The sequence below is a fragment of the Arthrobacter sp. YD4 genome (assembly GCF_030410515.1).
In the GTDB taxonomy this organism is placed as follows: Bacteria; Actinomycetota; Actinomycetes; order Actinomycetales; family Micrococcaceae; genus Arthrobacter.
The window spans coordinates 1-55,891 of sequence record NZ_JAUHHD010000003.1; the positions used below are offsets into that span (position 1 = coordinate 1).

The 55,891-nt window shown below is 68.7% G+C and carries 54 protein-coding genes, 1 tRNA gene, 1 other RNA gene and 1 riboswitch (1 of these 57 cut by a window edge); of the genes, 33 read left to right on the forward strand and 23 right to left on the reverse strand.

The window, feature by feature from the left end:
• On the reverse strand, positions 1-767 hold a 767-nt coding region (locus tag QWJ39_RS16270), incomplete at its 3' end, for a GH25 family lysozyme (RefSeq protein WP_356903094.1).
• A 776-nt stretch (positions 768-1,543) separates the two neighbouring features.
• On the opposite strand from QWJ39_RS16270, the gene QWJ39_RS08415 reads away from it, so the two are divergent.
• The 13 genes from QWJ39_RS08415 to ssrA all read left to right on the forward strand — a co-directional run bounded on the left by QWJ39_RS08415 (position 1,544) and on the right by ssrA (position 11,929).
• A complete protein-coding gene (locus QWJ39_RS08415) occupies positions 1,544-2,767 on the forward strand; it encodes an ATPase, T2SS/T4P/T4SS family (protein WP_290257327.1) in 1,224 nt (407 codons plus the stop codon).
• Positions 2,767-3,621: a type II secretion system F family protein gene (locus tag QWJ39_RS08420; protein WP_290257329.1), complete on the forward strand. Its 855-nt coding sequence runs from the start codon at positions 2,767-2,769 to the stop codon at positions 3,619-3,621. The genes QWJ39_RS08415 and QWJ39_RS08420 overlap by 1 nt, the downstream gene beginning before the upstream one ends.
• Positions 3,618-4,559 (forward strand): type II secretion system F family protein, encoded by a 942-nt coding sequence (locus tag QWJ39_RS08425; RefSeq protein WP_290257330.1) that lies wholly within the window; start codon positions 3,618-3,620, stop codon positions 4,557-4,559. Before QWJ39_RS08420 ends, QWJ39_RS08425 begins: the two co-directional genes overlap by 4 nt.
• Positions 4,560-4,628: 69 nt before the next feature.
• Complete coding sequence (locus QWJ39_RS16275; protein ID WP_356903097.1) at positions 4,629-4,880, forward strand: hypothetical protein; 252 nt, start codon at positions 4,629-4,631, stop codon at positions 4,878-4,880.
• Positions 4,881-5,048: 168 nt separating this feature from the next.
• Positions 5,049-5,396 (forward strand): TadE family protein, encoded by a 348-nt coding sequence (locus QWJ39_RS08435; protein ID WP_290257332.1) that lies wholly within the window; start codon positions 5,049-5,051, stop codon positions 5,394-5,396.
• Entirely contained in the window at positions 5,377-5,895 is a 519-nt protein-coding gene (locus QWJ39_RS08440; RefSeq protein ID WP_290257333.1) for a hypothetical protein, read from the forward strand. Before QWJ39_RS08435 ends, QWJ39_RS08440 begins: the two co-directional genes overlap by 20 nt.
• Positions 5,896-5,966: 71 nt before the next feature.
• Entirely contained in the window at positions 5,967-6,377 is a 411-nt protein-coding gene (locus tag QWJ39_RS08445; RefSeq protein WP_290257334.1) for a pilus assembly protein TadG-related protein, read from the forward strand.
• 28 nt (positions 6,378-6,405) lie between these two features.
• A complete protein-coding gene (prfB, locus tag QWJ39_RS08450) occupies positions 6,406-7,521 on the forward strand; it encodes a peptide chain release factor 2 (protein WP_290257335.1) in 1,116 nt (371 codons plus the stop codon).
• Positions 7,522-7,767: 246 nt separating this feature from the next.
• Positions 7,768-8,580 (forward strand): cell division ATP-binding protein FtsE, encoded by an 813-nt coding sequence (ftsE, locus tag QWJ39_RS08455; protein WP_290257336.1) that lies wholly within the window; start codon positions 7,768-7,770, stop codon positions 8,578-8,580.
• Positions 8,577-9,491, forward strand: a complete 915-nt coding sequence (ftsX, locus tag QWJ39_RS08460; protein WP_290257337.1) for a permease-like cell division protein FtsX — start codon at positions 8,577-8,579, stop codon at positions 9,489-9,491. Before ftsE ends, ftsX begins: the two co-directional genes overlap by 4 nt.
• Positions 9,492-9,517: 26 nt before the next feature.
• Positions 9,518-10,930: a M23 family metallopeptidase gene (locus tag QWJ39_RS08465; RefSeq protein ID WP_290257865.1), complete on the forward strand. Its 1,413-nt coding sequence runs from the start codon at positions 9,518-9,520 to the stop codon at positions 10,928-10,930.
• Between the two features lie 39 nt (positions 10,931-10,969).
• Positions 10,970-11,440 carry an SsrA-binding protein SmpB gene (gene smpB / locus QWJ39_RS08470; protein ID WP_290257338.1) on the forward strand — a complete coding sequence of 157 codons (471 nt, stop codon included), beginning with the start codon at positions 10,970-10,972 and terminating at the stop codon, positions 11,438-11,440.
• A gap of 120 nt (positions 11,441-11,560) precedes the next feature.
• Positions 11,561-11,929, forward strand: a transfer-messenger RNA (tmRNA) gene (gene ssrA, locus QWJ39_RS08475).
• 45 nt (positions 11,930-11,974) lie between these two features.
• Here the strand turns inward: ssrA and QWJ39_RS08480 are convergent.
• Together QWJ39_RS08480 and QWJ39_RS08485 are read right to left on the reverse strand one after the other, a co-directional pair.
• The gene (locus tag QWJ39_RS08480) at positions 11,975-12,109 is read right to left on the reverse strand and encodes a hypothetical protein (RefSeq protein WP_290257339.1); all 135 of its coding nucleotides are present in this window, start codon (positions 12,107-12,109) and stop codon (positions 11,975-11,977) included.
• A gap of 51 nt (positions 12,110-12,160) precedes the next feature.
• Positions 12,161-12,532 carry a hypothetical protein gene (locus tag QWJ39_RS08485; protein ID WP_290257340.1) on the reverse strand — a complete coding sequence of 124 codons (372 nt, stop codon included), beginning with the start codon at positions 12,530-12,532 and terminating at the stop codon, positions 12,161-12,163.
• Positions 12,533-12,664: 132 nt separating this feature from the next.
• On the opposite strand from QWJ39_RS08485, the gene QWJ39_RS08490 reads away from it, so the two are divergent.
• Positions 12,665-14,128 carry an MFS transporter gene (locus QWJ39_RS08490; protein ID WP_290257341.1) on the forward strand — a complete coding sequence of 488 codons (1,464 nt, stop codon included), beginning with the start codon at positions 12,665-12,667 and terminating at the stop codon, positions 14,126-14,128.
• Here QWJ39_RS08490 and QWJ39_RS08495 read toward each other — a convergent pair.
• The 8 genes from QWJ39_RS08495 to QWJ39_RS08530 form a co-directional block, all read right to left on the reverse strand.
• On the reverse strand, positions 14,115-14,843 hold the full coding sequence (locus QWJ39_RS08495; protein WP_290257342.1) for a metal-dependent transcriptional regulator: 729 nt from the start codon (positions 14,841-14,843) through the stop codon (positions 14,115-14,117). The two genes, QWJ39_RS08490 and QWJ39_RS08495, sit on opposite strands and share 14 nt — an antisense overlap.
• Before the next feature lie 10 nt (positions 14,844-14,853).
• On the reverse strand, positions 14,854-16,149 hold the full coding sequence (locus QWJ39_RS08500; protein ID WP_290257343.1) for an Nramp family divalent metal transporter: 1,296 nt from the start codon (positions 16,147-16,149) through the stop codon (positions 14,854-14,856).
• A gap of 78 nt (positions 16,150-16,227) precedes the next feature.
• Entirely contained in the window at positions 16,228-16,986 is a 759-nt protein-coding gene (locus QWJ39_RS08505; protein WP_290257344.1) for a class I SAM-dependent methyltransferase, read from the reverse strand.
• A gap of 55 nt (positions 16,987-17,041) precedes the next feature.
• Positions 17,042-18,457 (reverse strand): aminotransferase class V-fold PLP-dependent enzyme, encoded by a 1,416-nt coding sequence (locus QWJ39_RS08510; protein ID WP_290257345.1) that lies wholly within the window; start codon positions 18,455-18,457, stop codon positions 17,042-17,044.
• A gap of 35 nt (positions 18,458-18,492) precedes the next feature.
• A riboswitch (SAM riboswitch) is annotated at positions 18,493-18,606 on the reverse strand.
• A gap of 98 nt (positions 18,607-18,704) precedes the next feature.
• Positions 18,705-19,517, reverse strand: coding sequence for a histidinol-phosphatase (gene hisN, locus QWJ39_RS08515; RefSeq protein ID WP_290257346.1), 813 nt, complete (start codon positions 19,515-19,517; stop codon positions 18,705-18,707).
• Positions 19,518-19,607: 90 nt separating this feature from the next.
• Positions 19,608-20,723: a ribosome small subunit-dependent GTPase A gene (locus tag QWJ39_RS08520; protein WP_290257347.1), complete on the reverse strand. Its 1,116-nt coding sequence runs from the start codon at positions 20,721-20,723 to the stop codon at positions 19,608-19,610.
• On the reverse strand, positions 20,707-22,128 hold the full coding sequence (aroA, locus tag QWJ39_RS08525) for a 3-phosphoshikimate 1-carboxyvinyltransferase (protein ID WP_290257348.1): 1,422 nt from the start codon (positions 22,126-22,128) through the stop codon (positions 20,707-20,709). The genes QWJ39_RS08520 and aroA overlap by 17 nt, the downstream gene beginning before the upstream one ends.
• 7 nt (positions 22,129-22,135) lie before the next feature.
• The gene (locus tag QWJ39_RS08530) at positions 22,136-22,684 is read right to left on the reverse strand and encodes a DoxX family protein (protein WP_290257349.1); all 549 of its coding nucleotides are present in this window, start codon (positions 22,682-22,684) and stop codon (positions 22,136-22,138) included.
• Positions 22,685-22,901: 217 nt separating this feature from the next.
• On the opposite strand from QWJ39_RS08530, the gene QWJ39_RS08535 reads away from it, so the two are divergent.
• A complete protein-coding gene (locus QWJ39_RS08535; RefSeq protein WP_290257866.1) occupies positions 22,902-23,726 on the forward strand; it encodes a sigma-70 family RNA polymerase sigma factor in 825 nt (274 codons plus the stop codon).
• On the forward strand, positions 23,723-23,983 hold the full coding sequence (gene rsrA / locus QWJ39_RS08540; protein WP_290257350.1) for a mycothiol system anti-sigma-R factor: 261 nt from the start codon (positions 23,723-23,725) through the stop codon (positions 23,981-23,983). The genes QWJ39_RS08535 and rsrA overlap by 4 nt, the downstream gene beginning before the upstream one ends.
• 279 nt (positions 23,984-24,262) lie before the next feature.
• On the opposite strand, the gene QWJ39_RS08545 is transcribed toward rsrA, so the two are convergent.
• The 4 genes from QWJ39_RS08545 to QWJ39_RS08560 form a co-directional block, all read right to left on the reverse strand.
• A complete protein-coding gene (locus QWJ39_RS08545; protein WP_290257351.1) occupies positions 24,263-24,865 on the reverse strand; it encodes a PadR family transcriptional regulator in 603 nt (200 codons plus the stop codon).
• Positions 24,865-25,692, reverse strand: a complete 828-nt coding sequence (locus tag QWJ39_RS08550) for a DUF4097 family beta strand repeat-containing protein (RefSeq protein ID WP_290257352.1) — start codon at positions 25,690-25,692, stop codon at positions 24,865-24,867. The genes QWJ39_RS08545 and QWJ39_RS08550 overlap by 1 nt, the downstream gene beginning before the upstream one ends.
• An 89-nt stretch (positions 25,693-25,781) precedes the next feature.
• Positions 25,782-26,381, reverse strand: coding sequence for a GDSL-type esterase/lipase family protein (locus QWJ39_RS08555; RefSeq protein ID WP_290257353.1), 600 nt, complete (start codon positions 26,379-26,381; stop codon positions 25,782-25,784).
• Between the two features lie 119 nt (positions 26,382-26,500).
• Positions 26,501-30,313 (reverse strand): multifunctional oxoglutarate decarboxylase/oxoglutarate dehydrogenase thiamine pyrophosphate-binding subunit/dihydrolipoyllysine-residue succinyltransferase subunit, encoded by a 3,813-nt coding sequence (locus QWJ39_RS08560; RefSeq protein ID WP_290257354.1) that lies wholly within the window; start codon positions 30,311-30,313, stop codon positions 26,501-26,503.
• A gap of 261 nt (positions 30,314-30,574) precedes the next feature.
• Here QWJ39_RS08560 and QWJ39_RS08565 point away from each other — a divergent pair, with 261 nt between their 5' ends.
• The 7 genes from QWJ39_RS08565 (at position 30,575) to QWJ39_RS08595 (ending at position 38,519) form a co-directional block, all read left to right on the forward strand.
• Entirely contained in the window at positions 30,575-32,035 is a 1,461-nt protein-coding gene (locus tag QWJ39_RS08565; protein ID WP_290257355.1) for a GuaB1 family IMP dehydrogenase-related protein, read from the forward strand.
• Positions 32,036-32,358: 323 nt separating this feature from the next.
• Positions 32,359-33,714, forward strand: coding sequence for a hemolysin family protein (locus tag QWJ39_RS08570; protein WP_290257356.1), 1,356 nt, complete (start codon positions 32,359-32,361; stop codon positions 33,712-33,714).
• Positions 33,711-34,772: a hemolysin family protein gene (locus QWJ39_RS08575; RefSeq protein WP_290257357.1), complete on the forward strand. Its 1,062-nt coding sequence runs from the start codon at positions 33,711-33,713 to the stop codon at positions 34,770-34,772. Before QWJ39_RS08570 ends, QWJ39_RS08575 begins: the two co-directional genes overlap by 4 nt.
• 97 nt (positions 34,773-34,869) lie before the next feature.
• Positions 34,870-35,787, forward strand: coding sequence for a zinc ABC transporter substrate-binding protein (locus tag QWJ39_RS08580; protein WP_290257358.1), 918 nt, complete (start codon positions 34,870-34,872; stop codon positions 35,785-35,787).
• Between the two features lie 63 nt (positions 35,788-35,850).
• A complete protein-coding gene (locus QWJ39_RS08585) occupies positions 35,851-36,666 on the forward strand; it encodes a metal ABC transporter ATP-binding protein (protein ID WP_290257359.1) in 816 nt (271 codons plus the stop codon).
• A complete protein-coding gene (locus tag QWJ39_RS08590) occupies positions 36,667-37,545 on the forward strand; it encodes a metal ABC transporter permease (RefSeq protein WP_290257360.1) in 879 nt (292 codons plus the stop codon).
• A 44-nt stretch (positions 37,546-37,589) separates the two neighbouring features.
• A complete protein-coding gene (locus QWJ39_RS08595; RefSeq protein ID WP_290257361.1) occupies positions 37,590-38,519 on the forward strand; it encodes a hypothetical protein in 930 nt (309 codons plus the stop codon).
• Here QWJ39_RS08595 and QWJ39_RS08600 read toward each other — a convergent pair.
• Entirely contained in the window at positions 38,516-38,989 is a 474-nt protein-coding gene (locus QWJ39_RS08600) for a Fur family transcriptional regulator (protein ID WP_290257362.1), read from the reverse strand. The two genes, QWJ39_RS08595 and QWJ39_RS08600, sit on opposite strands and share 4 nt — an antisense overlap.
• Positions 38,990-39,091: 102 nt before the next feature.
• Here QWJ39_RS08600 and QWJ39_RS08605 point away from each other — a divergent pair, with 102 nt between their 5' ends.
• Positions 39,092-39,748 carry an MBL fold metallo-hydrolase gene (locus QWJ39_RS08605; protein ID WP_290257363.1) on the forward strand — a complete coding sequence of 219 codons (657 nt, stop codon included), beginning with the start codon at positions 39,092-39,094 and terminating at the stop codon, positions 39,746-39,748.
• On the opposite strand, the gene QWJ39_RS08610 is transcribed toward QWJ39_RS08605, so the two are convergent.
• The gene (locus QWJ39_RS08610; protein WP_290257364.1) at positions 39,745-40,839 is read right to left on the reverse strand and encodes a PLP-dependent cysteine synthase family protein; all 1,095 of its coding nucleotides are present in this window, start codon (positions 40,837-40,839) and stop codon (positions 39,745-39,747) included. The genes QWJ39_RS08605 and QWJ39_RS08610 overlap by 4 nt on opposite strands.
• Positions 40,840-40,882: 43 nt before the next feature.
• On the opposite strand from QWJ39_RS08610, the gene QWJ39_RS08615 reads away from it, so the two are divergent.
• Positions 40,883-41,749: a sulfurtransferase gene (locus tag QWJ39_RS08615; protein ID WP_290257366.1), complete on the forward strand. Its 867-nt coding sequence runs from the start codon at positions 40,883-40,885 to the stop codon at positions 41,747-41,749.
• 103 nt (positions 41,750-41,852) lie between these two features.
• Here the strand turns inward: QWJ39_RS08615 and QWJ39_RS08620 are convergent, their stop codons facing one another.
• Positions 41,853-43,238: an HNH endonuclease signature motif containing protein gene (locus tag QWJ39_RS08620; protein ID WP_290257367.1), complete on the reverse strand. Its 1,386-nt coding sequence runs from the start codon at positions 43,236-43,238 to the stop codon at positions 41,853-41,855.
• A 250-nt stretch (positions 43,239-43,488) separates the two neighbouring features.
• Between QWJ39_RS08620 and QWJ39_RS08625 the strand changes: the two genes are divergently transcribed.
• The 3 genes from QWJ39_RS08625 (at position 43,489) to QWJ39_RS08635 (ending at position 45,423) form a co-directional block, all read left to right on the forward strand.
• On the forward strand, positions 43,489-43,782 hold the full coding sequence (locus QWJ39_RS08625; protein WP_290257368.1) for a hypothetical protein: 294 nt from the start codon (positions 43,489-43,491) through the stop codon (positions 43,780-43,782).
• Between the two features lie 70 nt (positions 43,783-43,852).
• Positions 43,853-44,998 carry an NAD(P)-dependent alcohol dehydrogenase gene (locus QWJ39_RS08630; RefSeq protein WP_290257369.1) on the forward strand — a complete coding sequence of 382 codons (1,146 nt, stop codon included), beginning with the start codon at positions 43,853-43,855 and terminating at the stop codon, positions 44,996-44,998.
• Positions 44,995-45,423, forward strand: a complete 429-nt coding sequence (locus QWJ39_RS08635; RefSeq protein WP_290257371.1) for an HIT family protein — start codon at positions 44,995-44,997, stop codon at positions 45,421-45,423. The genes QWJ39_RS08630 and QWJ39_RS08635 overlap by 4 nt, the downstream gene beginning before the upstream one ends.
• Before the next feature lie 34 nt (positions 45,424-45,457).
• Here the strand turns inward: QWJ39_RS08635 and hrpA are convergent, their stop codons facing one another.
• Positions 45,458-49,477 (reverse strand): ATP-dependent RNA helicase HrpA, encoded by a 4,020-nt coding sequence (hrpA, locus tag QWJ39_RS08640; RefSeq protein WP_290257372.1) that lies wholly within the window; start codon positions 49,475-49,477, stop codon positions 45,458-45,460.
• A 95-nt stretch (positions 49,478-49,572) separates the two neighbouring features.
• Between hrpA and QWJ39_RS08645 the strand changes: the two genes are divergently transcribed.
• Positions 49,573-50,238, forward strand: a complete 666-nt coding sequence (locus QWJ39_RS08645; protein ID WP_290257374.1) for an SDR family NAD(P)-dependent oxidoreductase — start codon at positions 49,573-49,575, stop codon at positions 50,236-50,238.
• A gap of 51 nt (positions 50,239-50,289) precedes the next feature.
• Positions 50,290-51,114, forward strand: a complete 825-nt coding sequence (locus tag QWJ39_RS08650) for an SDR family oxidoreductase (protein ID WP_290257376.1) — start codon at positions 50,290-50,292, stop codon at positions 51,112-51,114.
• Positions 51,115-51,191: 77 nt separating this feature from the next.
• Here the strand turns inward: QWJ39_RS08650 and QWJ39_RS08655 are convergent, their stop codons facing one another.
• The gene (locus QWJ39_RS08655) at positions 51,192-51,359 is read right to left on the reverse strand and encodes a hypothetical protein (protein ID WP_290257377.1); all 168 of its coding nucleotides are present in this window, start codon (positions 51,357-51,359) and stop codon (positions 51,192-51,194) included.
• 81 nt (positions 51,360-51,440) lie between these two features.
• On the opposite strand from QWJ39_RS08655, the gene QWJ39_RS08660 reads away from it, so the two are divergent.
• Positions 51,441-52,406 (forward strand): helix-turn-helix domain-containing protein, encoded by a 966-nt coding sequence (locus tag QWJ39_RS08660; RefSeq protein ID WP_290257378.1) that lies wholly within the window; start codon positions 51,441-51,443, stop codon positions 52,404-52,406.
• A gap of 6 nt (positions 52,407-52,412) precedes the next feature.
• Here the strand turns inward: QWJ39_RS08660 and QWJ39_RS08665 are convergent, their stop codons facing one another.
• A complete protein-coding gene (locus QWJ39_RS08665; RefSeq protein WP_290257379.1) occupies positions 52,413-52,700 on the reverse strand; it encodes a protealysin inhibitor emfourin in 288 nt (95 codons plus the stop codon).
• A gap of 41 nt (positions 52,701-52,741) precedes the next feature.
• Positions 52,742-53,788, reverse strand: coding sequence for a M4 family metallopeptidase (locus QWJ39_RS08670; RefSeq protein ID WP_290257380.1), 1,047 nt, complete (start codon positions 53,786-53,788; stop codon positions 52,742-52,744).
• 116 nt (positions 53,789-53,904) lie between these two features.
• On the opposite strand from QWJ39_RS08670, the gene QWJ39_RS08675 reads away from it, so the two are divergent.
• Positions 53,905-54,888 carry a cation transporter gene (locus QWJ39_RS08675; RefSeq protein ID WP_290257381.1) on the forward strand — a complete coding sequence of 328 codons (984 nt, stop codon included), beginning with the start codon at positions 53,905-53,907 and terminating at the stop codon, positions 54,886-54,888.
• A gap of 65 nt (positions 54,889-54,953) precedes the next feature.
• Here the strand turns inward: QWJ39_RS08675 and QWJ39_RS08680 are convergent.
• Positions 54,954-55,026, reverse strand: a tRNA-Arg gene (locus QWJ39_RS08680).
• A gap of 126 nt (positions 55,027-55,152) precedes the next feature.
• Between QWJ39_RS08680 and argS the strand changes: the two genes are divergently transcribed.
• Positions 55,153-55,891, forward strand: partial view of an arginine--tRNA ligase gene (gene argS / locus QWJ39_RS08685; RefSeq protein ID WP_290257382.1) — the start only. 926 nt of this gene lie beyond the right edge of the window; 739 of the gene's 1,665 nt are visible here — the first part of the coding sequence; its start codon is at positions 55,153-55,155; the stop codon falls past the right edge of the window.

The window sequence follows — 55,891 nt, forward strand, 5'->3', positions numbered from 1 at the left end:
GCAGTCCAATAAATCGCACCGTTCTCAAACCCCTGCGAAACACCTCCCCGCAACCCGGTCTTCAAACCCGAAACCGACTTACCAAGCCCGGGAGAAACAGCCGCCACATCAGCAATCGCCTTGCTTGCTCCGTAAGGAATTCCCGCATTAGCGAAAGCGACTAAATCTGTGTAGCTGCCGTTCCATACGTTTGAGTCACCGGTAAGCGGACCTGTACTGCTGTACTGCCAGATGCTGTAGTTGGCCCAACTGCCGGACGGCAGAGGCCCCGCATTGTTCGTGAAGGCGCCCGGGTAGGAGGCAACCCACAGCGGGTAGTCGCCGAAGCCGCCGGGGTTTCCAAGGCATTGGTTCCACCAGGATGTGTTGGTGTAGATAACGGGCAATCTCCCCGTCAGCGAGGACATGGTGCTGCCGAAATCTCTGACCCATGAAGAGAGTTGACTGGGTGACATGCCATAACAGGTGTCACCAAAGTAGAACCCGTTGATGGTTTTGTTCTCGTAGGGATTGAACTCAATATCGAGAACAGGCGGAAGGGTGTAGCTATCGGCGCTCCATCCCCCTCCATTCTGAACGAAGTAGCGGGCCTGGTCGGCACCGGAAGACCAGTTCGGAATGGCGAAATGGTAAGCGCCTCGGATCATGCCTACATTGCGCGCACCTTGATACTGCGATCCAAAAAGACTGTTGGTGAAGTAATTTCCTTCGCTCGCTTTGACATAAGCAAAGCGAGCACCCATGTTCCATTGCTGCTGCCAGTTCACGCTGGTCTGATAGCCGCTGACGTCCAGACCCTGCACGCCAAACGTTGGGCTCCAAGTACCCTCAGTGCTCAGCGACTGGGTGGTGAGGGATTTGGCGCCGGTGGGGGTTGAAGCGACTCGCTTGGAACCCTGACCCATTTCTGCACCAACGGGGCCGACCGCCGCTGCCATTGCAGCCCGGCCAGAAGCCGAGGAAGGATCCAACACGACCGACGGAGTCGGAGAGGGAGAAACCGCTGGCGACGATGTCGCTGTTGCGGAGGGAGATGCCGAGGCAGCGACGGTCGACGTCGGCGCCACCGTGGACCCAGGGGTTGGCGAAGGAGCGGGGGCCGCCGTCGTCGTGACCGACGGGCTGGGGGTGGGTTCTACCGCAAATGCCGGTGCGGCCTGACAGGCCGTTGCCATGAGGGCAGCAGCTAGCAGCCCGGCTCCAACCCGGCCGAGAAAGTAATAGGTTGGGGGAAGTGGGGACTGCTGCATGTGCCGCTCCGGTACAACGACACGTTCGAGCCGTGTCATGGTGATCTCCGCCCCTGGGCCAAGCGACCGAGCGCTAACCGGGGACGAGAATGTCTGACTTATCGCGCTCACCCTATCCCGGCAAAACAGCGCCACCAGAGTTTCTCCTGATACCTGTGTGAAAATTGTTATAAATCTGCGGGGATTTTTCCACAACCGGGAGAAAATTGGTTGTTCTTATGACCGCCCCACCCTAGGTTTAACCCCAGTTGCACTGCCCCAGGGGAAGGGGCAGCGGTCATGTTGGGGGCACCGTGGAAGCTGTGCGCATCGTCGAGGACGAGGTCCGGGAACTGATCCGGCGTCGCGGGCTTGACCCGCTGCGGCAGACCGTCGAAGTAAGACGCTTGGTCGACGACGCTGTCCTTGACTATGACGAGCGGGCCCTCCTGGCCCCGTTGCCTCCCATCGGTCCCTTGGACACGGCACGTCGCTTTGTCTTCGACGCCGTCGCCGGGTTCGGGCCGTTGCAGCCCCTTCTGGATGACCCGGCGATCGAGGAAATCTGGCTGAATGCCCCGAACGAGATTTTCGTAGCCCGCAATGGCGAGTCGGAGCTGACGTCCGCGGCCCTGACCGAGCAACAGGTCCACGATCTGGTCGAGCGCATGCTCAAAAGCTCCGGTCGCCGTCTCGACCTCTCTTCGCCCTTCGTTGACGCCTCCCTTCCGGACGGTTCCAGGCTGCACGTCGTCATCCCGGACGTGACACGGCGCCACTGGGCCATCAACATTCGCAAGTTCGTCGTGAAGGCCAGCAGGCTGGAGCACCTCGTGGAGCTGGGCACCCTCACGCCGCAAGCAGCGCGTTTCCTTGGAGCGGCCGTCGCCAGCGGGCTGAACATCCTCGTCTCTGGAGCCACGCAGGCAGGCAAGACAACAATGCTGAACTGTCTCGCGGCCAGCATCGGCACCCGGGAGCGCGTGGTCACCGTAGAGGAGATCTTCGAATTGAAGTTCCTTCTCCGCGACGTCGTCGGGCTCCAGTGCCGGCAACCAAACCTCGAAGGCGAAGGCGAAATCCCGCTCCGCCGCCTTGTAAAGGAGGCGCTCCGGATGCGCCCTGACCGCTTGGTGGTTGGCGAGGTCCGCGAGGCTGAGAGCCTGGACATGCTCATCGCCTTGAATTCTGGCCTTCCCGGGATGTGCACCGTCCACGCAAACTCCGCCCACGACGCGGTGACGAAGATCTGCACCCTGCCGCTGCTGGCCGGCGAAAACATCTCCAGCGACTTCGTCGTCCCCACCGTCGCGTCCTGCATCGACCTCGTCGTCCACTGCAGCCGGCACGCGAACGGCCGCCGGCAAGTTACGGAGATCCTCGCTCTGGGCCGGAGGGTCGAGAACGGGGTCATCGAGTCCTCAATGGTGTTCGAGCTCGACGGCGGCCAGCTGGCCGCCCGGGCGAACTCGATGCCGGCGGCCGAGAAATTCGCTCGCGCCGGATACGACGTCGCTGCACTGCTGGAGTCACACTGATGGCGCCGCTGCTTGGGCTGCTCGGGGGAGTGGGGCTGCTGCTTATCTGGTGGTCGGCCTGGGAGCAGCCACCCCGGGCGCCACGGCCTCCGAAAGTGAACCGCCTTGATGACCTGCTGCGCACCGCGGGCATCGAAAAGGTCAGCAGGGTCGGACTCCTGGCGACATGCCTCGGCGTCGGAGGTTTCGTGTCCTTGCTCTTCTTCGCCGGCACCCGGTCGTGGCCCATCTCCTGTTGCTTCGGGCTGTTCGGAGGATGGCTGCCGTTGGGCGCCGTCAGGTGGCGGGCACGAAAACGGACGGCCGTGCTCCGGGAGCTGTGGCCCGACGTCGTGGACCACCTGCGATCGGCGATCCGCGCTGGGCTGTCGCTCCCCGAGGCCCTGATCCAGCTCGGCGACAAGGGGCCATCGGAGCTGCGCCCGCTGTTCCGGGACTTCGGCGCCGACTACCGGTCCGGTGGCCGCTTCGACCCCGCACTGAACCGGCTCAAGGAACGGCTCGCCGACCCCGTCGCCGACCGCATCGTGGAAGCCCTGCGCCTCACCCGCGAAGTGGGCGGCTCAGATCTGGGACGGTTACTCGGCACCCTCGCGGACTTCCTGCGCGAGAACGCCCGCACCCGTAGCGAACTGGAGGCGCGCCAGTCCTGGACCGTCAACGCAGCCAGACTCGCCGTCGCGGCACCCTGGATTGTGCTCGTCCTGCTCGCCAGCCGGCCCGAAGCGGTCGCCGCCTACAACACGGCCGTCGGCGCCGCCGTGCTGGTCGGAGGCCTTGTGGTCTCGCTCATCTGTTACACACTCATGCTCCGGATTGGCGCCCTGCCGCAGGACGAACGGGTGCTCCGATGAGCGCGCTGCTGGCCTCCGCGGCGGCCTGTGGTGCCGTGCTGGGAGCCGCGCTGTGGCTGGTGCTTGCACGCCTGCCGTTCATGAGGCCGGTCAGCTTCACAGAACGGATCGCCCCGCAACTGCGGTCTTACAGCGTGCAATCCCGGCTGCTGCACGAGGCACCCCGGAACCTCACTCCCTTCGGGCCCTTGGAGCGCATCATACGGCCCGTCCTCGGCGACTGGATGCGGGCTCTGGGCCGGCTCAACCCTGGCACGACGGCGCTGAACCGCAGGTTGGTTCGTGCCGGGAGTGAGAAGACCGCCGTCGAATTTCGCGCGGAACAGCTGCTGTGGGCCGCCGGAGGATTCCTGGGTGCGGTGGCCATAGTCCTGATGAGTGGTCTGTCCGTGCGGCTCAACCCGCTCTTCGCTGTCCTGATCGTCGTCGCCGCGGGTCTGGCCGGCTTCATGCTCCGGGACTATGCACTCGGTGCCCGCATCAAGAAACGGGAGGCCCGCATGATGGCGGAGTTCCCAAGCGTCGCCGAGCTGATGGCCCTGGCCGTGAGCGCCGGAGAGAGCGCCACCGGGGCGCTGGACCGCGTCTGCCGCCGCACCCAGGGGGAACTGGCCATGGAGTTCGGCCTGGTGCTCGCCTCTACCAGGGCCGGCCAGCCGCTGGTGGAAGCCCTGCAGGACTTTTCCGCCCGGACCAACCTGGCCCCGCTGGTGCGCTTCGTCGACGGACTCATCGTCGCGGTGGAACGGGGCACGCCGCTGGCGGAAATCCTCCGGGCGCAGGCCCAGGACGTTCGGGACGCCGCAAAGCGCGACCTCATGGAATCTGCAGGCAAAAAGGAGATCGGGATGATGGTCCCACTCGTCTTCGGCGTGTTGCCCCTGACGGTCGTCTTCGCCGTTTTCCCGGGCCTGGCTGCCATCACCCTAGGCCTCTGACGGGCGAGCCCGCCCACGAATCGAATGAACATCAAAAGCGTCAGCAGCACAAGAAAAAAGGGGAATCACATGGCTACTCCAACATATCCGGCCCGCGTCATGAACAGGCTGCTTTTCGCGCTCCTCTGGTGCGCGGGTGCGGCGCCTGGGGAGCGTCACAAGGGCAAAATGGCTGGAGACGACCCGCGGGAAAGGGGTGACGTCCCCGGCTGGGTGATGATCACGCTGATGTCTGCCGTCCTGGTCGCCGCCCTCCTCGCGATCGCCGGGCCGGCACTCGAGGGTCTCTTCAACCAGGCGATGCAGAAGGTCGGGCAATAGGCGGTGATGCGCGTACCGGCAGGTGATCTGGCGCGGGCGCCCGACGGCGAGGGCGGACGCGCCGACGGCGGCAGGGTCACGGCCCGACGGAGCATACTTCCTCGCTGCGCCCTCGGTCACTGCACGGGCCAGCCACCCCGGACCCACCACCCCGAGCGGGGTGCCGCCGTGGTCGACTTCGTGATGGTCGGCGCTCTTGCAACGGTGTTCTTCCTGGCTATCGTCCAGCTCGCGCTCGTTCTGCACGTCCGGAACACCCTGATTGACGCCGCTGCCTCCGGGGCGCGATACGGCACGCTCGCCGACCGGGGCGCTGGTGACGCTAGGGAGCGCACGACGCAGCTGATCGGCGCCGCATTGAGCGCTGACTTCGCCCGCGATGTCAGCACGGGTGAGGCCAGCTACGGTGGAATCCGCACCCTTGAGGTGACCGTCCGTGCCCCGCTGCCAGTCATCGGCCTGATCGGTCCGACCGGCGTGCTGGAGGTGAAGGGCCATGCCGCCTTCCAGCCCTGAACCCCCGGGAGTCCCGGACCCTGTGCCCCCGGGTGTCCCTGACCTCGGCCGCCCGGACGTCCCGGACCCCGACACCGCGGGGACCAACCCGGAACAGGGGAGCGCCGTCGTCGAGTTCACCTTTCTTGCGCTGCTCCTCATGGTCCCGGTGGTGTACTTCATCATCACGTTGGGCCAATTGCAGGGCGGGTCGTTCGCCGTGGCCGGGGCCGCGGACCAGGCGGCCAAGGTCTTCGTTGCCCAGGCCGACGCCGGCGCGGGGCGCGCCGCCGCGGAACAGGCCGTCCAACTCGCGCTTGCCGACTACGGGCAGCCCGCGGGCAATGCCACCCTGGAAACCGCGTGCAGTTCCCCAGACTGCACCGCCGCCGGATCAGCCGTGACGGTTACGGTCCGGCTCACCGTCCCACTTCCGTTCGTGCCGTTCGGCGAGGCCCTGCGGCTCGACGCCGGACACCTGAGCGCCACCTCCACCCAGATCGTCGGGCGGTTCCGCTGATGGCACCGCGGACAGGAAGCAGAAGGCAGACAACCCGACAGCCGGAGGACGCCGGAGAGTCCGGCCAGCTGATGGTCCTGATTATTGGCTATGTCCTGATCGCCCTGCTGATCGTCACCGTGGTCGCCGCGGCCTCCAGCGTGTACCTCGAACACAAGAAGCTGCTCTCCCTCGCCGACGGCGCGTCGATCGCCGCGGCGGACAGCTTCACCCTGGGCCAGATCGACGGCAGCTCCGGCACACCCACCGCCATCCTCAGCGCTCCCCGCGTCCGCGGCACCACCCTCGACTACCTCACCCGCGACGGCGCCTACGCCCGCTTCAGCGACCTGGCCGTCGCGCCGGCGACCGGCAGCCCCGACGGGGCCACCGCCGTCGTGGTCCTCAGCGCCGCGGTGCACCCGCCGATCGTGAATTTCCTGGTCCCCGACGGCATCAGGATCGAGGCGACGTCGACGGCGCGGTCCCGGCTGACGCGCTGACTCGCAACCGGGGTAGGCTTGAAAAACCATGGCAAACATTGATTTTCCCGCTGAAATCCGCGCGCTGCGCGCCACCTACGCCTCGATCGAGAACGTCTCCAATGTCGAGGCGCTCAAGGAGGACATCGCCGAACTGAGCGAGCGCGCCGGCGAGCCGAATCTCTGGGACGATCCCTCCGCCGCACAGGTCATCACCTCGAAGCTCTCGCACAAGCAGTCCGAACTCGAGCGCCTTAACAAGCTTGCGGCCCGCATCGATGACCTCGAGGTGCTCGTGGAGCTCGGCCAGGACGAGGGCGACGAGGATTCCATGGGGGAGGCCGCCGCGGAGCTCGAATCCGTCCGAAAGGCGCTCGCCGACCTCGAGGTGGTCACCCTCCTCTCCGGCGAGTTCGACGAACGCGAAGCCGTGGTGACCATCCGGGCCGGCGCCGGCGGCGTGGACGCCGCGGACTTCGCCGAGATGCTGCTGCGGATGTACCTGCGCTGGGCCGAACGCCACGGCTACCCGACCACCATCATGGACACCTCCTACGCCGAGGAGGCCGGCCTGAAGTCGGCCACCTTCGAGGTCAAGGCGCCCTACGCCTTCGGCACGCTCAGCGTCGAGGCGGGCACCCACCGCCTGGTCCGGATCAGCCCCTTCGACAACCAGGGCCGCCGCCAGACCTCCTTCGCCGCCGTCGAGGTCATCCCGCTGATCGAATCCACCGACTCGATCGAGATCCCGGACAACGAGATCCGCGTGGACGTCTTCCGCTCCTCTGGCCCCGGCGGACAGTCGGTCAACACCACCGACTCCGCGGTACGCCTGACCCACATCCCCACCGGCACCGTCGTCTCGATGCAGAACGAGAAGTCCCAGCTGCAGAACCGCGCCGCCGCCATGCGCGTCCTCCAGTCCCGCCTGCTGCTGCTGAAGAAGGAGCAGGAGGACGCCGAAAAGAAGGCCTTCGCCGGCGACGTCAAGGCTTCCTGGGGCGACCAGATGCGCTCCTACGTCCTCAACCCGTACCAGATGGTCAAGGACCTGCGCACCGAACACGAGGTGGGCAACACCTCGGCCGTGTTCGACGGCGAGATCGACGACTTCATCGACGCCGGCATCCGCTGGCGCACCGACAACCGCAACGCGGAGAAGTAAACCCCCGGGAAGCGACGCCGCCCAACCGGACCAGCGCCCGCCACCCGTCCCGCGCCCTCCGCCCGTCCCGCGCCGGCAGACCAGGCAGCCCAATTTCCCGCGACACGCCACCACCCTCCGGCCGGCGCGCCGGGGCCGGTGCGTATAGTCGGAGGGCCGGTGCCCTATTTCCCCCAAAAGAAAGCCCGCGCCCCGGCGGCAGAACTGGTCTGAAAGATGCCCGGCTCCTGCTGGGTACATAGGGTCATGATCCGCTTCGAAAATGTCACCAAGGTCTACGACCAGAAGGCGCGGCCGGCGCTGGATTCGATCAACCTTGAGATCGACCGGGGAGAGTTCGCCTTCCTCGTGGGGGCCTCCGGCTCCGGCAAGTCCACCTTCCTGCGCCTGGTCCTCAAGGAGGACCGGGCCTCCTCCGGCGCGGTCTACGTCGCCGGCCAGAACGTGGCCCGGATTTCCAGCTGGCGGGTGCCGCGGCTTCGCCGGGGGATCGGCGTCGTCTTCCAGGACTTCCGCCTGCTGCCGCAAAAAACCGTCTTCGCCAACGTCGCCTTTGCCATGCAGGTGATCGGCCGCAGCCGCAGCGTCATCCGCGAAACCGTGCCCGAGGTCCTCAAAACCGTTGGCCTCGAGGGCAAGGAAAACCGCCTCCCGCATGAGCTTTCCGGCGGCGAGCAGCAGCGCGTGGCAATCGCCCGCGCCGTCGTGAACCGCCCCGGCATCCTGCTGGCCGACGAACCCACCGGCAACCTGGACCCCACCACCTCCATGGGCATCATGGGCGTGCTGGACAAGATCAACCAAAACGGCACCACCGTGGTGATGGCCACCCACGACGACGACATCGTCAACGAGATGCGCAAGCGCGTCGTCGAACTCCGCAACGGCAAGGTCATCCGTGATGAGGCCCGTGCCCTTTACACCTCGATGATCCCCACGGTGGGCCAGGCCCGCCGGGCCCGCGACGCCGGCGGCCGGGACGAGGGCGGGACACCGGACGGCGGCACGGCCGGCAACATCACGGCCAAGGCCGACGACGCCGGGGAGGTCCAGCTGTGAGGCTCGCCTTCATTCTCGGGGAAATCGGCAGCGGCCTGCGCCGCAACCTCTCCATGGTGGTCTCGGTCATCCTGGTCACCTTCGTCTCGCTGACCTTCGTCGGCGCGGCCGGCATGCTCCAGCTGCAGATCAACCAGATGAAGGGCTACTGGTACGACAAGGTCCAGGTGGCGATCTTCCTCTGCAGCGACGGCTCGACGGCGCCCGGCTGCGCCTCCGGTCCGGCCACGCAGGAGCAGCAGGACAACCTGCGCAAACTCCTGCAGTCCCCGTCCGTGGCCCAGTACGTCAACGACTTCCAGTACGAATCCAAGGACGACGCGTACAAGCACTTCAAGGAGCAGTTCTCCAATTCGCCGATCGTCGACTCGGTCACCCCGGACCAACTCCCGGCCTCCTTCCGGATCAACCTCAAGGACCCGGAGAAGTATCAGGTCATCAGCGAGAACTTCTCCTCTCAGGCCGGCGTGGAATCCGTCATCGACCAGCGCCAGCTGCTCGAACGGCTCTTCTCGGCCATGAACGCCGCCTCGCTCGTGGCCGTCAGCATCGCCGGCGTCATGATCATCTGTGCCATCCTGCTGATCGCCACCACCATCCGGCTCTCGGCCTTCAGCCGCCGCCGGGAAACGGGCATCATGCGGCTGGTCGGCGCCTCCAAGACCGTCATTCAGTTGCCCTTTATCCTTGAGGGCGTTATTGCCGCTGTGATCGGTGCGGCCCTGGCCTCCGGCACGCTCTGGGCCGTGGCGAACTTCTTCCTCAACGGTTTCCTGTCCAAGCAGTACCCGGATACCGCCTTCATTTCCCCGGGCCAGACGCTGATCCTTGCCCCCGCCCTGATCGGGCTGGGCATCGTGCTCGCCGGAATATCATCGCTCCTGACCCTCCGCCGGTACCTTAGGGTCTAGCCGTGCGCAACGTAGAGGAACTGCCCATGACACCGAAGGCACGACGCACCGCAGCGGCCCGCAAGGCCCTCCGCCACAGCCGCCTAATCAGCACCGCCGTCGTTCTGGCCCTCGCCGCCAGCCTCGGCGCGCCCGCGCCGCTGGCGGTGGCGGACAACCTCGAGGACCAGCAGGCCGCCCTGCGGGACCAGGCCGCCCGGGTCCAGGACTCCCTCGAATTCGTTGACGCGAAGATCTCCCAGGCCGCGGCCGACCTGGTGGTGTACCAGGGCCAGCTGCCCGGGGCCCAGCAATCCCTCCTGGAGGCCCAGGGCCGGGTGGCCGGGGCGGTCAAGGAGGTCGATGCCCTCGCCGCGCGCGCGGACCTGGCCCAGCAGAACAAGGCCAAGATCACCCAGCAGCTCCAGAATGACCAGCAGAAGATCACCGAGACCAAGAAGCTGATCGGCCAGATCGCCACCCAGGCGTACAAGTCCGGCGGCGTCCCCTCCAACCTCTCGCTCTTCTTCGGCTCGAACCAGGGCGGCAGCCTCACGGACACCATCGACCTGGCCGACCAGGCCCTGCGCAGCCAGAACTCGGCGATGGACAAGCTCACCCAGCAGAACGCCACCAACGTGAACTCACAGGCGCGCCTGCAGGCGGTGGAAGCCGAGATCAAGGACCTCAAGTCCAAGGCCGACGCCGCGCTGGAGCGGGAGAAGGCGGCCCGGGACGAGGCCGAGGCCAAGAAGGCCCAGGTGGACAAGCTCATCGCCGACACCACCCGGATCAACGCCGAACTCCAGGCCGCCAAGCCGGGCATCCAAAACCAGCTCGCTCAGGTCAAGGCCCAGCAGGACGCCGTGGCCGCCGAAATCGCCGAGCGGGACCGCAAGCTCCGCGAGGCGTGGCTGGCGGAGCAGCGCAGGATCGCCGAGGCCGCCGCGGCGGCAGCGGCCGCAGCAGCCAAGGCCCAGGGCCAGGCGCCGCCGCCCCAGGCACCCTACGTTCCGCCCGCACCGGGTCCCATCTCGGCGTTCGGGCTCCGGCACCCCTTCGCGGCCAACATCCCGATCACCTCCGGCTTCGGCTGGCGGGCGACGCCCCCGGGCACCATCGACTTCTACGGCCAGGGCGGCTACATGCACACCGGCATCGATTTCGGTGCCACCTGCGGCACCCCGGTCTACGCCGCGGCCGCGGGCACCGTGTTCTCCGCCGGCTGGGGCAACGACGGCGGCGGCAACCGGGTGAAAATCTCCCACGGCGTCATCCAGGGCAACTCACTGACCACCGTCTACTACCACAACACCTCCGTGGTGGTCTCCGTCGGCCAGCAGGTCAGCCAGGGACAGCTCATCGCCTACTCCGGCACCACCGGCAACTCCACCGGCTGCCACGCCCACTTCGAGACCTGGGTCAACGGCCAGGCGGTCGACCCCATGGGCCTGCTCTAAACTGGAGTGAATTGCACCATCGATTGAGGAGTTAGCACCGTGCCCAAAGAAAGTGGCCGGAAGGCAGTGGCCACCAACCGCAAGGCCCGGCACGACTACCACATCCTGGATACCTACGAGGCGGGCATCGCGCTCATGGGTACCGAGGTCAAGTCCCTGCGCGAGGGCCACGCGTCCATGGTGGACGGGTTCTGCACCTTCTACAACGGCGAGCTCTGGATGGAGGGTATCCACATCCCCGAGTACCACCAGGGGAGCTGGACCAACCACGCCGCCCGCCGCCGTCGGAAGCTGCTCCTGCACCGCGAGGAACTGACCAAGATCGAGCACAAGGTCCGCGAGTCCGGCTTCACCATCGTTCCCCTGCAGCTCTACTTCGTGGACGGACGCGCCAAAGTGGAGATCGGCGTCGCGCGCGGCAAGAAGGAATACGACAAGCGCCAGACCCTGCGCGAACAGCAGGACAAGCGCGAGGCCCTGCGCGTCATGCGGGAACGCAACCGCCGCTAAGGCCGGGACGGCCACGCGGCCGCGGGAATGATTCCGACGGCGGCTGCGTTATCATTGAGTGTCCGGGAGGGATCCACAAGGTCCCGAACGGCGGGTTATGGACGTTTGATAACTAAACATGGGGATGATCGGTTTCGACGATGTTAGTCGCGACAGGTGAAGCGGGCCGAGGATGCAGAATTATCTCGTAAACGCTGTCTGCAAACCAATAAGTGCCGAATCAAAACGCACTGACTTCGCTCTCGCTGCCTAAGCAGTAAGACAGTCCGTCAGCCCGAGGTTGCTATTGCCCCGGATCCTGGCGTCATTTAGATAGCCACTGCTGTTTACCCCCGTCATCGGGGTAAACGGGACTCTTAGATGACTGGGCCCGGATCAGCCACCTGTTTGCAGGATGGCTGGGGCCGAGAAAATCCGACGCAAACTGCGCCCGGAGAAGCCCTGACAACACGACATCGGACGGGGGTTCAATTCCCCCCATCTCCACCAACCCAGCGAAACGGCCGGAAGCTTCTGCTTCCGGCCGTTTCGTCGTTAACGCCGCTTGATGTGGGACACCTGGTCCGTGTGCTCATCGACGATGTGCTTGGCTTTTTTCTCGGCCCGTTTTTCCTTGATGGTCTTGACCGGTTTCTTGCTCTGGTGCCGGTGCGGCGACTTATCAGGCATGGCGCACTCCCTCAAAAGAAACGGGCCCGGGATGAACCCGTTCGTTTCAGGCTACGCCCCGGGTACGGCCACGTCCACGACGCCGACAAACCGGGTTCCGACGCCCTCGTACTCGCTCCGTACGTGGTTGGGAGCCAGCTCCGGCAGCTCGAAGGGGGAGTGCCGTTCGCAGCACACCCAGCTGAACTCGGGCCACCACTTCTTCGGCCGCGCGGCCTCCGAGTAGCCGCACACGGCGCAGGTGAGCTGGGCCCACACCGGCCGCTTGCCGGTCCGGTTGGCCTTGGACTGGCGAAGCCACGCCGGAGGGCTGTCCAGCAGTTCGGCGAGTTCGGCGTCGGAGAGCCGGGCGGGGATGCCGTGGCGGCTGGCCATTTCCAGCGGAATATCGAGGACCTGGGCTGCTTCGCGACGGGTAATCATCCGTCAATTTTACGCGACGGCGGGAGAAGCGGCGCCGGCGGGCCACTGCCGACGGCGCTGCAGGACTGCCGCGGGTACCCGGCGGGGCGCCCGGTGCTAGGCTCAGGGCACCGGATCAGGAAGGCACGAACCATGCCCGGCACCCCCGCCGCACCCATGACAAGCCTGCAGAAGCGCGTGCTCTACGTGGCGATCGTGGCCTCCTTCATCGCGTTCCTCGACGGCTCCGTGGTGAACCTGGCGCTGCCGGCCATCAGCCGCGAACTCGGCGGCGGCCTGGTGGTCCAGCAATGGGTGGTGGACGCGTACCTGCTGACCCTCGGCGCTTTGATCCTGGTGGCGGGATCCCTGTCCGACCAATTCGGCCGCGTCCGGGTGCTGGAGTGGGGGCTGGCGGGGTTCACCGCCACGTCCATCCTGTGCGGGGTGGCGTGGAACGGCGAGTCGCTGATCATCTTCCGCGGCCTCCAGGGTGTGGCCGGTGCGCTGCTGGTGCCCAGTTCACTGGCGCTGATCGTCACCGTCTTCAGCGGCCCGGCCCAGTCCGCCGCGATCGGCAAATGGTCCGCGTGGACCTCCGGCGCGATCGTCGCCGCCCCGCTGCTGGGCGGGATCTCCGTGGATGTCTTCACCTGGCGGGTGATCTTCTTCCTGAACATCGTTCCCGCCGCCGCCGTCTGGCCGGCGCTGCGCCGGCTGCGGGCCCAGGACCTGGAGCGGCCTCCCGGCAGCAGCATAGACGTCGCCGGCACGGTGCTCGCCGTCGTCGGCTTGGGTGGGATCGTCTATGCGTTCATCGAACGCGGCAGCCAGGGCTGGGGCTCGCCCCAGGTGTGGCTGCCGCTGGCCGTGGGCATCGCCGGACTCGCCGCATTCCTGGTGCACGAGGGCCGGACCCGCGCGCCGATGATGCCGCTGCGGCTCTACACGGTGCGGAACTTCGGCTGGGGCAACGCCGCCACCCTGGTGATCTACGGGGCACTGAACCTGGGCTTCTTCGTCCTGGGCCTCTACCTCCAGCAGGTGGCCGGGCTCGGAGCCACCGCCGCCGGCCTGGCCCTGTTGCCCTCCACCCTGATCCTGTTGCTGCTCTCCTCCCGGATGGGGGCTCTCTCCGGACGGTTCGGCCCCCGCTGGTTCATGACCGCCGGGCCGCTGCTCTGCGCGGCCGGCTTCCTGCTGCTGCTCGGCATCGGCCTGCCCTTGGACTATGCGTGGCAGGTACTTCCCGGTGTCGTGGTCTTCGGGATCGGGCTCGCCGTCACCGTGGCGCCGCTGACCTCGGCCATCCTCGGCGCGGTTCCGCCGGAGGAGGCCGGGATCGGCTCGGCCGTGAACAACGCCGTCGCCCGCATCGCCGGGCTGGTGACGATCGCCTTCGCCGGGCTGATCACCGGGCCGGTGATCACCACCGCGGGACTGCACGCGACGTCGCTGGTCACCGCCGCGCTGTTCGTCGCCGGCGCGCTGGCCTCCGCCGTCGGGATCCGGAATCCGCCACAGTCCGCCGAGGCGCCCGCGGACGCGTCCGCCGGGCCTGCAGCAGACGGCGGGGCGGGCGACGGCGGGGGAGCCCTAGGGGCTAGCGGAGACTAGCAGCGGGTGAGCTGCCGGGTTCTTCCTCGTCGGCCGACTCCGGGTGCACCCAGAGAGCGTCGGCGACCCCGTCGGCAAGGTCGAGCTCCCGGGAGCCGTCAGGTCCGGCGATCCGAACCGTCAGGGGTCCACCGAATGGCTTCCTTCCCAGCACCGCGACGGCGGCGTCCAACTCGATGCGTTCGGTCGCCAGGTAGCGCAGCAGGTACGGGTCCTCGTCGCTGATCCGCGTGATGCGGCCGCCCTGGCCGGCTGGCAATTCGCTCATCCGCACCGCCGGGGGCATCAGGACTGAGCCGTCCGCCGCGGGGATGGGATCGCCGTGCGGGTCGCGGACCGGGTGGCCCAGCTTGGCCGCCATCCGGTCGATGAAGGTGTCCGAGACCGCGTGCTCCAGGGTCTCCGCCTCGTCGTGGACCTCGTCCCAGCGGTAGCCGAGCTCCTGGACCAGGAACGTCTCGATCAGCCGGTGCCGCCGGACCATGGACAGGGCCAGCCGCTCACCGTCCGCGGTCAGGGTGACGGCTCCGTAGGGCTTGTGGTCCACCAGGCCCTGCTCCTTGAGCTTGCGGACCATCTCCGAGACCGAGGAGTTCGCGACGCCGAGGCGCTGGGCCAGCTGCGTGGAGGTGATCGGCTTGTCCTGCCACTCCGTGAAGGTGTAGATGACCTTGACGTAGTCCTCGATCGAGGAAGAAGGCGGGCTGGTTTTCACAGCCCCTAGCCTACCGTCCGGCCACACCGGTGAACGTGAACCACAGCAGCGCCAGGTTCAGGGCCACCACCAGCAGCACGCTGACCACCGACGCGATCCGCAGCGGCAACCGGTCGACGAAGCCGCCCATCAGCGGGGTACTGCTCGTCAGCACGACCAGCGGGACCAGCACGAAGGGGATGCCGAAGCTCAGCACCACCTGGCTGAGCACCAGCGCCCAGGTCGGGTCGAAGCCGACGGCCAGCAGCACGACGGCGGGCACCAGGGTCAGGAGCCGGCGCAGCATCAGCGGGATCCTGATCTTCAGCAACCCCTCCATGATGGTTCCCCCGGCGTAGCAGCCCACTGACGTGGAGGCCAGCCCGGAGGCGAGCAGCCCGACGGCGAAGACCACGCCCACCACGGGTCCCAGGCTGGCGCTGATGGCGGCGTGGGCGCCCTCGATGCTGTCCGTGCCCTCCACCCCGCCCAGGGTCGACGCTGCCAGCAGCAGCAAGCCGATGTTGACGATGCCGGCTACGGCCAGCGCCGCGATGACGTCCCAGCGGGTGGCGCGAACCAGCCGCTCCACCGCGTGCTGCGGAACGTGCCGGTGCCGGTCGGGGCGGTGCCGGTCGCGCGAGAGCGCCGAATGGACGTAGATGGCGTGCGGCATGACGGTGGCGCCCAGCATGCTCGCGGCCAGCAGCACGGTGTCCGGTCCGCGGAACCCGGGGACCAAGCCGGAGAGGACCCCTGACGCGTCCGGCGGGCTGATGAACAGCCCGGCCAGGAAGCCCACCGTGATGATGGCGAGCAGGCCCATGATCACCAGTTCGAAGGGCCGCTGCCGGTTCCGGCTTTGCATGGCCAGCAGCGCCATAGAGATGCCGCCGACGACGACGGCGCCCAGTGGGAGGGGGAGTCCGAAGAGCAGGTAGAGGGCCACAGCACCGCCGACCACTTCGGCCAGGTCCGTGGCAGCCGCGACGATTTCGGCCTGGACCCAGAAGGCGCGCCGCCAGCCGGGACGCAGGCGTTCCCCGAGCAGTTCCGGCAGGCTGCGGCCGGTGACGATGCCCAGCTTGGCGGACTGGTACTGAACCAGGACGGCGACGACGTTGGCCACCACCAGCACCCAGACCAGCAGGTAGCCGAACTGGGCGCCCGCGGTAAGGTTGGCCGCCACATTCCCGGGATCCACATAGGCGATCGCGGCGACGAAGGCCGGCCCCAGCAGCCCCAGCAGGGCCCGGCGGGGCCCCTTCCTGCCACGGACCGGGCTCCGGCCGCCGGCGGCGGGATCCTGTTCGGCGAGGTGCAACATTGCAGGCTCCTGCGGCTGGTGGGTCAAATGAGTTCCGTATGCCTGAACAAAAAAGTTAGGCATACCGAAATCATAGGCTCAGACCTTCACCGCGCGCCAGCTTTGGGTGAGGTAGGGCAGGGCCAGCGTCTCGCCGGGACCGTGACCCAGGTGCTCGTAGAGGTACCACTGGAGGTTGGCCAGCACCTTGGCCCGGGTGGCCTCTCCGGCCCGCAGGAAGTAGCTGCGGGACTTTGCCAGCTCCAGGATCTCCTCCGGCGTCACCGGGTCCTCCCACCGGGTCAGGTGGCTCTCCAGCCCGCCGAACTCGGGCCCGACCGGTGGACGGAACGAGGGTTTGTGGACGTCCCCGGCGTGCATGATCCGGGAGAGGCGGTGCACCCACGGCACGGAGGTGTCCAGCTGGTTCCAGATTAGCCCGAGCACCCCGTGCGGCCGCAGGAGACGGGCGGCCTCGGTGCTGGCCTGCAGCGGCTCGCACCAGTGCCAGGCCTGCGCCACCGTCACCAGGTCGAACGCAGACGCCGGGAGGCCGGTGTGCTCGGCGGTCCCCACCGTGGCCGGGACACCAGGGAGGGCGGCGCGCAGCTGGTCCAGCATGTCCGCCGACGGGTCGACGGCGGCCGTGGCCAAGCCGCGGGCCACGAGAAGGGCGGTGAACTTACCGGTCCCCGCCCCGACGTCGGCCGCGTCCCGGGCTCCGGCGGGGATGAGCCAGTCGGCGGAGTCGGCGGGATAGCCGGGCCGCACCCGGTCATAGTGTTCCCCGCCGTCCTGGAAGCTCGCTCCGAGCTCCTTCCGCCGGGTCTGATGCAGTTTGGGGCCGCCGCCTGCCACGTGAACTCTCCTTCGGCAGCTCGGGAAGATACCCGTCGAATCTACCGTAAACGGGCTATTCGGGGCCGTCGAGGGTGCAGGGGGCCGCCCCGGCGGTGCCGGGGGTGTTGGGCGCCCAGTGCGGGTAGCTGCGGGTGTCGTTCGCCGGTACCCAGCGCCCGGCATCCACCACGTAGTCCCAGCCCAGGCCGTCCCGCCGCAGCGTCCGCAGCGCGGCCAGCAGCCGCTCGGCGTCCTCGAGCCGGGAGCCCAGGCCGAAGCTGGCCCGCAGCGACCCGGCGGGCAGGCCCAGCCGCTTGAGCAGCGGATGCGCGCAGAACCTGCCGTCCCGCACACCGATCCCGTGCTCTGCGGACAGGTACGCGGCGACGAGACCGGCGTCGTACCCCGCGACCGAGAAGTTCACGACGCCGATGGTGCCGTGGCCCTCCCCGCGGTCGGTCTCCGCGAAGATGTGGTGCACGCTCACGCCGTCGATCTCCCGCAGGCCGTCGGCAAGGAAGGACCGGATGGCATCCTCGTGGCCGTGCCAGGATGCTTCGTCCAGGGCCGCGACCGCCTGGGTGGCGCGGGCCAGGGCGGCCGCGCCGAGGACGTTGGGGGAGCCGCCCTCGTGCCGGGCAGGTCCGGTGGTCCAGCTGACGGCGTCCAGCCGGGCGTCGCGGACGGCGCCGCCGCCGGCCAGATGCGGCGTCCCGGCGTCGAGCCAGTCCGGCCGCCCCACCAGGACACCCGCGCCGAAGGGCGCGTAGAGCTTGTGCCCCGAGAAGGCGACGTAGTCGATGCCGTCGGCCGCGACGTCGATGCGGCGGTGCGGGGCCAGCTGCGCTGCGTCGACGACGATCCGCGCCCCGTGCTCGTGCGCCAGCGCAGCCAGCTCCCGGACGGGCAGGATCTCGCCGGTGACATTCGACGCGCCCGTGACCGCGAGGAGGCTGATGCCGCCGGTTGCCAGCTCGGCCCGGAGCCGCGCCAGCGTCCCGGCGAGGGTCGGCGCGGCGACGACGCTGCGGTGCGGAACCCCCTGCCACGGCAGCAGGTTCGCGTGGTGTTCGATGTCCAGGTACAGGACCTCGCCCAGGTGCCGGCCGCCGGCGGTGGGCAGGCACCCGGCCAGGAGGTTCAGCGAATCGGTGGTGTTCCGGGTGAAGATGACCGCGTCGTCGGGCCGGCCGCCGACGAAGTCCCGCACAATGGTCCGCGCGTTCTCGTAGACCGAGGTGCTCAGCTGGGAGGCGTAGCCGGCGCCGCGGTGGACGCTGGCGTAGTAGGGCAGGATCTCGTTGAGGTACGCGGAGACCACAGACAGGGCAGGGGCCGAGGCGCCGTAGTCCAGATTGGCGTAGCGGACCTGGCCGCCCTGGATCAGCGGCGCCTGGATCTCGGCGCCGGTCACGGCGGCCAGCGGGGCGCGCGCGGCGGATACAGCCGTGGAGATGGATGCTGGGGACGAAAAAATGGCAGTCGACATGGGACCTCGCTTGAGAAAGGACCCCGCGTGCAGGGGATCCGCGCTTGCCGGGTCCGCTCCGGACCGGCCAGGTCGTCACCCGGGGCACCCCGCCGCGAAAGGAGGGTTGCCGGCCAGCAAACCGGGGTTTAGCGCTGGCACTCGTGACCTGGTTCGAGCCTAGGACACATGTGCCGCGCCCCGGAAAGGGGCGCGGCAATGTGAAGCGCTGTGTTACGCGGAACCGGCCCTTAGAGAAGGCGCCGCTCTAGAGCAGGTCGTCGAGGTTCGGGTTGAGCCGCTTGAGGACCTCGGAGTGCAGGATCGAGTTCGTGGCCAGGGCGTTGCCGCCAAACGGGCCGTCCTCACCCTCGAGGGAGGTGAACCGGCCGCCGGCCTCGGTGACGATCGGGACCAGGGCGGCCATGTCGTAGAGGTTCAGCTCCGGCTCGCAGGCGATGTCGACCGCGCCCTCGGCCACCAGGCAGTAGGACCAGAAGTCGCCGTAGGCGCGGGTGCGCCAGACTTCCTCGGTCAGGCCCAGGAATTCGTCGAGGTTACCGCGCTGCTTCCAGCCGCCCAGGCTGGAGTAGGAGAGGGAGGCATCCGAGAGGGCCGAGACGTTCGAGACCCGCAGCCGGGTGGCGGCGGCCAGCGAGCGGCCAGTGTAGGCGCCCGCGCCCTTGGCGGCCCACCAGCGCTTGCCGAGGGCAGGGGCGCTGACGACGCCGACCACCGGCTCGCCCTCGTCCACCAAAGCGATGAGGGTAGCCCAGACCGGGACGCCGCGCACGAAGTTCTTGGTGCCGTCGATCGGGTCGATGATCCAGCGGCGGGAGCCGTGGCCCGAGCTGCCGAATTCCTCGCCCAGGACGGCGTCGCGGGGGCGGGAGCGGGAGAGCTGGCCGCGGATGGCCTCCTCGGCGGCCTTGTCGGCGTCGGTGACCGGCGTCAGGTCCGGCTTCGTCTCGATTTTGAGGTCAAGGGCCTTGAAGCGGCTCATGGTCTGGGAATCGACCGAGTCCGCCAGGACGTGGGCAAGGCGCAGGTCATCGTTGTAGCTCGACGCGGGTTGGCTCATGCTTCCAAACTACCGTCTAAACGCGCCCCGGCCGGGGAGGCCACGTCCCGGACGGCCGGATCGCCCGCGGGGCGAAGAGGCGACATACGGTCAGGAGACGGTGCCCAGTTCCTTGGTCTCCTGGGCCTCCTGCCGCGGGTCGGTGCCCAGCAGCCGGCGCAGCGAGGCCAGCCGGGCCGGGCCCGAGGGGCCCGCGTGGCCGGCCTGGACCCACGCGTCCACGCCGCAGTTGACGGCGGTGGCGTCGTGCTTGCAGCCGCGCTCGCAGTCCTCGGTGCCGGGGGCCAGGTCGGGGAAGGAACGCAGGATGCGGTCCGGGTCCACGTGGGCCAGCCCGAAGGACCTGATGCCGGGGGTGTCGATGATCCAGCTGCCGGCCGGGGCATCCGTGACCTTCAGTGCCAGGGCGGAGGAAGAGGTGTGGCGGCCGCGGCCCGTGACGGCGTTGACGCCGCCGGTGGCCCGCTCCGCCCCCGTGAGGGCGTTGACCATGGTGGACTTGCCGACGCCGGAGTGACCGAGCATGACGGTGACCCTGCCGTCCAGGTAGCCGTGCAGTTCGGCGACGGCCGGGCCGTCCAGCCGGGCGGAGAGGCCGTCGTCCGAGCGGGCGTCGATGCCGGAGGCGGAGGCATCGGCGGTCTTGGAGATGATGACGGGCAGGTCGAGGTGGCGGTAGTTCGCCAGCAGCTCGGCCGGGTCCTTGATGTCGGCCTTGGTGATCAGCAGCAGCGGCTCGATCCCGGCGTCGTAGGCGGCCACCAGTGCGCGGTCGATGAAGCCGGTGCGCGGCTCCGGGTTGGCGGCGGCCACGACGACCACCAACTGGTCCGCGTTGGCCACCACGGCCCGCTCGATCGGATCGGTGTCGTCGGCGCTGCGGCGTAGCAGGGTACGCCGGTCCTGGATCTTCACCAGCCGGGCGAGGGTGTCCGGTTCGCCGCTGACGTTGCCGACCAGGGAGACGAAGTCGCCGGCCACCACCGGATTGCGGCGCAGTTCGCGGGCACGCGCTGCGATCACGGTGCGCTCTTCATCGGTGCCCTCGGCGACGACCGCGGTGTAGCGGCCGCGGTCCACCGTGATGATCCGGCCGGTCACGGCGTCGTCGTGGCTGGGCCGGTCCTTGGTGCGCGGCCGGGACCCCTTCTTGTTGGGGCGGATCCGGACGTCGGATTCGTCCCAGGAGTCAGTGCTGCGGGCCACCGGCGGCGTCCTTGTCTGCACGGGCCTCGTCTGAACTGGTGCCATCGGCCGGGGCCATCATGGCGGCCCAGAGCTGCGGGAAGTCCGGCATGGTCTTGGCCGTGGTGGCGATGTCCTCGACCTCGACGCCGGGGACGGCGAGGCCCAGGATGGCGCCGGCGGTGGCCATCCGGTGGTCGGCGTAGCTGCGGACCACCCCGCCGTGGAGCCGGGCGGGCCGGATGACGAGGCCGTCGGTGGTTTCCTCCGCGTCGCCGCCCAGCCGGTTGATCTCGGTGACGAGGGCGGCGAGCCGGTCCGTTTCGTGCCCGCGTAGGTGGGCGATGCCAGTCAGGGTGGAGGGGCCGTCGGCCAGGGCGCAGAGTGCGGCGACCGTGGGGGCGAGTTCGCTGGTGTCGGCGAAGGTGCCGCCGCTGATGGACCGGCCGCCGGTGACGGTCAGGGTGCCGCCCTCGAGGCTGACGGTTGCGCCCATCGCGGCGAGGATGCCGCGCCAGAGGTCGCCGACCTGCGTGGTGCCTTCCGGCCAGTCCGGGATGCGGACGGTTCCGTGGGTGGCGAGGGCCGCGGCGAGGAACGGTCCGGCGTTGGAGAGGTCCTGCTCGATCCTGCGGTCGAAGGCGCGGATGGGGCCGGGGGAGACGATCCAGTGGTTGGGGCGGGAGTCGTCGACGGTGACGCCGACCTCCCGGAGCGTGGCGACGGTCATCGCGATGTGGTCGAGGCTTGGGACGGGCTGGCCGGGGTTGGCCGCGCTGCGGTGCTCCAGGTTCAGTCCCTCGGTGAAGCGGGCGCCGGCCAGCAGCAGGGCGGAGACGAACTGGGAGGAAGCGCTGGCATCGATCACCAGGTGGCCGCCCCGGACCTGACCTGTGCCCTCGACGGCGAAGGGGAGGGCCGTCGCGGGGCCGCCGTCGGGTGCGGCGACGTCGACGCCGAGTCCTGTGAGGGCCTCGATAATGGTGTCCATCGGCCGCAGCCGTGCGTGGGGGTCGCCGTCGAACACCGTCCGGCCCTGCCGGAGGGCGGCCAGCGGCGGGACGAACCGCATCACGGTTCCTGCCAGGCCGCAGTCGATGTCGGCCGACCCCGTGGACGCTCCGGCGGCAGCCGGCAGCACCTCGAGGTCGGGGCCGAACGCGCCGTCGCCGGGGACCTCCGTGATGGTCGCCCCGAGACGGCGCAGTGCCGCGATCATCAAGGCCGAGTCCCGCGAATGCAGCGGGGCGCGGAGCCGGGACGGGCCGTCGGCCAAGGCGGCGAGCACCAGGTAGCGGTTGGTGAGGGACTTGGAGCCAGGGACCGTCACGGTGGCGTCGACGGGGTGGCCGGCAAAGGGCGCAGGCCAGTGCGGGCCGCCCCCGGCGGGCACGGATTCAGCTGCGGCGGGGGCAGTACCAGTCATTGACGCTCTAGGCTCCGACGGCGTTGTCCACGGCCTTGCGAACCGCCTTGTCGGCCTTTTTCAGCTTCTTGCCGGTGCTCTTGCGGGCATCGGCGGCAAGGTGGGCGGTGGAGCGGCGGGCGTCGGCCGCGAGGTGCTCGGCGCGCCAGGCCAGGCTCGGCTTGCCGTTGGTGTCGACGGAGGCCAGGAGCACGCCGCCGGTGAGGGTGATGTTCTTGAGCAGCTGCTTGCGCCGGTTCTCGCGTCCTTCCTTGGACGAGATGTCTGCGGAGCGCCACTCGACGTAGGCGTTGAGGGCGGAGATGACACCCAGGACCGTTGCGGAGAGGCGGGCGAACTTGCCGAGGGCGAAACAGGCGCCGGCGCCCACCTGTGCGCCCCCGATCACGCGGGCCAGGGTCTTCTCGGAGGTCTGGAAGGGGAGCGCGTCGGCCGCGCGGCTCAACAGCGGGGAAAGCTGAGTGGCCGTGTCATCCGCGTTCCGCAGTTTGTCCATGCCTGCGAGCACGAAACTGGAGGCGAGCATGGGACGGGCGAAGAACCGGACAGGCGACATGAATTTCCTCCTGGAGGGATGAACCGCGGGTGTTCTGCGGGGAACCGGTTCTAGTCTTGCACTTTTGCGGAATATTTGCCCGCCGACGGGGGTTGTGCAGGTAGTGCCGCAATAAGCGAGGAGAGGTGGAAGTTTGACTCTGGTTCAGACCACGGAACGGACCGACACGGACGTCGCCAACCCCTGGGCCCGTGCCTTCGCGGGTCCGCCGGGAACCATCCCAACCGGTGGCAGGCCCGCGGTGACAGTAGACTTGAAGGCAATGAGCACCATGGATCCGGCCGTCGCGGCCAAGCACCAGGCAGCCGGGAACGATGCAGCCGCCACCCCGTCGGACCGGGACACCACCGCCGAGGACGTTGCGGCCGAGCGCGCCGCCAGCGAAACCGTCGCGGTGGACGGCAGCGGCACGCCGCTGGACACCGACGTCGAGAGCACGGAGGAGCGGCGCATCCGCTTCGAACGTGACGCCATGCAGTACGTCGACCAGCTGTATTCGGCGGCGATGCGGATGGCCCGGAACCCCGCGGATGCCGAGGATCTGGTGCAGGAGGCTTACACCAAAGCCTTCTCCGCCTTCCACCAGTACAAGCCGGGAACCAACCTCAAGGCCTGGCTGTACCGCATCCTGACGAACACGTACATCAACTTGTACCGCAAGCGTCAGCGCGAGCCGCTGCAGTCGAACTCGGACACCATCGAGGACTGGCAGCTGGCCCGGGCCGAATCGCACACCTCCACGGGGCTGCGGTCGGCGGAGGCGGAGGCGCTGGACCACCTGCCCGACTCCGACGTGAAACGGGCGCTGCAGTCCATCCCCGAGGAGTTTCGGCTGGCGGTGTACTTCGCCGACGTCGAAGGCTTCGCGTACAAGGAAATTTCAGACATCATGAACACCCCGATCGGGACCGTCATGTCACGGCTGCACCGCGGCCGGCGCATGTTGCGGGACATGCTGGCCGACTACGCGGCCGAGCGGGGATTCAGGGCTGCAGGCGAGACCGCCGCGGCCGAAGGCAACAATCAGGAGAACAGGAAATGAGCGACTGCCAGGGACTGGGCGACTGCGAAGACACCCGGATGCAGCGCATCTACGAGTATCTCGACGGCGCCCTGACGCACGACGACATTGCAGAGATCAAGGACCACCTCGACGGGTGCCCGGAATGCCACGAGCAGTATGACCTGGAGTGTGTCATCCGGGTCATGGTGAAGCGCTCCTGCTCCGAGGCGGCCCCGGAGAACCTCAAGAACTCCATCCTCGACCGCATCCACTCGTACAAGCCGGCCGACGCCTGAGCCGGCCGCCGGCAACAACAGCCGGTCGAGACAGCAGAAGACCCCGGAACCAGATGGTTTCCGGGGTCTTCGGCCTAAAGCTCTCTATCCAAGCCGTGGCTTAGGTGTTGGGGCGCTTACCGTGGTTCGCGCCGCCACGCTTACGGTCACGACGTTTACGTGCACGCTTGCTCATAGCTGGCCTCCTTAATTTTTGGTACTCAAAAGAGCTGCCCTCAAGTCTCCCACATTGGCGGGGCCGCCGCGAACCGGACGGGCGTTGCCGCCAGGGTCGTACGGTCACCCGTCCAGGGAGTTCCGGATGGAGATCCGGGCCTGGTCCAGGACGGTCCTGACGGTCTCCAGGGTCACCGGGCTGATCGGTTCCTGCCCGGCGTGCCGCCGCAGTTCCACCCGGATGTCGTCGCGGAAGGACTGCACCAGCATTTCGGCCTCGCGCAGCCGGAGGTCGCCCTCCCGCGAGTAGCGCGCCGCCGCGCCGGCCCGGGCCGCGCCGCGGGCGGCTTCGGCGGTCGCGGCCAGATCGGCCCGCAGGCCCTGCATGTTGCTCCGGATGTCGTCGCGCAGCTTATCGGCCAGGCGCCGGACGGAGGCGGAGATGTCACTTTCCACCGCGGCGAGTTCGTCCCGCCGTCGGTCCAGCTCCACCCGGCCCGCGTCGGTGATGCTGTAGTTCGTGCGCCGGCCCTCGGAGCTGGTGGCCACCAGCCCTTCTTCCTCGAGCTTGCTCAGCCGGGGATAGATCGTCCCGGCGCTGGGGGAGTAGGTGCCGCCAAAGCGGTCACTGAGGGCCTTGATCAGCTCGTAGCCATGCTTGGGACCCGATTCGAGCAGCGCCAGCAGGTAGAGCCGGAGCGCGCCGTGGGCGAAGACGGGCGGCATCAGAGGCCCGCTTCGCTGCCCGGTTCCGGCTGGCGGTGGAAGAGCGCGGTCTTGCCGGAGACCGAGTTGGTCCGCACCAGCATCAGCTTCGCGTCCGGGCCGGCGATGGTTTGGACGCTGCCACCGGGCTGGGTGTACTGCTGGTTGTCGATGACGACGGCGCCGCTGGCGGACTTGGCGATGATGTCCACGCCGACGTCGTGGGGGAGCCGGACCGTGACGTCGCCGGAGACGGAATTGGCGCCGAAGTCCTGGGTGAAGCCGAAGAGGTCGAAGCTGAGGTCGCCGCTGACGGTGTTGGCGCGGATGTTGCTGAAGTCGCCGGAGGCGGTGACCTCGCCGGAGACGCTCTTGGCCGTCAGGACCCCGCGGTGGTTGCGGGCGATGACCTCGCCGCTGACCGTGTTGACCCCGAGCTCGCCCTCGGTGCCGTCGGCCAGGACGGAGCCGGAGACGGTGTTAAGCCGGGTGTGGCCGGTCAGCCCGGAGACCATGCCGTCGCCGCTGACCGTGCCCGCCTCGACATCGACGCCGGCGGGCAGGGCGATGCTGATGACCACCGAGTTGGTGGAGTTGTTGTTGACCGTGCCCATGAGGTTCTTGAACCAGCCCTGCGGTCCGTGCAGCTGGTGCCGGATCTCCAGCCGGCCGTCGGTCAGGCTGATGGCCAGCGGGTCGCCGTCAATCGCGGAGACTTCGATCCGGGCCACGTCCTCGTCATGACTGACGATGTCGAAGCGGCCCCGGACGATGCCGAGCTTGAGCGAGCGGACGCCGTCGACGTCGATGGTCCGGGGACCGGTGACGGTCCATGAGTTCTCTTCCATGGTTTCCTCTTCGGCTGCAGGATGCGATATATCGCGTAGATGGCACCACGCTACCGCCAGGGAAGGCAGGGGTCAAGATATATCGCGTCCTATTCCGGGGTGGCGATGCCCAGCCACTGGAACCAGCCGCGGTGCAGCACCAGCCAGGCCATCAGGCCGTAACCGGCCTGCCCCGGGGTCCCGCCGTTCGCGGCCAAGTCCTGGCGCCACTGGTCGTGGTTGAGCAGCGGGGAGAAGGTGTCCACGTAGAGGTGCTTGCGGCGGGTGGTGACGTCGGCGAACGCGGTGTTCAGGTCCCCAAGCCGGCGGTTCTGGGCCGGGTCGAGGGTGGGCGGCGGCCCCACCACGAAGACTTCGATCTTGTTCTGCGAGGCCGAATCCAGGATGTTGGCGAGGTTGAGCCGGCTGCGGGCGGTGGAGAGGCCAAATTCGATGTCCCGTCCGGAGAGGCCGATGACGAGCCGGTTCTCGCTCTGCGGGGAGAAGCGGCGGCCGGCTTCCTCAAGCCAGCGCTCGGCCAGGCCTTCGGTGCCCTCCTGGGGGCAGGGCAGCGGGTAGCTTTCGAGGCTGAGGCCGTCCTGCGGCGTGCGCGCCAGGACCCGGCCCAGCCAGCCCAGGGCGCGGGGATCGCCCATGCCGGCCAGCAGTTCATCTCCCACGGCTGCGATCCGCAGCTTACGATCTTCCACGTCTACCTCTTCACTCCCTGCGCCCCGACCCGGGACGCTGCCCACGGACCCGGCTGCTGGTTTAAACGACGCTGCCCGGCCGGTTCGTGGTGGTCCACTTCCGGCCGGGCAGCCCGGTGCTACTTACGTGCGAATGCCTGCTTGAGCAAGGTGTCCTGCTCGGCGGCGTGGCGCTTCATCGACCCGGCCGCCGTGGAGGCGGAGGCGGGGCGGGAGACGAGGCGCACGCGGCGGTCGAGGGCGTCCGGCAGGTTCAGGCCGATGAACGGCCACGGACCCTGGTTCGCGGGCTCGTCCTGGGCCCAGACAACCTCGGCGTTCGGGTACTTGGCCAGTTCGGCCGCGATCTCCTCGGCGGGCAGCGGGTAGAGCTGCTCGACGCGGACGATCGCCGTCGTGGTGTCCCCGGTCTTCTGCCGCGTGGACAGCAGGTCGTAGTAGAGCCGGCCGGAGACCAGCAGCACGCGCTCGACGGCGTCCGCCTGCAGCTGCTCGTGCTCCGGGATGACCGGGCGGAAGGCGCCCGAGGTGAAGTCCTCCACCGAGGACGCCGCCGCCTTGAGGCGCAGCAGCTGCTTCGGGGTGAAGATGATCAGCGGCTTCCGCGGACGGCTGTAGGCCTGGCGGCGCAGCAGGTGGAAGTGCGAGGCCGGGGTCGTGGGGTTGGCCACGATCATGTTTTCCTCGGCGCAGAGCTGCAGGAAGCGCTCGATCCGGGCCGAGGAGTGGTCCGGGCCCTGGCCCTCGTAGCCGTGCGGGAGCATCAGCACCAGCGAGGACCGCTGGCCCCACTTCTGCTCGGCGGAGGAGATGAACTCGTCGATGATGGTCTGTGCACCGTTGACGAAGTCCCCGAACTGGGCCTCCCAGAGCACGAGCGCGTCGGGGCGCTCCACCGAGTAGCCGTATTCGAAGCCCATGGCCGCGTATTCGGAGAGCAGGGAGTCGTAGATCCAGAGCTTGGCCTGGTCCTCGGTGAGGTTGGCCAGCGGGGTCCACTCGTCGCCGTTGGCACGGTCGTGGAAGACGGCGTGGCGCTGCACGAAGGTGCCGCGGCGGGAGTCCTGGCCGGCGAGCCGGACCGGGACGCCCTCCATGGTCAGCGAGCCGAAGGCAGCCAGTTCGCCGAAGCCCCAGTCGATGCCGCCTTCACGGGACATCACTTCACGCTTCTCCAGCAGCTGCTTGAGCTTGGCGTGGACGGTGAAGCCCTCGGGGTATTCGATGTGGGCCTTGCCGATCCGGGCCAGGGTCTCCGCGGAGATCGCGGTGGACTCGGGGGCTCCGGAGCCGGTGTCGGACTGCTGGGCCGAGGGGAGCTCCAGGTCGGAGACGGCGCCGGTGTCCGCGGTGATGACCGGGATCGGCGAGGTCTGCGCGGCGTGGGTCTCGGCGAAGACCCGCTCCAGGCGTTCCTGGTAGTCGCGCAGCAGCTGCTCCGCCTCTTCCTCGGTGATGTCGCCGCGGCCGATCAGGGACTCCGTGTAGAGCTTGCGGACCGAGCGCTTGGCCTCGATCAGGTTGTACATCAGCGGCTGGGTCATCGAGGGGTCGTCGCCCTCGTTGTGGCCGCGGCGGCGGTAGCACACCATGTCGATGACGACGTCCTTGTGGAACCGCTGGCGGAACTCGTAGGCCAGCTGGCCGATGCGGACTACGGCCTCCGGGTCGTCGCCGTTCACGTGGAACACGGGCGCCTGGATCATCTTGGCGACGTCGGTGGAGTAGGTGGAGGACCGCGAGGACGACGGCGCGGTGGTGAAGCCGACCTGGTTGTTGACCACCACGTGGATGGTGCCGCCGGTGCGGTAGCCGCGCAGCTGGGAGAGGTTCAGGGTCTCCGCGACGACGCCCTGGCCGGCGAAGGCCGCGTCGCCGTGGACCATGATCGGCAGCACGGGGAAGGTCTCGCCCTGGTCGAGGCGGTCCTGCTTGGCGCGGACGATGCCCTCGAGCACGGAGTCCACGGCCTCGAGGTGCGAGGGGTTGGCGGCGAGGTAGACCTTGGTCTGCTTGCCGTTGTCCGAGGTGAAGGTGCCCTCGGTGCCGAGGTGGTACTTCACGTCGCCGGAGCCCTGCACGGAGCGGGGATCCTGGGTGCCCTCGAACTCGCGGAAGACCTGGGCGTAGGTCTTGCCGGCGATGTTGGTCAGCACGTTCAGGCGGCCGCGGTGGGCCATGCCGATCGCAACCTCGTCGAGGCCGTCGTCGGCAGCGTCGGAGATGATGGCGTCCAGGAGCGGGATCAGCGACTCGCCGCCCTCGAGGGAGAAGCGCTTCTGGCCGACGAACTTGGTCTGCAGGAAGGTCTCGAACGCCTCGGCGGCGTTGAGCCGGGAGACGATGCGGAGCTGCTCATCGCGGCTCGGCTTGGAGTACGGGTGCTCCAGCTGGTCCTGGAACCACTTGCGCTCGGCCGGGTCCTGGATGTGCATGTACTCGATGCCGGTGGTGCGGCAGTAGGCGTCACGGAGCACGCCCAGGATGTCCCGGAACTTCAGCATCGGCTTGCCGCCGAAGCCGCCGGTGGGCCACTCGCGGTCCAGGTCCCAGAGGGTCAGGCCGTAGGTCAGGACGTCGAGGTCCGGGTGCTTGCGCTGGACGTACTCGAGCGGGTCGGTGTCCGCCATCAGGTGGCCGCGGACACGGTAGGAGTGGATCAGCTGCTGGATTCGGGCGACCTTGTTGATCTCGTCGGCCGGGTCCACCTGCAGGTCCGGGCTCCAGCGCACGGGCTCGTAGGGGATGCGCAGGGATTCGAAGATCTCGTCGTAGAAGCCCTGCGCGCCGAGGAGCAGCTGGTGGACCAGCTTCAGGAACTCGCCGCTGCCGGCACCCTGGATGACGCGGTGGTCATAGGTGGAGGTCAGGGTCAGGACCTTGCTGATGGCGTTCTGGGCGATGATCTTTTCGCTGGCGCCCTGGAATTCGGCCGGGTAGTCCAGCGCGCCGACGCCGATGATCGCGGCCTGGCCCTTGGAGAGGCGGGGTACCGAGTGCACGGTGCCGATGCCGCCCGGGTTGGTGAGCGAGACCGTGGTGCCGGCGTGGTCGTCGGCGGTCAGCTTGCCGTTGCGGGCGCGCTTGATCAGGTCCTCGTAGGTGTGCCAGAACTCGGAGAAGTTGAGCGTTTCCGCCTTCTTGATGTTCGGGACCATGAGGAGGCGGGTGCCGTCCGGCTTGGGCATGTCGATCGCGATGCCGAAGTTCACGTGCGCCGGCTGCACCGCGGAGGGCTTGCCGTCGACGACGTCGTAGTAGACGTTCATGGAGGGGAACTGGGCGAGGGCCCGGATGACGGCGTAGCCGATCAGGTGGGTGAAGGAAACCTTGCCGCCGCGGGCGCGGGCCAGGTTGGAGTTGATCACGACGCGGTTGTCGATCAGCAGCTTGGCCGGGATGGCGCGGACGCTGGTGGCGGTGGGAATCTCGAGGCTGGTGACCATGTTGGCGGCGATGGCCTTCGCCGGGCCGCGGAGGACGGAGACGACGTCCTCTTCGGGGGCGGTCGGTGCCTTGACGTTCTTGGGGAGCTGGGCCGGGATGGGCTGGGTGCCGGCGCCGGGCTCTGCGGTCTTCGCGCCGTCGCGGGCCACGGTGGCAGGAGCCTTCGAAGCGGCGGGGGCCGGGGCGGCAGCGGCGGGCGCAGCAGCCGGGGCGGCAGGAGCCGCGGGAGCCGGGGCGGCAGGGGCTGCCTGGGCCGAGGCGGCGGGCGCCACGACAGGGAGTTCGCGGGTGGTGGGGTGGGCTGCGGCCGGAGCCGTCGCGCCGTTGGTCGAGGAACCGTCGCTGGCTTCGAAGGACTCGAACAGGGGCCACCACTTGGCGTCTACCGTGTTCTTGTCCTGCTGGTACCGCTCGTACAGTTCGTCAACGAGCCACTCGTTTCCGCCAAATTCCTCGGGTAGACGGTGGCTTGGCTGCTCTGGCACTTGAAATACGCCTCTTCCATGAGTTTGATTCCCGCTGGTTTCCACGGTGCCGCAGCACGTCAATCGAACCAGTTCTCCGCGTCCAGTGAACCCAGACCTTTGCCAGTCTAGTGACGACCCGCGCGAATCCGCCAATAAGCGTGACTCAAATCATTGCCTGGCCGTAGCGGGCCGGGAATAGCGGGTTCGGGGCAGCCGCCGGAGTGTCGCAGGGCTCGCCTAGAATCGTTCGGAGAACCCCTTTCCCGGCAAGGAGCAACCGTGCGTTTCCTCAGTGAGCCCAGCACCGACCTGACCTACTCGGACCTCTTCCTGGTCCCGTCCCGGTCGGAGGTCACGTCCCGGCTGGATGTCGATCTCGCCGCGGACGACGGCACCGGCTCGACGATTCCGCTGGTGGTGGCCAACATGACGGCCGTGACCGGCAAGCGGATGGCCGAGACCATGGCCCGCCGCGGCGGCCTGGCCGTGCTGCCGCAGGACGTCCCGCTGGAGGTGCTGCGGGACGTTGCTTCCTGGGTCAAGTCCCGGCACGCGGTCTTCGAGACTCCGGTGCGGCTGAGCACCACGGACACCGTGATCGATGCCCTGCACCTGATCGGGAAGCGTCCGCACGGCGCCGCCGTCGTGGTGGACGACGCCGGTGCTGTCGCCGGCGTTGTCCGCGCCGCGGACTTCGAGGGCCAGGACCGCTTCGCGTCGCTGGGCTCCGTGATGCGCCACCAGCCGCTGGTGTTCGACGCCGCCGACCTCGACGCCGCCGGGGAGGATTCGGGCCAGGCGCTGCGCCGGGCCTTCGAGGCGATGGATGCCGCGGGCACGGACTTCGCCCCGGTCCAGCGCGACGGCGTGCTGGCCGGCGTCCTGACCCGCAAGGGTGCGCTGCGTTCCACGCTTTACCGTCCCTCGCTGGACGCCGGAGGATCCCTCAAGGTGGCTGCCGCCGTCGGCATCAACGGGGACGTGGCCGGCCGTGCCGCCGAACTGCTCGCCGCCGGCGTCGACGTCCTGGTCCTGGACACCGCCCACGGCCACCAGCAGAAGATGTTCGACGCCCTGGCCGCCGTCAAGGGCCTCAACCCCGGCGTCCCCGTCGTGGCCGGCAACGTGGTCACCGCCGAGGCGACCCGCGAACTGATCGCCGCCGGCGCGGACATCGTGAAGGTGGGCGTCGGCCCCGGGGCCATGTGCACCACCCGCATGATGACCGCCGTCGGGCGCCCGCAGTTCTCCGCCGTCCTCGAATGCTCCGCTGCCGCCCGGGCCGCGGGCGGCCGCGTCTGGGCCGACGGCGGCATCCGCTACCCGCGCGACGTGGCCCTGGCGCTGGCCGCCGGGGCCAGCCAGGTGATGATCGGTTCCTGGTTCGCCGGCACCCACGAGAGCCCGGGCGACCTGCAGCTGGACGCCAACGGCCGCCAGTACAAGGAAAGCTTCGGCATGGCCTCGGCGCGGGCGGTGCAGAACCGCAACCAGCGCGAGGGCGCCTTCGACAAGGACCGCAAGGCGCTCTTCGAGGAGGGCATCTCCACCTCGCGGATGTACCTGGACGCGGCGCGCCCGGGCGTGGAAGACCTGCTGGACATGATCACCGCCGGCCTGCGCAGCTCCATGACCTACGCCGGCGCCACGGACCTGGCCGCCTTCCGCGAGCGGGCGGTGGTGGGCCTGCAGTCCGCCGCCGGATACGAGGAAGGCCGCCCGGTCCCGCAGAGCTGGTAGCGGCGCCCGGGCGGCGGGAAACACCCCGGTGGCGGGGAACGGTGCTCCTGTAGACTGAAAGTCTTATGGACAGTAAATCTAGGTGCCGGCCTGGGGGCTGTCAGCGCGGAACGCACGCCGTTCCCGCCCAGTCCACCCACAGAGCCGGCAAACCCCGTTCACGCGCCCATCACACTCCCGCCGCCCGGCACAGCCCGTGCGCCCGGCACGCGTCCTTTGCCGGCCGGAGTGTCTTCCAGGAAACAGGGTCGGCGTCCGCTGACCATCCTCCGCCGGGACGTTTCCCCCGGCCCGGCCTCCAGCCCCGCGAAGCGGGCCGCTAAATGGAATGGCTACTGCTTGGAGCAGGTTTCCTGCTCATCCTCGGCACCGGTTTCTTCGTGGCTGTCGAGTTCTCCCTGGTGGCGCTCGACCAGGCAACGGTGCAACGCGCCGTGGACAACGGCGACACGGCGGCCGCGCCGCTGCTCAAATGCCTGAAGTCCCTCTCCACCCAGCTCTCCAGCTGCCAGCTGGGCATCACCCTGACCACGCTGCTGACCGGCTACGTCATGGAGCCCTCGGTGGGCCGCCTGCTGGAGGGCCCGCTCGCTGCCCTCGGTTTGGCGGAGGCTGCCGCGACGTCGGTGTCCCTGATCGTGGCGATGATTCTGGCCACCCTGCTCTCGATGCTGATCGGCGAGCTGGTGCCCAAGAACGCGGCCATCGCGTTGTCCTTCCAGGTCGGCAAGGCTCTCGCCCGGCCGCAGCTGGTGTTCACCGCCATCTTCAAGCCGGCCATCGTGCTGCTCAACGGCTTCTCCAACAAGGTCCTGCACCTCTTCGGCCTGGAGGCCAAGGAGGAGATCTCCGGGGCCCGGACGCCCGCCGAGCTCGCCTCGCTGGTCCGCCGCTCCGCCGCCATGGGCACCCTGGACGAGGGGACCGCGAACTTCGTGTCGCGGACGCTGAACTTCTCCGGACGCACCGCGGCCGACGTGATGACCCCGCGCATCCGGGTCGAAACCATCGACAGCCACCAGCCGGTCTCCGACATTGTCGAGGCCGCCAAGCGCACCGGTTACTCCCGGTTCCCGGTGATCGGTGAATCCTCCGACGACATCCGCGGCGTGGTGCACATCAAGAAGGCGATCGCCGTCCCGGCGGACCGCCGCGCCAACCTCGAGGCCGGAGCCATCATGACCGAGGTCCTCCGGGTGCCGGAGACCATCCACCTGGACGGACTGCTGGCCGAACTGCGCGAGGGCAATCTCCAACTGGCCGTCGTGCTGGACGAATACGGCGGAACCGCCGGCATCGCCACCCTCGAGGACCTCGTCGAGGAAATCGTGGGCGAGGTGGCCGACGAGCACGACAAGGTCCGCCCCGGCCTGCTGCAAAGCGCCTCGGGTGACTGGTATTTCCCCGGGCTCCTGCGCCCGGACGAACTCTCCGAACAGATTCCCGGACTCACCGTCCCGGACGAGTCAACGTACGAGACCGTGGGCGGCTACGTCATGAGCCAGCTGGGCCGGATCGCGGCGGTGGGTGACACGGTCGACGTCGTCGGCGGCACCCTCAGCGTCACACGCATGGACGGACGCCGGATCGACCGGATCTGCTTCAAGCCTGCACCGCCTGATCACGGCGGCGGCCCGGACAACGGGCGCATCGATGCCGGGAAGGCAGGTGCGGCATGAGCGACTGGGCAGGAATCCTGTGGCTGGCCGTGCTGCTGCTCGGCAACGCCTTCTTCGTCGCGGCGGAATTCGCCATCATGTCGGCCCGGCGCAGCCAGATCGAACCGCTCGCCGAGGCCGGGTCCAAGCGGGCGCAGACCACGCTGCGGGCCATGGAGAACGTCTCCCTCATGCTGGCCTGCGCGCAGCTGGGCATCACGGTCTGCTCCCTGCTGATCCTGCAGGTCGCCGAGCCGGCCATCCACCACCTCCTGGCGGTTCCGCTGGAGGGCGTGGGCATCCCGGTGGAGATGGCCGACGTCGTCGCGTTCGCCATCGCACTGCTGGCGGTGACGTTCCTGCACGTGACCTTCGGCGAGATGGTTCCCAAGAACATCTCCGTCTCCGTGGCGGACAAGGCGGCCCTGCTGCTGGCGCCGCCGCTGATGCTGATCGCCCGCGGCGTGAAGCCGGCGATCGTGGCGCTGAACTGGTCCGCCAACCACATCCTGAAGCTCATGCGGATTGAGCCCAAGGATGAGGTGAGCTCCTCCTTCACCCTGGAGGAGGTCCAGTCGATCGTCCAGGAATCCACCCGGCACGGGCTGGTAGTGGACGACGCCGGGCTGATCACCGGTGCGCTGGAGTTCTCCGAGCACACCGCAGCGGAGGTGATGGTGCCGCTGGAGCGGCTGGTGATGCTCAAGGACGCCACCACCCCGGAGGAGTTCGAGAAGGCAGTGAGCCGGACCGGGTTCTCCCGCTTCCCGATGCTGGATGACGAGGGGATGCTCTCCGGCTACCTGCACATCAAGGACGTGCTTTCCATCCCGGAGTCCCGCTACCACCACCCGATCGCCGAGAGCCGGATCCGGTCCCTCGCGAACCTTGCCGTGGGGGACGAGATCGAGAAGGCCATGTCCGTCATGCAGCGCACGGGCTCGCACCTGGCCCGCGTCATCGGCGCGGACGGCCACACCCAGGGTGTGCTGTTCCTCGAGGACGTCATCGAACTGCTGGTCGGCGAGATCCGGGACGCCACCCAGGCCACCGGCTACCGGAGGCTCGGACAGGAGTAGCGGCGCGGCGGGTCTGACCCTAAATAGGAATGATTCCTATTTAGGGTTAGACTCGTTTTATTGCTAACGCTTCTCAATAAACGATTCGAGGCTTCCCGTGCGCCGTTCCGCCACCGTCCTTCTCCTCGCAGGCATCAGCAGCCTGCTGCTGACCGCCTGCGGCACCGGTTCCGGTGCAGACCGTGCGGGTGCCGGCGACGGCGTGGTCGACGTCGTCGCCTCCACCAGCGTGTACGGGGATGTGGTCAAGTCTGTGGGCGGAGACAAGGTCCGCGTCACCTCGATCATCAACCGGACCAGCCAGGACCCGCACTCCTATGAGGCGACGACCCAGGACAAGCTGACCGTCTCGAAGGCCGAGCTGGTGGTCGAAAACGGCGGCGGCTACGACGACTTCCTGCACAAGCTGGCCGGGGACGCCGGCTTGGGGGAGAAGAACCTGCTGAACGCCTCCGACGCCTCGGGCCTCAAGACCGGGGATGCCTCGTCCTTCAACGAGCACGTCTGGTACAGCATGTCAGGCATGAGCACCTTCGCCGACGCCCTGGCCGACAAGCTGGCGGCCCTGGAACCCTCCTCCGCGGATGCCTTCAAGGCCAACGCGGCGGCCCTGAAGAAGGACCTCGCCGGACTGGACACGCGGCTGGCCGCGCTTAAGGCCGCCGACGGGAACGCCGGCGTCGCCGTGACCGAGCCTGTGCCGCTCTACCTGCTTGAGGCCGCCGGCCTGCAGAACCGGACGCCGGAGGAGTACACCGCGGCGATCGAGGACGGTGCCGACGTGCCACCGGCCGTGCTGCGCTCCGCCGTCGACCTCGTGAAATCCGGTTCCATCCGCCTGCTGGCGTACAACCCGCAAACCGAGGGGCCGCAAACCATCGCGCTCAAGGACGCCGCCACCGCGGCCGGTGTGCCGGTGGTGGACTTCGGCGAGACGCTGCCCGAGGGCAAAACGTACCTCCAGTGGATGTCCGGCAACATCGACGCGCTTGCCAAGGCCCTCGGCCGGGGCTAGCGGACCTAGAATCATCCCATCAGACGCGGCCGTTCGGCCCGACAGAAATTGAGGATCCCCGAGTTGACACCCGTCGTAAGCCTGCGTGGCGCCTCCCTGCGGTTCGGGAACCGCGTCCTCTGGGAGAACCTGGACCTGGACATCATGCCGGGGGAGTTCTTCGCCGTCCTGGGGCCCAACGGCAGCGGCAAGACGAGTTTCCTCAAGGTGCTGCTGGGCCTGCAGGAACTGAGCGCCGGTACCGGTACCCTCGACGGGCAGCCGATCGCGCGAGGGAACCGGCGGATCGGTTACGTCCCGCAGCAGGAATCCTTCGACCCGGACACCCCGCTGCGGGCCCGCGACCTGGTGGGCCTCGGCGTTGACGGCCACCGCTGGGGCATCCGCGTCGGCGGCGGAAAGGTCAACCGTCGGATCGATGACCTGCTGGCCGAGGTGGGCGCGCAGGACTATGCCAAGGTGCCCGTCGGCCAGCTTTCCGGCGGCGAGCAGCAGCGGCTGCGGGTGGCCCAGGCCCTCGCCACGGATCCGGGCGTGCTGCTGTGCGACGAGCCGCTGCTCTCCCTGGACCTGAACCACCAGCAGGCGGTCAGCTCCCTGATCAACCGGCAATGCCACGAGCAGAACAGCGCCGTGGTGTTCGTGACCCACGAAATCAACCCGATCATGGACTACGTGGACAGGGTGCTCTACCTGGCCGGCGGCCGCTTCCGGGTGGGAACGCCCGAGGAAGTGATGACCACCGAGGTGCTCTCCGACCTCTACGGCAGCCATGTCGAGGTGATCCGCGCCAACGGCCGGCTGATTGTGGTGGGCCTGCCGGACGCCACCACCCACCATCACGAGGACGCTCACGCCGTGGCCGGAGAGGTGGGTTAAGTGGACTTCGACGCCGTACTGCACGCCATCTTCAACTTCGAGAACTACGGCGAGCTTCTGGCCCTGGTGCAGAACTCGCTCTGGGCCGGGGCGGTCCTCGGCCTGCTGGGCGGCCTGGTGGGCACGTTCGTGATGAAGCGGGACCTCGCCTTCGCCGTGCACGGCATCTCCGAACTCTCCTTCGCCGGCGCCGCCTTCGCGCTGCTGGTTGGCGCGGACGTGGTGGCCGGCTCGCTCGCCGGGTCCGTGGTGGCGGCCCTGATCCTCGGCGTGATGGGGGTCCGGGCGCGGGACAAGAATTCGACCATCGGCGTGCTCATGCCCTTCGGCCTGGGCCTGGGCATCCTGTTCCTCTCCCTGTACGAGGGCCGCGCCGCGAACAAGTTCGGCCTCCTCACCGGGCAGATCGTTTCGGTGGGAACGGTCCAACTACAGGTCCTCGCCGGCGCCGCCGTCGTGGTGATGCTGGCGCTCATCGCCATCTGGCGGCCGCTCACCTTCGCCAGCGTCGATCCCAAGGTGGCAGCCGCCCGCGGTGTCCCGGTGCGCGGGCTGGCCCTGGGGTTCATGGTGCTCCTGGGCGTCAGCGTGGCCCTGTCCATCCAGATCGTGGGGGCGCTGCTGGTGCTGGCGCTGCTGATCACGCCGGCGGCGGCGGCCCTGCGGGTGACCTCCTCGCCGCGCCTGGTGGTGCTGCTGAGCGTGCTCTTCGCCGTGTCCGCCACGGTCGGCGGGATCCTGCTGGCCCTGGGCGGCCGGCTTCCCATCAGCCCGTACGTGACCACGCTGTCCTTCCTGATCTACGTGGTCTGCCGCGTCATCGGCGGCGTCCGCACCCGGCGAGGCCTCAACGGCCGGACCAGTCCCGTGGCCGCTTAGGCGGAATCGACGCTTTCCGGGCATCCGTGCCGTAGGGTGCTCGCATGGGGGATCAGAGTGTGGTGCGCGGCGGCTTCCGTGGCGTTTTTCGCGTCGCTGTGGCGGCGGTTGTCGCCGCGCTGGTCTTGGCGGTGACATCCTGCGGCCTCGGGGCCACGACGCACCCGCCGGATCCCGCCGGCCGCGAACCCTTCGCCCGCAGCGTGATGGCGGCGGCCATCGGCGGCAACTCCGACGACGTCGCCGCCCTCGTCGGACCCGCCATGACGAACGCCGGCCCGGAGGCGCAGCAGCTGGTGGACGCCACCCGCGGCTGGGGTCCGGACACCTGGCACCTGGGGGTCCGGAGCGACTTCCCCTCTACGTCCAATGTCACCGCCTGGCGCGAAGGCCTGCAGCCCACCGTCCGGTTCGCCATCTCGTGGACCGGGGACCGCTGGTACCTCGCGATCGGCGAGCCCAGGAATCCACCGACCGGGGGAGCGAAGATCATCGATCCCGCCACCCGGACCCGGTCCACTCCGCCTGCCCCGCAGCCCGGGGCGTCAGCCGCGCCGTCGAGCTGTCCCACCGCAACCACTGGTCGCGGCACCGCCCCCGGGGCTCCCCACGGGGCCGACGACCTGAGCTGCCGGACGTTCAGCTCGTCATGGGCCCAGGCCCGAGGCCGGAACCTGTACTGGCTCACCGCCACTCCCGTGCAGCTGCGCTTCGATCGGCGGGCAGGCACGACGGCGGTGCTCGGCACCGCGTGCGGGGACCTGACCGTTCCGATGGCGGTGGACGGGTTCGGCATGGTCCCGGATGGGGTGGGAACGACCGATGGTGTGGGGGACTGCCTGGATGCGGACAAGCGCGCCTGGCTAAGGGACTTCTTCGGTGAGCCGTCGGTCTACCAGCTGGATTCGGCGGAGCTGGTGATCACCAACCCGCGCGGCAAGATCCGGTTCGCCGTGGGTGCGGTAACGGGCTAGCTGTTGGCCTGCAGGGCCGTGCACTCCGGGCACAGGCCGAAGATCTCGACCGTGTGCTCCACCGCGGTAAAACCGTGCTCGGCGGCTATCCGGGCGGCCCAGGCCTCCACGGCAGGCGCCTCGACTTCCACGGCCTTCCCGCAGTTCCGGCAGAGCAGGTGGTGGTGGTGTCCGGTGACGGCGCAGCGGCGGTACACCACCTCGCCGTCGGCGTTCCGCAGCACATCCACCAGGCCCTCGTCGGCGAGCGACTGCAGGATCCGGTAGGAGGTGGCGAGTGAGACGGAGGTGCCCCGTTCCTGAAGGATGCGATGCAATTCCTGGGTGCTGACGAAGTCGGCGAGTTCATCCAGCGCGGCGCTGACCGCGAGACGCTGCTTGGTCACCCGCTGCTCCCTGCCCGCGGGCTGGTCCTTGCCGCCGGACGGCGCGGCGGCCGGCCGTCCGTCGGTGGTGGCGCCGTGGGACATGGGAACTCGCTTCGCTGCTCGGGGATGCTGCCGGATGAGAGGGGTTCCAGATTACCAGCCGGGCCGTGGACACCGCTCCGACGGGGGTCCTAGGCTGGCCGGATGAAGCTGAAGAAATTCACCCACGCCTGTGTCCGGCTCGAGAAGGACGGCAAGGTCCTAGTGCTGGACCCCGGCACCTTCTCCGAGACAGACGTCGCGCTCGCCGGTGCCGACGCGGTCCTGATCACCCACGAACACGGCGACCACATCGACGTCGACGCCGTCACCGCGGCGCTGCTGGTCGACGATGAGCTGCAGCTCTACGCGCCGGAGGGGGTCGCCGCCACGCTGCGGGACAAGGCGCCGGCGGCCTCCAGCCGGATCCACACGGCCGTCGAAGGTGACGAGCTTGAGGTGGCGGGCTTCGCGGTGCGCTGCTTCGGCGGCCAGCACGCCCTGATTCATCCCCAGATTCCGGTGGTGGCCAACATCGGCTACCTGATTGACGCGAATGTGTACCACCCGGGGGATTCCTTCGCGGTGCCGGACGGGATTGCGGTCGGCACGCTGCTGGTGCCCATTCACGCGCCGTGGAACAAGATCGGCGAGGTGGTGGACTTCGTGATCAGCGTCCGGGCGCCCCGGGCCTTCCCGGTCCACGACGGGCTGCTCAACGAGGTGGGCGTGGGGCTGGTCGAGGCGCACGTGACCCGCATCGGCGCCCGCTACGGCACCGAGTACCGGCACCTGTCCAGCGGCGATTCCGTGGAGGTTTAGGCGGGCCAGGTCCCGGTCTCGAAGAAGGACCGGAGCGTGGCCTCGTGCGGCGCGGGGTCCAGGCCCTGCGCCTGGAGCCAGCCGTCGTCGTAGTAGTTGCCGGAGTAGCGGTCGCCGCCGTCGCACATGAGGGAGACGATGCTGCCCGTCTCGCCGTCGGCGATCATCTGCGCCACCAGCTGCCACACGCCCCAGAGGTTTGTGCCGGTGGACGGGCCGGCGTGCAGCCCGGCGACGTCGCGGAGATGGCGCATGGCGGCCACCGAGGCGGCGTCCGGGACCTGGATCATGTGGTCGATGACGGCGGGGACGAAGCTGGGTTCCAGCCGCGGCCGGCCGATGCCCTCGATCCGGGAGGGCAGGCCGGTGACGTCCGCGCAGCTGCCGCCGTCGCGGTGTTCCTGCCAGCCCGTGAAGAACGCGGAGTTCTCCGGATCGACGACGGCGAGCCGGGTCGCGTGCCGTTGGTAGCGCAGGTAGCGGCCGATCGTGGCGCTGGTGCCGCCGGTGCCGGCGCCCACGACGATCCAGCGGGGGACCGGGTGCTCCTCGAGGGCCAGTTGGCCGAAGATCGATTCGGCGATGTTGTTGTTGCCGCGCCAGTCGGTGGCCCGCTCCGCGTAGGTGAACTGGTCCATGTAGTGGCCGCCGGTGCTGGCCGCCAGTTCCTCGGCCGCGGCGTAGACCTCCGACGCGTGGTCCACGAGGTGGCAGGTGCCGCCGAACTGTTCGATCAGCGCGATCTTTTCCCGGCTGGTGGTCCGGGTCATGACCGCGATGAAGGGCAGGCCCAGCAGTTGCGCGAAGTAGGCCTCGGAGACGGCGGTGCTGCCGCTGGAAGCCTCGACGATGGTGGTGCCCTCCCGGATCCAGCCGTTGACCAGGCCGAAGAGGAACAGGGACCGCGCCAGCCGGTGCTTGAGGCTGCCGGTCCGGTGCGTGGATTCGTCCTTCAAATACAATTTCACGCCCAAGTGCTCGGGCAGGGGCACCGAGTAGAGGTGGGTGTCGGCGGACCGGTTGTTTTCCGCATTGATTCGGCGGATGGCCTCGTCGGCCCAGTCCCGGTCTTGATGGCGCGCGGTGATCACCGCTACAGCCTACCCGGGGCCATGCTGCGGATAGGGTGGCGGGATGGAGACTCTGATGACTGTTGCCGAACTCAAGGACCGGTTGGATGCGGGCACGCGGACGGTGCTCCTGGACGTGCGCTGGGTCCTGGGGGACCCGCACGGACGGGATCATTACTTGGAATCGCACCTGCCCGGCGCCGTCTTCGTCGACCTCGCTACCGAGCTGGCGGCCCCCCACGAGGACCCCACCCGGGGACGGCACCCGCTGCCCCCGCTGGAGCAGTTCCAGGCCTCCGCCCGCGCGTGGGGAATCTGCGAGGGTGACACCGTGGTCGCGTACGACAACAGCGGCAACATGGCCGCCGCCCGGGTCTGGTGGATGCTGCGCAATGCGGGCGTTTCCTTGGTCCGACTGCTCGACGGCGGCCTGGCCGCCTGGCTGGAGGCGGGGTTCGACGTTGAGGGCGGCGAGGCGACCGCAGAACCGGGCGACGTCGAGCTGACCGAGGGGGGAATGCCCGTCGTCGATGCCGCCGGCGCCGGCGCCTGGTCCGGCTCGGGGCTGTTACTGGATGCGCGGGCCGGCGAGCGGTACCGGGGCGAAATCGAGCCGGTGGATCCGCGGGCCGGACACATCCCCGGAGCCGTCAGCGCTCCGACCTCGAACAACCTGGGCCCCGACGGTCGGTTCCTTCCGGCGGATGCCCTGCGCCGGCGGTTCTCGGAGCTCGGCGTCAACGAGGGCGTCCAGACCGCAGTGTATTGCGGCTCCGGCGTGACGGCAGCCCACGAGGTCGCGGCGCTGGAGATCGCAGGGTACCGGGCGGCGCTGTATCCGGGGTCGTTCTCCGAATGGTCCAACAACCCCGGAAACCTCGTGGTCACCGGCGCCGAGCCGGACGGTACGCACCAGGGCGCCAAGGACTGACCGGTTTACCCCGACAGCACTGAAAGTCCGGGCGGCCATCGCGGCGCAGGAGTACGACGGCCACGTTTGCTTGCACATGGGGCGCCCGGCCGACGCCCCAACTTCAGGCGACGAGCTGCTCATTGGGCTGACCCCTCGTGGCGACTCCCCGCCGGTGGCGCAATCGCTGCCGGTGCCTGAGCTTCCTGGTAGTCCTCCTCGAGTTCGACTCTTTGGGCTGTGAAACATCCGTCCCCGGACCACATCCGGGTAGCGGTGGCGCTGTGGACGTGTATGTATGGCCGGTGGGGGTGCTGAGTTCGAGGGTGTGGCGGATCGTCCCGCGTGGGCTGTCGATGGGCTGGGCGGTCCAGCCGGGGGTTTCTTTGGTGTGATTGCAGGCCTCGCAGAGTCCGGCGCCGTTGGCTGCTGTGGTTTCTCCGTCCCGGTGCCAGGGGAGGACGTGGTCCAGGTGCCGGATGGGGGCGTCGCAGTACGGGGTCCGGCAGGTGGTGTCCCGGGCCTCGATGAACCGGCGCAGCCCGGCCGGGAAGAGCCGGGCCCGGGCGTCCATGCCGATCAGTTCGCCGGTGCCGGGCGCGGTGTACAGCCGGCGGACCCAGGTTGTGAATTCTGTGTCGTCACGCTTGCCGGCCACGAGTTTCCTGGCCCACCCGGCCGGGACGACACCGTAGCCGGCGAGCCTCGCGGGTTCACTGTCCCCGGCGAGGAGGGTCCGGTCGGTCATGACGAGCTGAACTTCAACGCCGGTGATCCCGCCCGGTGTGCCGGTGACCCGTTCGACCACGGCATCGGCCATTAACTGGGCGCGGGAGCGTGGGTCTCCGGTGGCGCGGGCGGTGTCGGCGTGCCGGGTCAGGGCCGCGTAGGCGGCGACTCCTGAGGCGACGGGGAGCAGAGCGGTGAGGTAGCACATGGTGTCCGGTGCCGGGCGGAGGCTGACACTGCGTTCGGTTTCGGCGTGCGCTGCGCGTTGGGTGACGGAGCGTGGGTCGTGCCGGTAGGCGGCGGCCTTGGCGGCGCAGATGATGGCCCGGTCTCCGGCGCCGTCGAAGGCGCCGGTGTCGGCGGCGAGTTCCTCATCCACCGCGGCCCTATCGGAGGCGTCCAGGCAGGCCGTTTCGCGGACCAGGAGCGTGGCGCGCCATTCGTTCAGGCGCCCGGTGTCAAGGGCGGCCAGGGTGTGCGGCATCTCGGTCACGAGTGCCCGGGCCAAACCCAGCAACCGGGACCCTTTGGCCGGGGATTCCCGCCGCGCCAACGCGACCTCCGCCCCGACGCCTGCGCCAAGCTGGTCCGCGGGCATGCCGAGAGCGGCTTGTTCCCGCCGCCGGACCAAGTCCAGCGCCACGGCCAGCCTGGCCTGCCTGGCCGCGATCGCCGATTTCCGGTCCTCCAGCGCCCGGAGCTCATCGACGATCGCCGCCGCGTCGCCCACCACCGGGTCCGCACCGACCACATTCTCGAAAAGCTTCCGACTGCCTTCCATGACTCCATTCAATCGGAGGGGTCTGACATTAAAGGATGGAAGGGACGGCGGCCCAAGAATGTGGCGCGTCGGGATGGGGAAACCAAGGAAGAATCAGCCGACGCCCACCCGGCTTGGTCCGTGCACACCCCAAGTGGCCGCCGGGAGAGTCTGGCATCAAACCGGCACGCCTGTGACGTAGTCTCGTCAGCGGACGCCGTCGCGCGCAGCGGCAGTGACGCCCACCCCACCAACGCGAAGGGACACGGCCGTGCCAGATCGACCGGAGATCGTTTGCCTCTGCGGCTCGGCCCGCTTCGTGGCGGAGATGCGCGCGGCCAACCTCAAGTTAACCCTCGCGGGTGCCATTGTCCTCGCGCCGGCCGAGGCACGAGAAGAGCTCACCAACGAACAGAAATCAACCCTCGGCGCAGTGCACCGCCGCAAGATCGACGTCGCCGACCGCATCCTGGTGGTGAACCCCGGCGGTTACATCGGCGAATCCACGGCCGGCGAAATCGCCTACGCCCGTGCAGCCGGAAAGCCGGTCGGCTTCACGGACTGAACGGTCAGCGGCGAGACGGGCAAGGACCCCCAAGTGGCACGGAAACCAACCCCGGGGGTAGCGTCGAACCATGACTCCAGGACGCCCCGTACCGCCGCCCCTCGCCAAGCCCCTTCCCGACCTCACCGACGCCGCCGGCCCCACCCTCGCTGCCGCCTACGGTGCCACCGCCCCGGACAGCGGCCTGGTGCCGCTGACCGTCGCCCGGCGCGCCCCCAAGGCCGACGACGTCGAGATCGCCGTCGAGTTCTGCGGCCTCTGCCACTCCGACGTCCACGCCAGCCGCGGGGAATGGGGCGGAAACACCTACCCGCTGATTCCGGGCCACGAGATCGTCGGCCGGGTCACCCGCGTGGGCTCCGCCGTCGACGACTTCACCGTCGGTGAGCGCGTGGGCGTGGGCTGCATGGTCGACTCCTGCCGCGAATGCGAGAGCTGCCTCGACGGCCTCGAGCAGTACTGCGAAAAGGGCATGACCGGCACCTATGGCGCCAAGGATGCCCGCAACGACGGCGCCGTCACCCAGGGCGGCTACGCCACCTCGATCGTGGTGGACCGCAACTACGTGCTGCGCATCCCCGAAGGCCTCGACCCGGCCGCTGCCGCGCCCCTGCTGTGCGCCGGCATCACCACGTTCTCCCCGCTGAACCACTTCGAGGTCGAGGAGGGCGACGCCGTCGGCGTCGTGGGCCTCGGCGGCCTCGGCCACATGGCCGTCAAGATCGCCAAGGCGATGGGCGCCGAGGTGACCGTCTTTACGACGTCGGAGCGGAAGTTCGCCGCCGCGCGTGAACTCGGCGCCGACCACGTGGTCCTCTCCACCGATCCGGCCGCCATGGAAGCCGCTGACCGCAGCCTCGACGTCATCATCGACACCGTCGCCGCCCCGCACGACCTCAACCCGTACTTCCGCACGCTGCGCGTTGACGGCGCACTCTTCCAACTCGGCCTGCCGTCCGAGGCGATGCCGCCGGTTAATCCAGGCTCGCTGATCCGCCGCCGGATCGCCTACGCCGGATCGTTGATCGGCGGGATCGAGGAGACCCAGGAAATGCTGGACTTCTGCGCCGAGCACGGCGTGGTCTCCGACATCGAACTCGTCGGCGCGGACCAGCTCAATGAGGCCTATGACCGGATGGTTGCCGGCGACGTGAAGTACCGCTTCGTCCTTGACGCCTCCACCCTCGGAACCCCGGCAGAGAAGGCGGACGCATGAGCACCCTGTTCACCAAGATCATCAACGGCGAGATTCCCGGCCGCTTCGTCTGGCGCGAGGACGACGTCGTCGCCTTCCTAACCGTGGGCCCGCTTGCCGACGGGCACACCCTGGTGGTGCCGGTCGAGGAGGTGGACCGCTGGACCGACGCGTCGCCCGAGACGCTGGCCCGCGTCATGGAGGTGGCGCGGAAAATCGGCGCCGCCCAGGTGGACGTCTTCGGGTCCGCCCGCGCCGGCCTGACCATCGCCGGGTACGAGATCAACCACCTGCACGTCCACGTCTGGCCGTCCAACTCTATGGCCGACTACGACTTCGGCGCCGTGGACCAGCACCCGGATCCGGAGCGCCTCGATGCTAACGCCGAGAAGCTGCGGGAAGGGCTGCGCGCGGCGGGCTACGGGGAGTTCGTTCCGGGCGCATAAACGCCCCCGCGACGTATCCCCGCTGGCCCCGGCGTTACGCCGGGGCCAGCGCCTTGTTAAGCACCGTCCGGATCCGCTTCTCGGAGACCGAATAGGCCGTCCCGAGTTCGACGGCGAACAGGCTCACCCGCAGTTCCTCGATCATCCAGCGGACCTGGGTTAACTCCGGCCCGATGCCCCGGCCCGGGAGCAGCGCCGAGACGGCGTCGTCGTAGTCGTCCTCGAGCCCCTGGATGACGGCCATGTGCTGGGCGTCGCGCTGGACGGTGGTGGGCAGCTTCTCCAGCCGCTTCTCGATCGCCGCGAGGTAGCGCGGCAGCTGGCTCAACTGGGCGTAGCCCGTGCGTGCCACGAAGCCGGGGAAGACCAGCTGCTCCAGCTGGGCCTTGATGTCATTCAGGGCGCTGATCAGTGCCAGGCTGGTGGTGCCGCGAAGCTGTTTCTCGATCCGCCGGGTGCTGGCCAGGATGCGTTCGACGACGGCGGTGACGGTGAAGACCGTGTCGATAAGCTCGGCGCGGACCTGCTCGTACAGTGCCTTGAAGGACGGCTCGTCCCACGGGAGGACGGCCGGGGTGAGCTTGTCGATCGCGGCCAGGGCGCAGTCCGCGATCAGGGCAGAGACCGAGCCGTGCGGGTTCTGGCTGAAGGTCAGCTTCTCCGTGTTGTTCAGGTGCTCCAGGACGTAGCGGTCCGGCGGCGGGACCTTGAGGGTCAGCAGGCGGATCACGCCCCCGCGCATCGCCTGTTCCTGTTCGCCCGCGGTCTGGAAGAGCCGCAACGCCACCGAGGTGCCCTCGTCCACCAGGGCCGGGTAGCCGGTGACGGTGTGGCCCTTGACCATACCCTGGACCTGCCGCTGCACACTGCCGAAGGTCCAGTCCTTGAGGCCGGTCAGCTCGGTGAAGCCGGCGGCAGAGCCGGCCTGCTGTGCACTGCCGGCTCTGCCGTTGCCGGCAGGGCCGTTCTCCGCGGCGGCCGGGGCGGTGCCCTTCTTCGGAGCCGTTGTCGAAGGAGTTGCGCCCAGGGACTCTGCGATGGCGCGTCGGGTGGCCGGCGCCAGTTTCTCCTGAAGCGCGGCGAGGTCCTTACCCTCGTCGAGGAGCTTGCCGCGGGCGTCCACCACGCGAAAACTGACCCGCAGGTGCGGCGGCACTGCATCCCAGTTCCAGGATCCCGGTGGGATGACTTGGCCGCGGAGCCTGCGCAGCACGAGTTCCAGGGACGGCTCGAGGTCGTCCGTGGCGGGATCGAAGTCGGCCTCCAGCGCGGCCACTGCCTGGCGGGCGACGTCGGGGGCCGGGACAAAGTTCTTGCGCACCTGCTTGGGCAGGGACTTGATCAGGGCGGTGACCAGTTCCACCCGCTGGCCCGGGATCAGCCAGCGGAACGCGGCGTCGTCGAGCTGGTTGAGGAACAGCACGGGGACTTCGGCGGTGACGCCATCGGAGGGGTTCGGGGCCGCCCCTGGGGCCACGGGGCTGAACTCGTAGCTCAGCGGCAGCTCGAAGCCCTTGTGCAGCCAGGTTTTGGGGTAGGCCGAATCGTCGAGCTCGTCAGCGTCCTCGCTGATCAGCAGCGACTTCTCGAAGTCCAGCAGTCCCGGATCCTGCTCCCGGGCCTCCTTCCACCACTTGTCGAAGTGGCGCTCGGAGACTACGTCCTTGCCCACCCGGGCGTCGTAGAACTCGAACAGGGCTTGGTCGTCCACAAGGATGTCCCGGCGGCGCATCCGGGCCTCCAGTTCCTCGATCTCCTGCAGCAGGGCCCGGTTGCGGTGGAAGAACTTGTGGTGGGTCTGCCAGTCGCCCTCCACCAGTGCGTGCCGGATGAAGAGTTCGCGGGACAGGTCCGGGTCCACGCGGCCGTAGTTGACCCGCCGGTTGGGGATGATGGGCACGCCGTACAAGGTGACCTTCTCATGGGCCATCACCGAGCCCATCTTCTTGGACCAGTGCGGCTCGCTGTAGCTGCGCTTGACCAGGTCCGGGGCCACCTGCTCGGCCCAGAGCGGATCGAACTTGGCGGCCACCCGTGCCCAGAGCCGGCTGGTCTCCACCAGCTCGGCGGCCATCACGAAGGTGGGCGACTTTTTGAACAGCGCGGAGCCGGGGAAGATCGCGAAGCGGGTACCGCGGGCGCCTGCGTATTCGCGCTTGCGTTCGTCCAGGATGCCGATGTGGCTCAGCAGGCCCGAGAGCAGGCTGATGTGGATGCCCTCGTGGTTGCCGACCGGGTCGGTCAGGCGCTTGTTGTCCAGGCTGATCCCGAGCGGCCGGGCCATTTGCCGCAGCTGCGCGAACAGGTCCTGCCATTCGCGCACCCGCAGGTAGTTGATGAACTCGGCGCGGCACAGTCGGCGGAACGCGGTGGAGGAGAGCTCCTGCTGCTTCTCCTGCAGGTAGTTCCAGAGGTTGAGGTAGCCGGTGAAGTCCGAGTTCTCATCCCGGAACCGCGCGTGCTTCTCCGCGGCGAGCTGCTGCTTGCCTGAGCCGTCCCCTTGGGGGCGCTCGCGCGGGTCCTGGATGGTCAGCGCCGCGGCGAGGATCATCACCTCGCGGACGCAGCCGCGCTTGCCGGACTCCACGATCATCCGCCCCAGCCGCGGGTCCACCGGGAGCTGGGCCAGTTGCTGGCCGACGGCGGTGAGGCCGCTGCCGTTGCGGCCACCGGCGGTCCGTCGGCCGGGACGGCCCCCCGTCTCGTCCGGCGCCTCCGGCTGCCGGGCGGCGCTCAACGCGCCAAGCTCGCGCAGGAGCGTGACGCCGTCGTTGATCGCGCGGGATTCCGGCGGTTCGACGAACGGGAAGTTCTCCACGTCCTTGGGCCCGCGTGCGACGCCCATGGCGGTCATCTGCAGGATGACGGCGGCGAGGTTGGTTCGCAGGATTTCCGGGTCGGTGAACGGCGGGCGGGACTCGAAGTCCTCCTCCGAGTACAGCCGGATGGCGATGCCGTCGGAGACGCGCCCGCAACGGCCCGAACGCTGGTTTGCCGAGGCTTGGGAGACCCGCTCGATCGGCAGGCGCTGGACCTTGGTGCGGTGCGAGTAGCGCGAGATGCGGGCGGTGCCGGTGTCGATGACGTATTTGATGCCGGGAACCGTCAGTGAGGTCTCGGCGACGTTGGTGGCCAGGACGATCCGGCGCTTGCTGCCCGGGTGGAAAACCTTGTGCTGCTCCTGCAGGCTCAGCCGGGCGAAGAGGGGGAGCACCTCGGTGCCGGCCAGGCGCCGGTTCGCCTGGATCCTGGCGTTCAGTGCCTCGGCGGCGTCGCGGATCTCGCGCTCGCCGGAGAAGAAGATCAGGATGTCCCCGGGCGCCTCGAGGGCCAGTTCGTCGACGGCGTCGCAGACGGCGTCCAGCGGATCCCGGTCCTCCTCCAGCTCGTCGTCGGAGGCGGTGCCCTCGCCGTCTCCGTCATCCGCGCCGGGACCGCCGGCGGGGGCGGACAGCGGACGGTAGCGGATCTCCACCGGGAAGGTGCGGCCCGAGACCTCGACGATCGGGGCGGGCTCCTCCTCGCTGCCGAAGTGCTTGGCGAAGCGCTCAGGGTCGATGGTGGCCGAGGTGATGATGACCTTCAGGTCCGGCCGCTGCGGCAGGATGCGCTTCAGGTAGCCGAGGATGAAGTCGATGTTGAGGCTGCGCTCGTGTGCCTCATCGATGATGATCACGCTGTACTTTCGCAGCAGCTTGTCGCGCTGGATCTCCGCCAGCAGGATGCCGTCGGTCATCAGCTTGATCTTCGTGGACCGGCTGACCTCCCCGGTGAAGCGGACCTGGAAGCCCACCTCCTGGCCGATCTCGACGCCGAGCTCCTCGGCGATGCGTTCGGCCACCGTCCGCGCGGCGAGCCGCCGCGGCTGGGTGTGGCCGATCAGTCCCTTCTCGGCCAGGCCCAGTTCCAGGCACATCTTCGGAATCTGGGTGGTCTTACCGGAGCCGGTCTCGCCGGCGATGATCGTCACCTGGTTGGCGGCGATCGCGGCCATCAGGTCCTCGCGGCGCTCGGAAACCGGCAGCTCGGCGGGGTAGGAGATATGGAGTGTCATGGCTGGCTCCAGTCTACTGGCCGGTTTCCGCGGCAGGGGCTCAAAAGCTAAGCCTACTGAGGAATATTTGGCCGGGCCGCGGACTTGGACCCGTCATGACTACTATCGCAATCATTGGAGCAGGATCGGGGCTCGGCGTTGCCGTCGCCCGCCGTTTCGGCGCGGAAGGCTTTTCCGTCGCCCTCCTTTCCCGGAACCAGGGCCGGGTGGACGCCCTGGCGGAGACCCTCTCGGCCGAGGGAATCGAGGCCAAGGGCTTCGCGGCCGACGTCCGGGACCCCGACTCCATCACCCGGGCGCTGGAGGCCGCTACCGAAACCCTCGGCCCCATCGAGGTGCTGCAGTACAGCCCGTTGCCGCAGAAGGACTTCATGCGTCCCGTCCTGGAGACCACCCCCGCCGACCTGGTGGGACCCGTGGAGTTCTCCATCTATGGCCCGGTGGCGGCGGTCCACCAGGTCCTTCCCGGCATGCGGTTCCTGGGCAAGGACAAGGGCACCATCCTCTTCGTCAACGGCGGCTCGGCGGTAAAGCCCGGCCGCAACGTCACCGGCACCTCGGTGGCGTTCGCCGGCCAGGCCGCCTACGCCCAGCTGTTGAACGAGGTGCTCGGCGAGGAGGGCATCAAGGTGTCCCAGCTGATCATCGGCGGCCGCATCATCGACGGCGACCCGGAGAAGGATCCGGCCGTCCTCGCCGGACACCTCTGGGACCTGCACGCCAAGCGTGACCGGTTCCGGCTGCAGATCAGTTCCGATTAGGCATCCCCGAACATCACCGACAGTTCACCGACACTGGACAGGAGTAAGAGTATGACTGCGAAGACATGGTTTATCACCGGAACCTCGCGTGGTTTCGGCCGGGAATGGGCCCTCGCGGCGCTGGGCCGCGGAGACAACGTCGCCGCCACGGCGCGTGACGCGAAGAGTCTGGGCGCGTTGGTTGAGGAGTTCGGCGACAGGATCCTTCCCATCGAACTCGATGTCACGGACCGCGAAGCCGCCTTCGCTGCCGTGGCCCGGGCGCACGGGCATTTCGGCCGGCTGGACGTGGTGGTCAACAACGCCGGCTACGGCCAGTTCGGCACGGTGGAGGAGCTGAGCGAAGCCGACGCCCGCGATCAGATCGAGACGAACCTCTTTGGCGCGCTGTGGGTCACCCAGGCGGCGCTGCCCTTCCTGCGGGAGCAGGGTAGCGGGCACATCATCCAGGTCTCGTCCGTGGGCGGCGTCTCGGCCTTCCCCACCGTGGGCATCTACCACGCGTCCAAGTGGGCCCTGGAGGGCCTGAGCCAGTCCCTTGCCCAGGAAGTCGCGGAGTTCGGCATCAAGGTGACCCTGGTGGAGCCGGGCGGCTTCGCCACCGACTGGGGCGGCAGTTCCGCCCGTCACGCCGAACAGATGCCGGAGTACGACGGCGTCCGCGAGCGGGCGGCCAACCGGCCGAGCCGGCGCGGCACCCCGGGCGATCCGACGGCGACCCGGGAGCCGATTCTGACACTGGTGGACGCGGACGAACCCCCGCTGCGGGTCTTCTTCGGCGAGGCGCCCCTGGGCATCGTCACCGCCGACTACGAGTCCCGGCTGGCCACCTGGAATGAGTGGCAGCCGCTCTCCGTGGCCGCTCACGGCGGCTGAGTCCTGCGGGGAAAGCGGCGGGCCGGCCGGGCGCACTGCCCGGCCGGCCCGCCGCTGTGTGAAGCCGGCGGCCGCGGTTAGAAATTCCGCAGCGTGTAGCCGGTGCTTGGCAGGTCGTGGGCCATCCAGTAGTCCTCCGAGCGGACGGGCGGGTTGTGGCCCAGTCCATCCTTGCGGAGGGCGCGGAGGGTGGCCGCGGCGACGGCAATAACCAGGATGATGACGGCGATTCCGAGGATTTCCATAGCTCTATGGTTCGCCGGTGACGGGTCAAAAATAAGTGGCAGAAAAGCCCAAAAAGCTAAAATTTCTGCCACACTTGAATCATGATCCGTTCGGTGGCAATGATCGTGGTTCCCAACTTTTCCATCTTCGAATTCGGCACCGCCTTCGAGGTGTTCGGCGTCGACCGTTCCGGCCGCGGCGCGGGCCTGCCGGCCTTTGATTTCCGGATCGTCACCCCCATCCCCGGGGACGTCCCGATGCAGTCCGGCCCCACCCTGCACGTGGGACTCGGGCTGGACGCGGCGGCGGACGCGGACCTGGTGATCATGACCCCGTTCGGCAAGGACTCTGATGTTCCCGACGCCGTGATCGAGGCCCTGCGCGCCGCCCACGAGCGCGGCGCGTGGGTGATGTCCATCTGCTCGGGGGCTTTCGCCCTGGCCCGGGCCGGGCTGCTGGACGGCCGGCGCTGCACTACCCACTGGCACTACTCCCGCGAACTGGCCGAGCGGTACCCCGAGGCGGTGGTGGACGAGAACGTGCTTTACGTCCAGGACGGCCGGATCATCACCAGCGCCGGGACCGCCGCGGGGATCGACGCGAGCCTGCACCTGGTGCGGCTGGAATTCGGCGCGGCGGTTGCCGCCAGCATTGCCCGCGACATGGTGGTGCCCCCGCACCGCGACGGCGGACAGGCCCAGTTCATCGACCGGCCGGTTCCCCGGTGCGGGTCCCAGCCGATGGAGGAGCTGCTGCGCTGGATGGTCGGCAACTTGGGGGAGGAGCACCCGGTCAACGAGCTGGCGCGGCGGGTTCACATGTCGCCGCGGACCTTTGCCCGGCGCTTCCGGGCCGAAACCGGGGCGACGCCGGCGGCGTGGCTGAACTCCCAGCGCGTGCTCCGCGCCCAGGAGTTGCTGGAGACGACGGACCTGACCATTGATGAGGTTGCACGGGAGTCCGGGTTCGGCCACCCCGTCCTGCTCCGCCACCACTTCGCCAAGGTGCTCGACACCAGCCCGCAGTCATACCGGAGGGCCTTCCGCGGCCACCTCGCGGCGGTTTAGGGAGCGCTACTGCCCCGGCAAGTCCCCGGCGTCGGCGCGCACGCACTCGACCAGCTCACGCCACGGGCCCGTGATGTGCCGTTCGGGCAGGGTCGCGCGGCGCCGGCCGGCGCGGATGTTGTAGACGAACCGGTCCGGCTGCGGGGCCTCGTCCGCGTCCCCGGGGAGGTCATCCCATGGGCAGGCCTCGATCAGGCCCTGCCAGCGGTCCACGGCGTCCGGCGTCGCGGGTTCGGTACTCCAGACGCGCTGGAATCCCGCGACGCCGCCGCTGCGCTGCACGGTGATCTTCATGGGTTCGTCTCCAGCCACCAGGATTACGGCCGGCTGCCGCCTTACAGCCTGACTTTGACAGTTTCCCACGCCGAGCGCACCGCGTCATGCTCCGGTGAATCCGCTCCGAACAGCTCCTGGGCGGAGGCCGCCGTGGCCTTGGCGAAAGCGCTGAACGTCGACGCCGGCTTCAGCGATCCTCCGGTCAGGGTCTCGTACCAGATCCGTCCCGGGGCCTCCCATGCGTTCCCGCCGAGGGTGGTGGCCGTGAGGTAGAACGCCCGGTTGGGAATGCCGGAGTTCAAGTGCACCCCGCCGTTGTCCGAGCTGGTGTGGACGTAGCCATCCATCGAGTCGGGCTGCGGGTCCTTGCCCAGGACGTCGTCGTCGTACGCCGTGCCCGGCGCCTTCATCGAGCGCAGCGCCACGCCTTGGACCTGGTCGGTGAAGAGGCCCTCGCCGATCAGCCAGCTGGCCTGCGCCGCGTCCTGCTGCCGGACGAACTGTTCCACCAACGCACCGAAGACGTCCGAGACGGACTCGTTCAGCGCACCGGACTGGTTCCGGTAGGTCAGCCCCGCCGAGAACTGGGTCACGCCGTGGGTGAGCTCGTGGCCGATCACGCTGAGCGCCACCGTGAACCGGTTGAACACCTGGCCGTCGCCGTCGCCGAAGACCATCTGGTGGCCGTCCCAGAACGCGTTGTCGTAGCGCTGCCCGTAGTGCACCGTGGCGTCCAGGGGCAGGCCGTTGCCGTCCACCGAGTTGCGCCCGAAAGCGTCCGCGTAGAGCCGGTGCGTGTGGCCGAGCCCGTCATACGCCTCATCGGCGGCCGGGTCCGAGGTGGCCGGCTCACCCTCCTTGCGGACCAGGGCGCCGGGCAGGTTCTCCGAGCCCTTCGCGTCATAGATGGTGCGCTGCGGCGGACCTGGCGCCACCTGGCGGATTCCCGGCGGGGCCGTCGGAGCCGCCGCGGCCCGTGCGGCCTGGAAGCTCTTGACGTGCAGCAACGCCTCCCGGGCGGCGCGCGCGGCCGCCTCCAGCCGGGGTTCCGACGTCTGTGCCGCCAGCCGGCGCAACAGGTAGGGCGGGATGATGGAGCAGTACATGTGAGACCCCTTTGCTCTAGCCGATGCGACCAGCCTACGAGCGGGGTGCGACATTTGGCAGGGACGGCCGCCCGCCGGATCCGCCGGGCGGCCGTCCCGGCGGGTACGGTAAGCCAATGGCGCACTCCGGTAAAGAGAACAAGAAAAAGTCCAGCTCCACGCTGCTGACCGTGATCATCGCGTTCGCGATGAACGTGCTGGTGGCGGCCGCCAAGTCGGTCGCGGCGGTCCTGTCCGGTTCGGCGTCGATGACCGCGGAGGCCGCGCACTCGTGGGCGGACACGGGCAACCAGGTCTTCCTCTTCTTTGCGGAGCGGCGTTCGGCCCGGCCACGGGACAAGAGCCATCCCATGGGCTACGGCCGGGAGGCCTACGTCTGGTCCATGTTCGCGGCCTTCGGACTCTTCACCGCCGGCGCCGTGGTCTCGATCATGCACGGCATCCAGGAGATCATCGCGCCGGAGCCCGCGGCGGACTTCATGGTGGCCTACATCGTCCTGGCAGCGGCATTCGTCTTCGAGGGGATTTCCTTTGTCCAGGCGTTCCGGCAGACCCGGAAGGCCGCGCATGAACTGGACCGCCACACCCTGGAGCAGGTGCTGATCAGTTCCGATCCGACGCTGCGGGCCGTCTTCGCCGAGGACGCCGCGGCGCTGATCGGCCTGGTGGTCGCCTTCGTCGGTGTCTTCCTGCACCAGGTCACCGGTTCCCCGTTGCCCGATGCGATCGGCTCGATCATCGTGGGCGTCCTGCTGGCCGTCGTCGCCGTCGTGCTGATCGACCGGAACCGCCGCTTCCTGGTGGGCCAGGGTGTCACTGCCGACATCGAACAGTCCATGGCGCGCCGCGTGCTGGAGCACCGGGACATCGCCCGACTCACCTACCTGCACCTCGAATTTGTCGGCCCGCGGAAGCTCTACCTGGTCGCGGCCGTGGACTTGGAGGGCGACCACCCCGAGCATGAGGTGGCCGTGGCGCTTCGCCGGATCGAACGCGAACTCGAGGACCACGAGACGGTCGAGGAGGCGGTGTTGACCCTGGCGACGCCGGACGAGCAGCCCCTGCACATCAGCGCGGACAAGGAAGGCGCGACCCCCTAGCCGGAGAACCCGGGCGCAACGCAAAGAACCCCTCCACTTCAGCTGAAGCGGAGGGGTTCTCACTGTGCCCTCGGTAGGATTCGAACCTACGGCCTTCTGCTCCGGAGGCAGACGCTCTATCCCCTGAGCTACGAGGGCAATCAGGGATTCCTGCCGTCACCGGCGGGACGTCCTAGAGCTTAGCAGGAAGGTGGGCCGCAAACGAAAACGACGCAGCGGGTGCCGGAATTCCGCGCAGATGCGGGCCCCCGGTAGGCTTGAACCGTGACCCCAGAAGAACTTTCCCTTGCCATATCCGCCTGCCTCCAGGACGCCGTCGCCGCCGGTGAGATCGCCCTCGCCGCCACCGATATTCCGGAGGCTGTCCGCGTGGAGCGGCCGAAGAACAGGGACCACGGGGACTGGGCCACCAACATCGCCCTGCAGCTGGCGAAGCCGGCCGGGACCAACCCCCGCCAGCTGGCCGGGCTCCTGAGCGAGCGTCTGGCCGGGATCGCCGGGGTGGCCGCCGTGGACATCGCCGGGCCCGGGTTCCTGAACATCACCGTCGACGCCGCCGCCGCGGGCGCGCTGGCCAAGGCCATCGTCCAGGCGGGGGCCGGCTACGGCACCAACACCGCGCTCGCGGGCCGCACCGTGAACATGGAGTTCGTCTCCGCCAACCCCACCGGGCCGCTGCACATCGGCCACACCCGCTGGGCCGCCCTGGGCGATTCGATCGCCCGCGTGCTCCGGGCCTCCGGCGCGGACGTCACGGCGGAGTACTACATCAACGACGCCGGTTCGCAGATGGACGTCTTCGCCAACTCCGTGCTGTCCCGCCTGCACGGCCGCGATGTCCCCGAGGGCGGCTACCCGGGCGAATACATCGCCGACCTGGGCCACGAGGTCCTCGCCGAGCACCCGGCCATCCGGGAGCTGACGGACGTGGCAGCGCTGCCGGTCATCCGGGCCTCCGCCTACCAGGCGCAGCTGAAGGACATACAGCAGACCCTCGCGGAGT

What these genes read in the sequence shown, in the direction of transcription:
- QWJ39_RS08675 (WP_290257381.1), top strand. Translation starts at nt 53,905, where the DNA reads ATGGCGCACTCCGGTAAAGAGAACAAGAAAAAGTCCAGCTCCACGCTG.
- QWJ39_RS08655 (WP_290257377.1), bottom strand. Translation starts at nt 51,359, where the DNA reads ATGGAAATCCTCGGAATCGCCGTCATCATCCTGGTTATTGCCGTCGCC.
- QWJ39_RS08490 (WP_290257341.1), top strand. Translation starts at nt 12,665, where the DNA reads ATGCCCGGCACCCCCGCCGCACCCATGACAAGCCTGCAGAAGCGCGTG.
- QWJ39_RS08510 (WP_290257345.1), bottom strand. Translation starts at nt 18,457, where the DNA reads ATGTCGACTGCCATTTTTTCGTCCCCAGCATCCATCTCCACGGCTGTA.
- QWJ39_RS08615 (WP_290257366.1), top strand. Translation starts at nt 40,883, where the DNA reads ATGGAGACTCTGATGACTGTTGCCGAACTCAAGGACCGGTTGGATGCG.
- QWJ39_RS08670 (WP_290257380.1), bottom strand. Translation starts at nt 53,788, where the DNA reads ATGTACTGCTCCATCATCCCGCCCTACCTGTTGCGCCGGCTGGCGGCA.
- prfB (WP_290257335.1), top strand. Translation starts at nt 6,406, where the DNA reads ATGGCAAACATTGATTTTCCCGCTGAAATCCGCGCGCTGCGCGCCACC.
- QWJ39_RS08545 (WP_290257351.1), bottom strand. Translation starts at nt 24,865, where the DNA reads ATGCCGCCCGTCTTCGCCCACGGCGCGCTCCGGCTCTACCTGCTGGCG.
- QWJ39_RS08465 (WP_290257865.1), top strand. Translation starts at nt 9,518, where the DNA reads ATGACACCGAAGGCACGACGCACCGCAGCGGCCCGCAAGGCCCTCCGC.
- QWJ39_RS08645 (WP_290257374.1), top strand. Translation starts at nt 49,573, where the DNA reads ATGACTACTATCGCAATCATTGGAGCAGGATCGGGGCTCGGCGTTGCC.
- QWJ39_RS08620 (WP_290257367.1), bottom strand. Translation starts at nt 43,238, where the DNA reads ATGGAAGGCAGTCGGAAGCTTTTCGAGAATGTGGTCGGTGCGGACCCG.
- QWJ39_RS08630 (WP_290257369.1), top strand. Translation starts at nt 43,853, where the DNA reads ATGACTCCAGGACGCCCCGTACCGCCGCCCCTCGCCAAGCCCCTTCCC.
- QWJ39_RS08550 (WP_290257352.1), bottom strand. Translation starts at nt 25,692, where the DNA reads ATGGAAGAGAACTCATGGACCGTCACCGGTCCCCGGACCATCGACGTC.
- QWJ39_RS08440 (WP_290257333.1), top strand. Translation starts at nt 5,377, where the DNA reads ATGCCGCCTTCCAGCCCTGAACCCCCGGGAGTCCCGGACCCTGTGCCC.
- QWJ39_RS08445 (WP_290257334.1), top strand. Translation starts at nt 5,967, where the DNA reads ATGGTCCTGATTATTGGCTATGTCCTGATCGCCCTGCTGATCGTCACC.
- ftsE (WP_290257336.1), top strand. Translation starts at nt 7,768, where the DNA reads ATGATCCGCTTCGAAAATGTCACCAAGGTCTACGACCAGAAGGCGCGG.
- hisN (WP_290257346.1), bottom strand. Translation starts at nt 19,517, where the DNA reads ATGAGCCAACCCGCGTCGAGCTACAACGATGACCTGCGCCTTGCCCAC.
- QWJ39_RS08635 (WP_290257371.1), top strand. Translation starts at nt 44,995, where the DNA reads ATGAGCACCCTGTTCACCAAGATCATCAACGGCGAGATTCCCGGCCGC.
- QWJ39_RS08575 (WP_290257357.1), top strand. Translation starts at nt 33,711, where the DNA reads ATGAGCGACTGGGCAGGAATCCTGTGGCTGGCCGTGCTGCTGCTCGGC.
- QWJ39_RS08600 (WP_290257362.1), bottom strand. Translation starts at nt 38,989, where the DNA reads ATGTCCCACGGCGCCACCACCGACGGACGGCCGGCCGCCGCGCCGTCC.
- QWJ39_RS08650 (WP_290257376.1), top strand. Translation starts at nt 50,290, where the DNA reads ATGACTGCGAAGACATGGTTTATCACCGGAACCTCGCGTGGTTTCGGC.
- QWJ39_RS16275 (WP_356903097.1), top strand. Translation starts at nt 4,629, where the DNA reads ATGGCTACTCCAACATATCCGGCCCGCGTCATGAACAGGCTGCTTTTC.
- QWJ39_RS08660 (WP_290257378.1), top strand. Translation starts at nt 51,441, where the DNA reads ATGATCCGTTCGGTGGCAATGATCGTGGTTCCCAACTTTTCCATCTTC.
- QWJ39_RS08530 (WP_290257349.1), bottom strand. Translation starts at nt 22,684, where the DNA reads ATGTCGCCTGTCCGGTTCTTCGCCCGTCCCATGCTCGCCTCCAGTTTC.
- hrpA (WP_290257372.1), bottom strand. Translation starts at nt 49,477, where the DNA reads ATGACACTCCATATCTCCTACCCCGCCGAGCTGCCGGTTTCCGAGCGC.
- QWJ39_RS08485 (WP_290257340.1), bottom strand. Translation starts at nt 12,532, where the DNA reads ATGATTACCCGTCGCGAAGCAGCCCAGGTCCTCGATATTCCGCTGGAA.
- QWJ39_RS08420 (WP_290257329.1), top strand. Translation starts at nt 2,767, where the DNA reads ATGGCGCCGCTGCTTGGGCTGCTCGGGGGAGTGGGGCTGCTGCTTATC.
- aroA (WP_290257348.1), bottom strand. Translation starts at nt 22,128, where the DNA reads ATGACTGGTACTGCCCCCGCCGCAGCTGAATCCGTGCCCGCCGGGGGC.
- QWJ39_RS08595 (WP_290257361.1), top strand. Translation starts at nt 37,590, where the DNA reads ATGGGGGATCAGAGTGTGGTGCGCGGCGGCTTCCGTGGCGTTTTTCGC.
- rsrA (WP_290257350.1), top strand. Translation starts at nt 23,723, where the DNA reads ATGAGCGACTGCCAGGGACTGGGCGACTGCGAAGACACCCGGATGCAG.
- QWJ39_RS08500 (WP_290257343.1), bottom strand. Translation starts at nt 16,149, where the DNA reads ATGTTGCACCTCGCCGAACAGGATCCCGCCGCCGGCGGCCGGAGCCCG.
- QWJ39_RS08480 (WP_290257339.1), bottom strand. Translation starts at nt 12,109, where the DNA reads ATGCCTGATAAGTCGCCGCACCGGCACCAGAGCAAGAAACCGGTCAAG.
- QWJ39_RS08605 (WP_290257363.1), top strand. Translation starts at nt 39,092, where the DNA reads ATGAAGCTGAAGAAATTCACCCACGCCTGTGTCCGGCTCGAGAAGGAC.
- QWJ39_RS08665 (WP_290257379.1), bottom strand. Translation starts at nt 52,700, where the DNA reads ATGAAGATCACCGTGCAGCGCAGCGGCGGCGTCGCGGGATTCCAGCGC.
- QWJ39_RS08570 (WP_290257356.1), top strand. Translation starts at nt 32,359, where the DNA reads ATGGAATGGCTACTGCTTGGAGCAGGTTTCCTGCTCATCCTCGGCACC.
- QWJ39_RS08425 (WP_290257330.1), top strand. Translation starts at nt 3,618, where the DNA reads ATGAGCGCGCTGCTGGCCTCCGCGGCGGCCTGTGGTGCCGTGCTGGGA.